The sequence below is a fragment of the Saccharopolyspora phatthalungensis genome, assembly GCF_014203395.1.
GTDB classification, from domain to species: domain Bacteria; phylum Actinomycetota; class Actinomycetes; order Mycobacteriales; family Pseudonocardiaceae; genus Saccharopolyspora; species Saccharopolyspora phatthalungensis.
This window is the reverse complement of the sequence record NZ_JACHIW010000001.1, coordinates 747,302-802,800: the sequence shown is the minus strand read 5'-3', so window position 1 is coordinate 802,800 and position 55,499 is coordinate 747,302. Positions and strand designations below refer to the sequence as shown.

Below are 55,499 nucleotides of genomic sequence, written 5' to 3'. Positions count from 1 at the left end.
CCGCGTGAGCGGGCCGAGATAGCGCCGGGCGCGGTGCACATACCCGACTGGCTGGGACTCGACCGGCAGCGCGCATTGGTCACCGCCTGCCGCGAGTGGGCGCGTTCTCCGGCGGGCATGCGGTCCGCGCGGCTGCCCAGCGGCGGCGTGATGTCGGTGCGCACCGTGTGCCTAGGCTGGCACTGGTATCCGTATCGGTACTCGCGAACAGTCGACGACGGCGACGGCTCGCCGGTCACGCCGTTCCCGGACTGGCTCGGTGACCTCGGTCGGCAGGCGGTGGCCGACGCCTACGGCCGCCGCGCCGGGGACTACCGTCCGGATGTCGCGCTGGTCAACTTCTACGACGCTACCGCGCGGATGGGCATGCACCAGGATCGGGACGAGCAGAGCCGGGAACCCGTGGTGTCGCTGAGCCTCGGCGACACGTGTGTGTTCCGGTTCGGCAACATCGAGAACCGCAACCGGCCGTGGACGGACGTGGAGCTGTGCTCTGGGGACCTGTTCGTCTTCGGCGGCCCGTCTCGCCTGGCCTATCACGGTGTGCCGAAGACGCTGCCCGGAACCGGACCGGACATCGGCATGACCACCGGCCGCCTGAACATCACGCTGCGAGTGTCCGGAATGGACTGACGCGATTTCAATGGAAATCGGCAGGTCGATTTCCATTGAAATCGCTGGGATTTGAGCCCAGGGAGCTCGTCGGTGCGGTCTCAGAGCGTGGTCAGGAACATGTAGCCCATGCTCAGGGACAGGACCAGTTCGGTGGTGGCGGTCAGCCTGGGCGTGGCCGGGCGCAGCAGGTCGGTTCCGGCGAATCCGGCGCTGAGCAGGCAGTAGATCAGCAGGATCCAGGCCACCAGCGGGAATGCGAAGCCCGCGGGCTGGGCTTCGACGACCGCCAGCGCGTTGCCGTGCGAGTGCCCGGACGAATGCGCGGTGGATAACGACAACTGGTGCGACATGGGTTCGTGCGACCTGGTGGCGGCGAACATGTACGCCATCGCCAGCCCGCCCACCAGGTGGTGCAGGTAGGCCCGGGCAGGTCGGCGGCGCAGGGCCAGCATGCCCATCCACGCGGCGTTCGCGATGAACAGCGCCGCCCACGCTCCCGGCGGGAGCACCGGCGGCAGGAACATCGCGATCATCCCGATGCCCATCAAGGCGTGCGCGACGTCCGTGCTGCCGTCGGTGGGCTGGTTTTCCCGACGTTGCCTGCGGAGGAGCATCAGGCGGACGATGCAGGCCAGGGTCACCGCAGTGACCGCGACGGTCAGTACCCGGTCGATCATGTCCACCTTCAGCAACTCCTGGTGTCCGATCGGTGGCCCTTGGTGCTCGATTCTTCGCGAAGAGATGGCCCCGGTCTAGGCCCGCGCGCACTCCCGTTGTCCGGCCGGGAATCGCAGGCTCGGACGCCACCAACTGCCCCGATCGGCGCAATGACCGCTGTCTGACGACGTTCTGCCACCCCAGATTCCGTCACCGACGCCAAGTGCTGGGGCTACCTCCGATGACGGCTAAAGCCGCAAACAGTCCGAAGGACGCTATGCGCCACGACCGGCTGCGCAGGCCCGCAACACCCCAATCCCATGCCCACCACGAAAATCCGCACGGACAGCCACCCAGTCCCAGGGATGCGTTAGGGCACCACCGACTACTCAGGCCCGCAAGAAAGGATGTCAACCGCGTGAGTCCGCACGGACAGCCCCCCAGTCCCAGGGATGCGCTAGGGCACCACGACTACTCAGGCCCGGACGAAAGGATGCCGACCGCGTGAGTCCGCACGGACAGCCACCCAGTCCCAATGATGCGCTAGGGCACCACCGACTACTCAGGCCCGCAAGAAAGGATGTCGACAGCGTGAGTCCGCACGGGTAACCACCCAGTCCTACGGATGCGTTTCGGGCCCCAGCGACTGCGCAGGCCCGGAAGGGCCAAACGCAAGCCAACAACGAAAAGGCGCCCACCGCACCGTGGGGGGTGTGGGGGGGTTCGACCCCCCACAACAAAACCGAGAAAGTAAAAAAGCCGAAACGCCCCGCGTGAGCAGGGCACTCCGACTTTCGAGTGCGCCAACAGGGACTCGAACCCCGAACCCGCTGATTCTGGGGCAACGTTCGGCAGTATTTGACGTGGTTGCCCAATACCTATTGCCTTCTGTATGAATAGCGATTGCAAACGCTCGTTGGCTGGCATTGATAACGGTCGTTTGACATCATTAAGTGAGGGAAAAGTGTGGGCATTTCGTCTGCCGGATCCTGGTCGGGACCACAAGCGGGCAACCCCGTTCGGCGGGCGACCGGGCGCAGCCTACTGGAGTGGTAAGGCGACCAGCTCGGCGACGCGCCCAGCACCGTTCTTCGATGGCTCGCCCAGGCGACCCCGTGCGGTCAGGACCCTTGCGGCTGAAGATCTACGTCTGGCGGACCCTGCGGGGTCGCCTGCCTTCCGCTCGCGCCCGGACGATGCCGCCGACCCTTCCGCCCGCGCCCGGACGCCGGCCGCCGGAGCGGACCGAAGGGAGCATCCGGCGGTCCGGCTTGGCCGGGCTCGCATACAGCGGGTCGGCGGCCTCGGCCGGGCTTGCATACAGCAGGCAGGCGGCCCCGAAGGGGCCGCCCTTGATGAAGTAGAGAAAGTTTAGACACGCGTGGGCTGAGGCCGGACCGGGAGAATGCTGGGCACTGGCCGCTTACGTTATCGATTGTTCGCGACGAAGGTGCCCCGCCCATGAACGACCACAACCGCGCCACGCTCGGCAAGGTCCGCCACGGCGCGACGCACAGTGCCACGAGCCACGCCGTAGATCTCGGCTAGCTCCAGCTCGGTGGGCAAGCGCGATCCAGCTGACAAGGCTCCTGCTGCGATGTCAGCTTCGATGTCGGCGACCACTTGCGCCCACAGCGTTGCCGGGCCGTCGTGGTCAATCCTGCCTCGTCTGTCTTCCCACATGGCACCCACGATGGGTATCCGTTGACCTGCACGTATGCACCTCTACGTACAGATAGGCACAGAGAGGTACATAAACGTCCTATCCTCGAATGCATGGGTAAGGCACTGTTCCCGATCAAGGCCGCCAAGACGCAACCCGCCGAACAGCTCGAAGTGCGCAAGCTACGTGGCTGGAAACCACACATGGCTCGTCGCCCCGGCGAAACCGTCGCTGATTGGCGCGCGCGGTTGGCGTGGTCGTGCTACGCGTGCGGGAAGCGGTTCGAGCATGGGCAGCGCCAAGAGCTCAACGATCACGAAGATACGCACGGCGCCCGCTGAACGCGGGAAGCGCGACGCGTAAGTCTCCTCGGGAGCTTGAGACGCAGGTCCTAGTCGTTTTCCGTGGCTAGCTGCGGTCGGACCGCGTTAGGTGGGGTGGTGCCTGCGAGGAAAGCCTTGACCTGCTCGGCCGCGACGGCGTAGCAGAGTGCGTTCGTTCCTGGGACTGTTCTGGCCATGTGTGGGCTAATGATGACGTCCGCACACTGCCATAGTGGGTGATCTTCTGGCAGAGGCTCTGGGTCAGTAACATCAAGCGCAGCTCGAAGGCGCTTGCTTTGCAGCTCCGCTACGAGTGCGGCGGTGTCGACGATCTTTCCTCGCCCAGCGTTCACAAGTAGGGCTCCATCCGGCATGGATGCAAGGAAGTCTTTATCAACTAGACCGCGCGTTTGCTCGGTCAGTGGAGCAGTGATAACCACAATGTCGTGGTCAGGAAGCAGGGATGGAATCTCTGCGGGTGCATGTATGCCTGGCCGTGCTGTGCTTGCTACGAGCGTTGACCGCGCACCAAAGACCTTGAGCTGGTCAGCAACAGCGCTTCCAATACTTCCAGCGCCGACAATAAGAACACGGCTGGAATTGAGAGTTTTAGCGGAAACGCGCCGGTGCGCCCATATCCCTTCGCGCTTGAATTCGCCCAGCGCTGGCCATTGCCGATACAGGCACAGGATTGCCGACAAGACCCATTCGGAAACGGGGCCTGCATGCGCACCACGCGCTGTCGAGAGCAACACGTCGGCGGGAACGTCGCCTGCCCATTCGTCTGCCCCGGCGGACAGTAGTTGAACCATGCGAAGACCCGCAATTTGTTTCAGCAGCGGAATCGGCCGGTGACTGCTTCGGTACGGAGGAATGAGTATCTCGGCGTGGCGTTTTTCTGTCGGGATTCCCTTATTGGGGTCGTATACTAATACCTCAAGGTTATCGATCTTACCGAGCAGGTCAACGCCGATTTTGTCGTCATCCTCACAACTTACAAGCACTCGCACGGCAGCGTTCCTCTGCATCACATTAACCCTACTTTCCTGATCCGTCATTTTCCTCGACGAGTTTGATTAGCTCCTGAGCCTGCTTCTGTAGCGGCTCACTTGAGGCAGAATTGTTTACTACAACATGCGGAACCGGTGGTCTGAATTCAAGATCTATCCCCGCTAGATACTCGGTCCAGTTGGCAAGCTTTGCCGCGTCTCGCGCTGCACCACGATGCCGAACATAAGTGTGCATTGTATCTGCGTCACAGTACACCCACACAAATGTAGCCGAGGCGCCAAAATCTTTGCAAGTGGCTTGTATCCTGCTCACCCATGCCATATCTACAAACTCTCGCACGAATGGAGCCGTAACAATGGAACTATTTCCGCATTGCAGGTTCTCGACAAGCGTATTTATCAGTGATTCGTACTCGCGTGGCCGAATGGAAGTCAAATAGAAGTCCGACTCACGATCGTGAGGCGAACGACCAACCAACTCAAGCGCCGACTCCACAACGGGTCGCGTCAGCGAGTCCTTATCCAACAATGCCCAGCCGGTCTCGCGGGCAATAATTCGCCCCAGCTCGGACTTGCCGCAACCCGCATAACCACCGATGAACATGACGCGCGGAGCAACCGGCCGTGGAGGCGTACTCGCCTGTTCTGGCGCCCGAACTGCCCGACCGACGCGCGGGATGGTTTCCACAAGCCCTTCCTCGCTGAGGATCGACATGGCGTCGTTGATCACCGGAGTGCTGACTCCCCACTCTCGCGCAAGATCGCGAGTGGACGGCAAGCGCTGGCCGTCGCGGAGTGCTCCGGACTCGATGCTGTTCCGGATGTTGCGCGCCACCTGCAGATGGAGCGGCTCCGAACGACTTACAGACGGTGTTGGACGCTTCACTAGCTCCCCTTCCTCCTAGTTGATTCACGACAGACTACCAGCTAGACGAACGGAAACCCGCAGGTAGTCCACCACTTACGAGCCTGATCAAACTCCCAGTTGACTCGTTGATCTCTCAACTGGTAGCTTCTGTGATGTCGCTAGTCGCGGACCTAGATCCCAGTGGAAGGTTGGACATGCTGAAGAACGTTCCGGTTGTGCTTGAGGGTTACAAGGCGCGGGTTGTGGAAGAGCCGGTGATGAAGAGCTACAAGAACAGGGACACGGGCAAGGCGGAGATCGCCACCGGGCAGGACGGTGCGCCGCTCTATGAGATGTCGGTCTTCATGAAGGCGGTCCCGACCGAGGAAGGCAAGCGGGCTCCCAAGGGCTTTGAGATGAAGGTGACGCTGGAGGCGGAGCCGCCTGCCGATGTCGTCGAGGGCGAGCTTGTTGCGTTGGTCAACCCGCGCATCTCCCAGTATCACCTGGACAACGGAGCCCAGGGCGTGACCCTGAAGGCGACCGGCGTCACGCTCGCGGGCTGAGTTACCCGCGAATTGAGTCTCTTTTCTTAGCCGTTTCTGGCTGCTTGTTCTTTGAGAATTCCATAGTGGGCCGAGCTATGCCTTTTCGGCGTGAATTGACACGTCGGGAAGGCCATATTGACCCCCGGAATACCGGCGGAAACACGGAGCGAATCCCGGGGGTCTTCATGGCTTTCTGCAAGGCAGGAACGAAAGGGGTTCTGCATTGTTCTACTGTGGAGCGTGCCACGTCGACCGGTGGCGTTACCGGCACTCGCAGGATGTGTATTGCGATCGCTTCTTGAGGCAGTTCAGGGGGCGGCAGTGAGTGAGGAAGCGGAGGAATTGGGCTGCATTGCGGAGCAGCTGAAGGTGATCAGTGACCGGCTTGATGAGCTGGACCGGCAGACGGCCCGGAAGTTCGGTGTCACGAACTGCTTGATGCCGTTCGCGATGGCCTCGCTTGGGCGGGCGGAAGACAACCTGCGTTCACTCGCTGGCGATTGGAAGTGATCAGAAGTGCGAGTTTTCGGATTTCACGGCTCCGGGTGCATTGGGTCTTCGGCGGCTGGAGCAAGTAAGTGAAGCACAACCGCAATAGCACGTCGGGCGAGATCGTTATTCAGTCGGCCGAGAACAACGGGACCGGATCGGATGTGTCGAGCCCGGCGGCGATCAACCTGAATTTCGGTGGAGCGAAAAAGCACGTGGAGGTTCGGGGCGACATCCATGGCGATCTGACTTTTGGGAGCTGAAAATGAACCAGCGGATGAGCGATGAGGTAACGCAGATGCTCATGGGTGCGCTGAGGACGGGAATGGAGCGCTACGCACGGCAACACGGGCTGCCGACCGGGCTGTACTGGCGCTCGTCGCTGCGCAGCGGTGTGTTCCTCACTGGTCACGTCGGCGCAGAGTTCACCGAGGATCAGGTCTCGGAAGCACTTCAGAAGTGGGCTGATCACCTCGGGTTGTGCAAGGACGAGGACCCGATGGTCGGGTCTGCTAGCTATTCCGGTGCGGCTGGCGGAATTTCCATCGAGGTCTGGGGTGTGACCGATCGCGATCGGTGGGACCAGGAATGGGGCGACGGTCGATCGCGCTGACCGTGAAAACAAACAGATTGGAATGATTGTCGATGAATACGAATTTGCCGGTCGGGATGCGGAAGAACACGCCCGCTATCGCCCGGTTGAAGAAGATCGGTGAGTTGCTGGATGCGTTGTTCCGGGAGCTGTCGCGGGTGGAGTTCCTGGAAGACGACATCATGGTCAAGAAGGACTTCGAGGAAGTCGGGGATTTGGCGGGCGCGGCGCAGTCGTCCGTGTTCGGGGTTCGGGACGCGATCGCCGCGAAGGGCGGTCCGAATGTGGCGAAGGGATACCAGAAATAATGGCACGTGGTGACGAGGTACACGCGACGGTCCGGCGCATCGATTCGACGATGCTGGCGCTGGTGAACCACTTGAAAAATTTCGGGGTCCCGAAGGGTATGGGGACCCCGCTGAACAAGATGCGGAACTCGGTTGGCGATTTGGTCGCCAAGCTGGAGATGACCCAGCGCCGGAACTGATACCGGCTGGACTCGGCACGGGGGCGTTGATCTCTACGGAGAATCAGCGCCCCCCTTTTTTTCTTCTGCTCGTAGAAAGGTAAGGCGGCAATGCGGGACACGCGAGTTGACACGGAAAGAACCCCGGTTCGGGCGGCGGCACGGTTCGTCGCGCGGCATCCGCGTTCGGTGGGCTCGGTGGTGGTCCTGGACGCTGCGGTGCTGTGGGTGGGGTATCAGACCGTGCTCATGGCGGCCGGGATTGCCGTGGTGGCCGGCGCTTCCTGGCGGCTGCTGGACCGGCCGACCTTCGACAGGTTCGCCGGTCGCCTGCTGCGGGCGTGGTGGAGACGGTGGTGGTCCTACCGGCGGCAATGGCTTCGGATCATGACCGCCTGCAACCTGACCACCATCGATCACAAGGGAAACACACTGGCTCCGCGCGTGACGCGGGTGAAAAGCACGTGGTCATGGGACACCGTGCACGTCCGAATGGCCAAGGGCCAAGAACCGGAGGACTTCGAGAAAGTGATCAATCGACTGGCGAACTCGTTTCAGGCACGTTCGACCAACGTGCGCCAGCTCAAACCGGGCAAGATCGCCCTGGACTTCCAGCGCCGGGAACCCTTCGACGACATGTTCGTTCCCCTGCCGGACCTGGCGGAGTCGGTCGAGGCGGTGGATCTGCGGCGGCTGCCGATCGGCCGGGACGAATACGGCCGGGACTTCACCCTCGACCTGCTGGGCCGGGACCTGCACATCCTCCTGGGCGGGGCGACCGGGGCGGGGAAGGGCTCGTTCATGTGGGCGCTTCTGCGCGCTCTGGCCCCGTTGATCCGGGCCGGTTACGTGCGGTTGTGGGTGATCGACCCCAAGGGCGGTATGGAATTCGGCATCGGCGAGGACATGTATTACGAGTTCGCCGAAAGCGACCAGGCCGGGCAGAAGCTGATTCAGGAGTACACCAGCGTTCTCGACGCCCGGAAGCTGGAGCTCGGCCGCCAAGGGGTCAGGACGTTCACGCCGTCGCTGGAAACACCGCTGGAGTTGCTGATCTGCGATGAGCTGGCCGCGATGACCGCCTACGCGGACAAGGCGATCCGGGCACCGTTCGAGCTGGATCTGAGCAAGGCGCTCACGCAGTACCGGGCGGTGGGTGGCCGCACCGTTGCCGCGTCGCAGGAACCGACCAAGGATGTCATCCCGATGCGCGGTCTGTTCCCGACGAAGATCGCGTTGCGGCTGGATTCCGCGTCGTATGTGGACATGTGCCTGGGTGAGGGCATGCGCGATGCGGGCGCGTTCGCCGACAAGATCCCCGAGTACCTCGCTGGTGTCGCCTACGTGAAGAAGGAGGGCCGTCGGGAACCCCTGCGGGTTCGTGCCGCCTACACCACCGACGACGACATCACCGAACTCGTCCGGTTCTGCACCGACCGGGGCGCGACGGTCACCCCGATCCGCCGCGAGGCCACCGACGGCGAACACGCCGGGCAGACCGCAGAGGACATCTACAGCTTCGACTTCGAAGCGCTCGAAGACGAGAACGACGAGGACGACGAGGACGACGAGGACGACGAGATCGAAGAACACGACTACTACGAAGACGACGAGGGCGAAGAGATCGCCTGATCATTCCCTGTTTCAGACGGCCCGCCCGGACTCCGGCCAGAGCATCCCGGGCGGGCCTTACCTCGCTAAGGAGGCACTATCCATGTTGGCAAAGGTGGCCCTGGGTGTCACGAGCGCGGCCAGCGTGGCGGCCGGGACCTGCGCGTACCGGTTGTTCCGGCAGACCCGGAGCGACCCGCTGACCGGGTTGGGTAACCGGGCGGCGCTGGTGGCCGCGTTCAACCGGGCGATGCGTCGCGGCCGGGGTCTGGTGGCCGTGGCGGTCGGCGATATGAACGGCTTCAAAGCCTTCAACGACGTGCACGGGCACCGCTTCGGTGATCAGGTCCTCATCGCGGTCGCCTCCGCGCTGCGCACCACCGCCACCGGCAGGGAGTTACCGGTGCGTCTGCACGGCGACGAGTTCGCGGTCCTCTTGCCGCAGGTGAGCACCCCGCAGCAGGCCGAGACACGCATCCGGCAGTTCCAAGCGGCGGTGTCGAGCATCGCCGAGATCGACGGCCAGCCGGTCGAGGTCGGCATGTCGCTGGGCGTGATGACCGCACCAGTGCACACCGCCCAGCTCTCCGCGCTGATGGTCTCGGCGGATGAACGCATGTACGGCGACAAACACGCCACCCGACACCACACCCGACTGGCCACAAGCCACACCTAAGAGTCCGGAAAGGACAGTCATGCGGAAGAAAGATCACTGCTACGGGGCCGATGGGCCCGGTCTTGTCGAACTGCGTCCGGTTCGGCGGGGAGTCGAGATCTCCATCACCGAGGCGGGCCCGGACGGGGACATAGAACTGTCGTCGGTGTTGAGCCTCGAGGAGTTCCGGGAACTGCTCTGCGATGGCCTGGACGTGATCAGGCAGGTCGACGCGCTCCGGGATGAAGCGATGAGGATGCGCGGACTCACGCGCGGAAACGGAGGTTGCTGATGCAGCACATTCACCTGGAGATCACGGGCAAGGGCGTGCTGACGCTCCTGCTGGTGCTGGCGGTGGTGCTCGGGGTGCTGGCGCTGGTGTGGCTGCTGATCACCCCGGCCCTGGCCATCGGGATCGGGATCGGCCTGGTCCTGGCCATCCGGGGCCTGTTCGCCCTGTTCAAGCCCAGCAGCGAATAGGAAGGAAGGCGGATATGGGCCTGCTGCGGCGTAAACACCGTGACAGCGACCCCGGTAAGACCCGGCGGGTACGCAGGCTCGGCGACAAAATCTGCGAGGCCCGGCAACTGCGGGGGCTGGTGCGGGACCCGGACCTGCGGGCCGTGGAGATCGAGCGGCAGGGACGGCGGACCCTGATCGGGCTGTGGTTCTTCCTGTCGCTGGGCCTGGTGTTCACGACCACCGGGGTCCAGAAGTTCCTCGCAGGCGACGCGACGCAAGCCGACCCGCTGTGGTGGGCCGCGTGGACCGTGGAACCGATGTTCGCGGGTCTGTTGATCGTGATCCTCAACTTCGAGGCCGTGATCCTCTCCTACGGCCGCGAACCGGATCACCAGTGGTGGTACCGGCTCAAGCGCGTGCTGCTGACCTCCACGCTGGCGATGAACGTCATCCCGCAAGCGGTCCCGCTGCTGCGGTGGCGGTGGGAGGAGTTCAACCTGGGCTCGGCGGCGGTGCACGCGATCATCCCGGTCATCGTCTACGGGATCGCCGAAGTCATCCCGGTCATCCAAGCCAAACGGCGGGAGATCACGTTGCTGATCTACGACACCGCCGACCAGGCCCCCGCCGACCAGGCCCCCGCCGACGAGGCCCCCGCCGACGAGGAATCACCAGCGGCGGGACAGCCACCGCAGGCGGAGGAACAGCCGGCCACGACGGCCGCTGTCGCTGAACCGAAACCGCAGGTGGTCAAGGCTTCTCGCACCGCCGCGATGCTGCCCGCACCACTGATCGCCAGGGTCACCGATGCCCGCTCGCGGGTGCTGGCCCAGGGCCGGGAGTTCACCGCTGCGGAAGTCAGGAAAGCGATCCCGGTCCCTGACGGCCTGGCCGAACAGATCGCGGCCGAGTTCGCCACGGACAACGGTCACGCCTTGACCTGAAAACCCTTACGAGACAACTGAATACCGAATCGTGTCACCCACGCTCGGCGGGCAGTACCGCAAAGGGGCAACGGGCTTCGGGCGGGTGCTGCTCGCCGGGCCTTGTCCCTCGAAAGGTCACCACATGGTGTTGCCCGCACTTCCCGATATCGACCGCATCAAACAGCGGATCCAGGCACCCGACTACCGCGACTGGCGCAAGAAGGTCGAAGACGTCTACGGCTGCCTGCACCCCGTCCGACTGTCCGGGCTGTGGGAGATCGCCGACAAGACCTCCGGTGACGTCCTCAAAAGCCACGGCGGCCACATCTTCGCCCCCTGCGGCAACCGGCGGGAATCGGTCTGCCCCGCGTGCAGCGACCGCTACGCCGCCGACGCCTTCCACCTGCTGCGGGCGGGCCTATCCGGCGGCTCCAAAGGCGTCCCCGTAGAGGTCGCAGACAAGCCGAGGCTGTTCGTCACCCTCACCGCCCCCTCCTTCGGGCCGGTCCACAACCGGCGGACCACCGCCACCGGCAAGCACGCCCCGTGCCGCTGCGGGCGCTACCACCACGAACACGACCCACAGATCGGCCAGCCCACCGACCCCGGCTCCTACGACTACACCCGACACGTCCTGTGGCAGGCCCACGTCGGCAAGCTGTGGAACCTGTTCACCAAACACCTACGACGTCGCCTCGCCCGCGCCGCCGGGCTCACCGTCCGCGACTTCGCGGATCACGCCCGGCTCTCCTACGCCAAAGTCGCCGAATTCCAGCGCCGGGGCATCATCCACCTGCACGCCGTGATCCGCCTCGACGGCCCCAACGGCGCGGTAGACACCACCCCGGCCTGGGGCACCCCCGAACTCCTCGCCGACGCCGTCCACGCCGCCCACACCGCCACCCACGTCGAAGTCAAAGGCTTCGAACTCGACGGGGCAGCCGTGACGCTGGCCTGGGGCGAACAACTCGACATCCGCCCCATCCGCCCCGCCGACGCCCACCAGGTCGAAGACGGCGACGGCACCATCAGCGACGACCGGATCGCCTCCTACGTCGCCAAATACGCCACCAAAGGCACCGGCAAGTCCGAAGCCGCCGACCGGCCGATCCGCTCCCGCACCCAGATCGAACTGCTCAGGACCACCGAGCACCACAAACAGATCATGCGCACCGCCTGGGACCTCGGCGCACCCATCGCCTGCCCGGACTGCCACCCCCACGGCGAACACCACCCCGCCGGATGTGCCTGCGCGTCCATCGACCACTGCGCCACCTGCGACAACGGCGGACTGATCCCCGGACCGCTCGATGAACTCAACCTCCGGCGCTGGTGCCACATGCTCGCCTTCCGCGGGCACTTCCTGTCCAAATCACGGGCCTACTCCACCACCTTCAAACAACTCCGCGAGGACCGACAGATCTGGCGGTTCGAACAGAACCTCGCCGAACTCGGCGTCACCGCCGACACCGTGACCGTGATCAACCACTGGGACATGACCAGCGTCGGCCACCGCACCGACGAAGAACGCGAACTCGCCGCAGCCATCGCCGAACGCACCCGCGCCGCACGCAAACACCGCTACAACACCGAAAGGAAAGACTGACCATGATCCGCAACCTCTGGGGCATCGAAGACGTCTCCAAGTACCTCGGCGTTCCCGTCGGAACCGTCTACCAGTGGCGTTCTCGGGGCTATGGTCCGGTCGGTCGCAAGATCGGCAAGTACATCCGGTTCAAGCCCGACGACGTCGAGTCCTGGTTCGAGTCCCAGGCAGAGGGGATGATCTGATGGGAAGGCCCCCGTTGCCGATCGGGACGTACGGAAAGATCCGCTGCTATGAAACGAAATCGGGTTGGCGGGCGCTGACCAAGTTTCGTGACTTCGATGGAGTCACGCGTCCTGTAGAGAGGTCAGGTAAGACGCGGGCTGCTGCTGAGCGGGCTCTCAAAAAGGCGCTGACCGAGCGGAGTTCGACACAGGGCGGTGCGATAAGCGCGGATACACGGTTCCGCAAGGTGGCGGAGGAGTGGTTCAGCGGTGTTGAGGCGGCCGTGGAACAGGGGAGTAGGTCTCCGACTACAGCGGAAACCTACCGCAGAGTCCTCGATGGACACGTGTTGCTTGCGCTCGGTGAACTCAGGCTGAGGGAGGTGACGGTGCCGCGCGTGGATGCTTTTATCGGCGCTGTGCGCAGGAATGTCGGAGCGCCGACGGCGAAGACGGCTCGTAGCGTGGTCTCGGGCGTGCTGAAACTCGCGGCACGGCACGGCGCAATTGACCGCAACCCAACACGAGACATCGCCAGGATCGAAGGAGGACCGAAGAAGAATCCGCGAGCCTTGACGCTAGACGAGCGTGTTCAGTGGCTGGCGCAGCTGGAGGCCGACGAAAAGGCGGTTGCCAAGGATCTGCCGGATCTGTCTCGGTTCATGCTTGCGACAGGTGTCCGCATCGGTGAAGCGCTAGCGGTTCAGTGGTCCGAAGTTGACTTGGATAAGGGTGTCGTCCATGTGAACTTCACCGTGGTCCGGGTCAAGGGCAAGGGCTTGATCAGGAAGTCCACCAAGACCGAATACGGTGAACGGACCCTCCCGCTGCCCTCGTGGGCCGTGGAGATGCTGAAGAAGCGGCACACTGGCGGTGTCGGCCTGGACCGGCCGGTGTTTCCGGACAGCCTTGGTGGTCTGCGGGACCCGTCGAATACCCGGCGTGATCTTCGCAACGCTCGTGGCACCGCTGGGTTTGCGTGGGTTACTTCGCATGTGTTCCGCAAGACGGCAGCGACGATCCTCGATGCTGCTGGCCTGACCGCTCGGGTTGTCGCCGATCAGCTGGGGCACTCGCGGCCGTCCATGACGCAGGACGTGTACCTCGGCCGCAAGGCCGTCGGCAGGGAAGCGGCTCAGGCGCTAGAAGGTGCCTTCGTTACCGAGTCAGCCTGAATTGTGCGGATAAAGTGCGGGGAAGCTCGGGCATGCAAAAAGCCCCAGGCTGTTAACCTGGGGCTTTTGTGCGCCAACAGGGACTCGAACCCCGAACCCGCTGATTAAGAGTCAGCTGCTCTGCCAGTTGAGCTATTGGCGCTGGCTGTCAACCAGGTTTTCCCGGGCGGCTTTCCGTTCCGGTCTCCCTGGCGACGTGGAAAACATTAGCACGGTGTCGGGAGGGTGCCGAACCGGGGGGTCGGTTTCGGGGGTGGCCGAGGTCGTCGGGGGTGGGGACGCAACCTTGGGGAGGGGTGCCGCGTCTTATTGGAAGAGTGAGCGCGGATCACTCGGGGTGCGCACCACCCTGGTCCCTTCACTCACTGTCGGGGTATTGCTGCACACTGTTCACAGGCGTAGTGGCGCATCGGATCGGACGGACTGTTGCCCATGAGGGAGTGGCTTAACCCGGCCGGGATTCCTGCAAGGGTTTCGCGGCCGTTGATGATGTTGATCTTCGGCTTGGTGGCGTTACTCGTCGCCGGTTGTAGTGGTTTCGGTTCGGGGGCTTCGGATGACGTGCCGCCCGCGCCGGTTCTGGAGTTGACGCCGCAGAACGGGGCCAAAGATGTTTTGCCGACGGCGCGGATCAGTGCGGCCGCGGTCAACGGCAAGATCGTCAATGCGGTGCTGACCAATGCGGAAGGCGAGCAGGTGGCCGGTGCCATCTCGCCGGATGGGGTCGGCTGGGCAGCAACGGAACCGCTTGGGTACGGCAAGACCTACACGCTGGCGGTGACCGCCCAGGGGGCGAGCGGGCCCGAGATCATCCAGCAGTCCACGTTCAGCACCGTCTCGCCCGGGGCGCAGACCTTCGTTTCGATGAACCCGCTGGACGGCCAGAAAGTCGGCGTCGGCCAGCCGCTGGCGTTCTACTTCAGTGCGGATGCTCCGGCGCCGGACAAGGCCAAGGCCGAGGAAGCGATCAAGATCCACACCGAGCCGGCCGTGGAGGGCGCCTTCTACTGGTTCGGCAGCCGCGAGGTGCACTGGCGGCCGAAGGAGTTCTGGAAGCCGGGCACCAAGGTGTCGATCGACATCAACGTGTACGGCAAGGAGCTCGGCAATGGGGTCTGGGGCCAGGAGGACCGCAAGGCCACCGTCACCATCGGCGATGCGGTCGTGCTGAAGGCCGACGGGGCCAGTCACCAGATGCGGATCGAGAAGAACGGCAAGTTGCTGCGGACCATGCCGGTGTCGCTGGGCAAGCCCTCGTTTCCGTCCAGCAACGGCGTGCACGTGGTCACCGAGCACCACGCCAAGAAGGTGATGGACTCCTCCACCTACGGCCTGCCCGTCGAGGCGGGCGGCTACCGCACCGAGGTCGAGTGGGCGGTCCGGATTTCCAACGGCGGCGAGTTCCTGCACGCCGCGCCGTGGTCGGTGGGCGATCAAGGCAGGCGCAACGTTAGCCACGGCTGCATCAACATGAGTACCGCCGACGCCAAGTGGATCTTCAACTTGGTGCGGAAGGGCGATGTCGTGCAGATCACCAATTCCGGCGGGCCGAACCTGCGCGCCTGGGATGGTTTCGGCGACTGGCAGATTCCGTGGGAGCAGTGGGTGAAGGGCAACAAGTGAGTTAGGCGGTCGGGAGCGGCTGTTCCGGAGGGAACCGGGGTCGCCGCTCCCGGGGCCAATGGGCAACGAGAAAGGCCCCGTTCCAGCGGAACGGGGCCTTTCTGATGGGGTGAGTGACGGGATTCGAACCCGCGACACCTGGGACCACAACCCAGTGCTCTACCGACTGAGCTACACCCACCGTGGCCGCTCGGACCGGCCCTTTCGGGCCTCTCCCGGAGCAACGCTCATATCGTAGCGTGCGCGGCCACCCGGTTTTCCACGGGCTCCGGTTAACCCGGAGTGTGCTGGTCAGTGGCCGGATTCGGGGTTTTGCTCGGACTGCTCGCGGGCTTTCTCGGTGCCGCCGACGCCGTCATCGCCGTTGAGCAGCTCTGCGGCCACCGCCTGGGCCTGCTCGCTGGTCGGCCCCGGCTGCGGGACGAACGCGGTCCGCCGGTAGTAGGCGAGCTCGCGGATGGATTCCCGGATGTCGGCCAGCGCGCGGTGCGCGAGGCCCTTTTCCGGCTGGGCGTAGTAGACCCGCGGGTACCAGCGTCGGCAGAGTTCCTTGATGGACGACACGTCGACCATCCGGTAGTGCAGGTGGGTATCCAGCCGTGGCATGTCGCGGGCGATGAAACTGCGGTCGGTGGCGATCGAGTTGCCGGCCAGCGGCGCGGACCGCCCGTCCGGGACGTACTTGCGGACGTAGTCCAGCACCCGTTGTTCGGCCTCTTCGAGGGTCACGGTCGAGCGGCGCACCTCCTCGGTGAGCCCGGAGCGGTCGTGCATCTCGCGGACCACGTCGGGCATCCCGGCGAGCGCCTCGTCGTCGGCGTGGATGACGATGTCCACGCCTTCGCCGAGAATGTTCAGGTCGGCATCGGTGACCAGGGCGGCGATCTCGATCAGTGCGTCCTTGCCGAGATCGAGACCGGTCATTTCGCAGTCGATCCACACTAGACGGTCATTCACCCGAGGCAGCCTAACTCCACACGCGGGGTGATCGTGCAGCGTGTCGGTCAGGACCTCAGACGGTCGAGCAGTTCGCGCGGCACGACTTTGCCGGTGGCGTTGCGCGGCAACTCGTCGAGGAACACGACATCGCGCGGCATCGCGAATTTCGACAGCCGGTCACGAAGGCGCTCGCGCAGCCGTTCCGTGTCCAGCCCGCCCTCCTCGTGGAGTACCACGAACGCCGCGAGCCGTTGTCCGAAGTCGGCGTCGTCGACGCCGATGACGGCCGCCTCGGACACCTCCGGCAGGCGCGCGATGGCGTCCTCGGTTTCCTTGGGATAGACGTTCTCGCCCCCGGAGATGATCATGTCGTCTTCCCGGCCGACGACGAACAGCCGCCCGGCGGCGTCGATGCGCCCGAGGTCGCCGGTGGACATCAGGCCGTCGCGGGACTCGCGGCTGCTGCCGTTGGTGTAGCCCTCGAAGACCATGTCGTTGCCCACGAAGATCCGCCCGGTCGCGCCGCGCCGGACCGGGGTGCCGTCGTCGCCGAGGATCCGCACGGTCGTCCCGCGCGGCGGTCGGCCCGCAGTGCCCGGTGCGGCGCGCAGGTCCTGCGGTGTCGCGATGCTTACCCAGGACACCTCGGTGGATCCGTAGAGATTGAACAGGACGGGTCCGAAGGCGTGCTGGAATCTGGTGGCCAGGTCGGCGGGGAGGGCCGATCCGCTGCTCACCACGATGCGCAGCGCGCTGTGGTCGTACTTGGTGCGGATCTGTTCGGGGAGGTCGAGGATGCGCTGGAGCATCACCGGCACCGCGAACATCGACGTGCACTGGTTGCGTTGGGCCGCGGAAAGCGCTTGTTCGGGGTCGAACTTGCGGCGCATCACCTGGGTCGCGCCGAGCACGGCGCCGAGTTGGAACGCCGCGAGGCCCCAGGTGTGGAATAGCGGCGCGCTCACCAGCAACCGTTCCCCGCTGCGCAGCGGCACGCGGGAAAGGATCGACGCCGCGGGTGCCAGGCCCGGCGGGTCGGGGCGGCGCGCGCCCTTCGGGGTTCCGGTGGTGCCGGAGGTCAGCACGATCATGCGCGATTGCCGGGTCGGCCGGGTCGGCCGCTGCGCCGAGGAGATGGCGATCAGGTTTTCCAGCGTGTCGTGGCGGGTGGTGCCGTCGGTCCACGCCAGCACGGCGTCGATGCCTTCGGGCAGGTCCGGCAGGTGGGTACGGAATTCGGCGTCCAGCACCAGCAGCCCCACCCGCTGTTCGGTGATCACGTCGTTGAGCTGCTGAGTGCTCAGGCCGGTGTTGAGCAGCACCACGTCCACGCCGAGCTTGGCCGCGGCGACGATCGTTTCGACCGGTCCGTGGTGGTTGCGGCACAGCACGCCGATCCGGGTGCCACGCGGGATGCGGTCGCGCAGGCCGTTGGCGAGCCGGGTGGTGCGCTGCGCGAGTTCGGCGTAGCTGAGTGCACCGCGCTCGTCGATCACCGCCGGGCGATCGGGGTGGCGCACGGCGCCTACCGCGAAGCCGAGCGGTGGGGTGATGCCCCAGCGTCGCCAGGCGAGGATGATCCGCAGCAGCTTGTCCGGTCGAAGCGGGCGGATCACGCCTTGTCTTGCCAGGACGAACACCGTGTGCAGACCCGGCGTCACGCGCCGGAGCAGGGCAGCCGACCGTTGCCTCAACGTGCTCACGCAGTCACCTCTCGGTCGCCAGGTTACCGCGAGTAGATGCTGGCGCGAGCGCTGTGGCCTGTGGAAGACCGAATGGTGCGCGAGCGTGCTACCGGGTGTGCGGCGAACGGACCTTTCGCCTCGTCCGGCGGCGCGAACAAGCCGTTCGATCCCAACGCCAGGCGCAGGTAGGGCCGTGGGCGCCTCGAGGCATGGTTGGCCCCGAGGCGCCCACGGCCGACCTCACTCGAGCGCGGCCGCCTGCACGATCGCATCTCGCAGAGCAGCACGCAGCCTGCCCACCTCCAGCGGGGACAGCACCGCGGTCTCACCCGGCGGCGCGACCACCACGACATTCCCCTGGTTGACGATTACCGACATGTCCCGGCGCCTGCCGGCGACATCGCGGCAGCTCACGTGCCACTGCTTGGTGGACTCCACGATCCCCAGCCTCCCTCGTGCAGTCCGCGCGTTCTGCCTCCCACGCGCGGTGTCGTTCAAGGGACGCGACCGAGCATGATCCGTGACGGCGAATCATCAGATCAGCCACTCAAGATGATCCAAGTCACACCGTAACGGGCCTTAAAGTCACGAAGGGTGACCGCAGTCTCCTTGGGTACAGTTTCCTCGGACACTGCGGTCACCCTGTGAGTTCGGCAAGGGGCGGCTCAGACCGGGCGGACGACGAGTCCCTTCGGTTCGGCCGTGAAGGTGACCGCGCCTTCTTCGAAGTCGGCGATCGGCAGTTCATCGCGAACCAGCCGATGCGGCGCGTCGAAGGCCTCCACCCGGACCTGGGCGGTGGTCAGGGTGCGCTCCGGGAAATCCACGCCGCCGACCTGCACCCGCAGTTCGCCCTCGTGCACCGTGAGGGTCAACCAGCCGCCGGGGACCGTCAGCTGCTCCCCGTCGTGCGTCAGCGTCAACCGACTTGCGGCGGGGTCCTCGGAGCGCACGGCGACATGCGAGATCGCGACGTCGCGTTGGCCCGAGTCGTCGGCGAGGGCGATCACGTCCCGCTTGACCTCCTCGGCCCGGCCGTCGCCGGGTTTCGGGGTGAGCACCGGGGCGTGCAGCTCCGCGGCCAGCCGGTATGGCTGCCACGAACCGGCACCGACCAGGTTGACCACGGCGGTGATCTCGACATCGGCCAGCAGCCGATCGCTGCCCGGAGCCGGTGTTACCTCGACCGCGGCGACACCCCGTCGGTTCAGCAGCTCCCGCAGTGCCTTGGCGCGCTGCCTGCTGTTGCGGTCGAATCCGCGGGTGATCGCCACCGTCCCCGAGCCGGCGGCCGCCACGGCGGCTTCGGTCAGGTCCGCCAGCGGGGCCCAGATCCGGGCGGGATTCTCTGGGCGCTGTCGGCGGGAACGGGCGAAGCTCGGAGCATCGGTCGTGGTTTCCATCAGTTCCCACCTTAGTCCGCGAGGAAGGTTCACCTTGCCTTCCGGTGGGTGCCTTCTCGATGTGAAATCGATCGCTGTGTCGATCCACTTGGCCGGACGAGCACGGATGGCGCCGCGCTCGGCATCGGAGTGGCTCGGCGGCCGAATGGTCTCGTCGCGAGATAACCCGTGGCCCACATCGATGACGGGCATGGTCCCGGGGCGTCTCCGGTTGTTAGGTTGGTGGAAGTGACGCGGGGTGCCCGACAACTGCCGGGCTGAGAACAGACCCGTTGAACCTGACCTAGCTCGTACTAGCGGAGGGACGTCATGGTTCCCAATGTGCTGACCATCGCCGGCACCGATCCCAGCGGTGGCGCCGGTGTGCAAGCCGATCTGAAAGCCTTTTCCGCGCACGGCGCCTATGGCATGTCCGTGATCACCGCGCTGGTCGCGCAGACCACCACGGGGGTCTCGGAGGTGCACGAGGTCCCGCCGGAGTTCATCACCGCCCAGCTCGTCACGTTGCTCGACGACGTGCGGGTGGACGCAGTCAAGATCGGCATGCTTGCCAACGCCGAGGTGATTCGCGCGGTGATCGGGGTGCTCGACCGCTATGCGCCGCCGCACGTCGTGCTCGACCCGGTGATGGTCGCCAAGAGCGGTGACCGGCTGCTCGCAGCCGAGGCGGTCAACGTGCTGCGCGACGAGTTGCTGCCGCGGGTCGATCTGATCACCCCGAACCTGCCGGAGGCCGCCGACCTGCTGGGCGAGCCGGAGATCACCGACCCCGACGACATGCCCGCGCAGGCCGAGCGGCTGGCCCGGCTGGGCGCCAAGCAGGTGCTGCTCAAGGGCGGCCACCTCGACGGTCTGTCCAGTGTGGACCTGCTCTATGGCGACGGGGTGGCGGAATTCCTGTCCAGCGAGCGAGTGGCGACCACCAACGACCACGGCACCGGTTGCACGCTCTCGGCGGCGATCGCCGCGCTGCGGCCGCAGCGCCCGGATTGGCTCGAAGCGGTGCGTGAAGCCAAGGAGTACCTGACCGAGGCGCTGCGCGCGTCCGAGCGACTGGACGTCGGCCACGGCCACGGCCCAGTGCACCACTTCCACCACTGGTGGTAACGAGGTTTCCACGGGGCTAGGGCGCGTGAGCGCCTTACGGTGCCGCAGCACCCGAAGTGCTCACAGGCCCGGGTCGCGCATCACCGGCCAAGACACTGACATGCCACGAGAGGTTCCGATGAGCAAGCTGCCTGCCCCGCCCGCCGATGGTTTCTGCGCCCGGGCCTGGGCGAACACCGCCGATCTACAGCAGGCGATCGTCGAGCACCCATTCAACGCCGCACTCACCGACGGCACCCTGGACCGGGATCGCTTCGCCTTCTACATCGTGCAGGACGCGCGCTACCTCGTCGGTTTCGCGCAGACACTGGCCGCCGCCGCGGCGCGGGCCGACAATGCCGAGGACGCCGCTTTCCTGGCCGGTGCCGCGCAGGGCGCGCTGATCGAGGAGCGCCGGTTGCACGCCGGATACGTCGCGGAGTTCGGTTTGTCCGACACCGAGATCGCCGGGATCGACACGTCCCCGTCCTGCCTCGCCTACACCTCGTACCTGCGGGCGAACGCGCTGACCGAACCGTATCCGGTGCTGCTGGCGGCGATCCTGCCGTGCTTCTGGGTGTACCAGCACGTCGGCACCACGATTCTGGAGGCCACCGGCGGCGCCGGGGATCACCCGTATCAGGCGTGGATCCAGACCTACGCCGACGACGAGTTCGCCGAGGCGGTGCTTGCCGCGCGCGACCTGACCGACCGGGTTGCCAAGAGCATGGATGCCGAGATGCAGCAGCGGATGCTTCAGGCGTTCACCCGCGCCACCGAGTACGAGTGGCTGTTCTGGAACAGCGCCTGGATCAAGGAAGAGTGGCCGACTGCCGGTTTCCTGAAGTAAACGCGAAATCCGTTGCGGGACCAGCAAGATCCCCGTTCGGGTGCTGTGATTCGGCGCAAGTGACGCGTCGCTAATAGCGGCACGAGCTGGAGCGATGTGCTCAGTGGACGCCCGTCCGGGCGAGGGGCAAATGTGGGTTCTTCCCACCGTGGACGGAGTTTCGAGGGCATTGGGCACTTCTGTTCTGATCGTCCTGTTGGGCATGCTGGTGCCCGTGCTCGCGGCCGCGCCCTTCTACATCGCCGACCGTCGGCGGGAGCGGGCGGCCGTCGAGGACGACGAGTAGGTCAGCTCCCGTAGATCGAGGCCGCGAGTTCTTCCTTGGATTTCTTGAGTTCTCGCAGCGCGTCCGCGGCGAACCCACCGCTGGTCGGCATGGCCGGGATCCGCAGGCCCTCGCTGAGCGCCCAGCCCGAGCCACGGTCGATCAGCGAGCGGTGCTTGTTGGTGTAGTAGCCGGAGTTGATCGATACCGCGACCCCGCGAGCCCCGGCCGCGGCAGCCATCAGGTGCAGGTGGAACCGGCTGGACAGCCAGCGCTGCTCGGCCGCCGCGGGCAGCCCGGAGTTCATGATCTCGGCGAACGGGTAGAACCGGGCGCCCGGCAGGTCGTGTTCCACCAGCGCGAAGACCTCCCGGTCCACGCGCGGGATGCCCTCGACGATGCCGACCTGTTCCGGCCGCACGCCCCACTCGCCGAGCGTGTCAAGCAGGAACCCGGCCAGCGCGGGCACCGACACGTCGAGCAGGTCCGACTGCAGGCACACCATGAACTCGCGCAGGTCGTCGTCCCGGTACAGGCCGGGTTCGACGCCGAAGAACATGTCGTCGCCGGTGAGGGTCGCCGAGCCGGCCAGCGACGCCGACGGTTCGTCGCGCACGTCGACGACCGTGAACTGGGCGGCGAGGTTGCGCAGCAGCGGTTCCGCCTCGGCCGCGACCGGCCACAGGCCCTGCCCGGTCATCACCGCCCGGCCGCCGGATCGGCGCGTCGCCGCGACGGCCGCCGCGAGCAGGCCGATGTGCCGCGGCCAGATGCCGTTGATGAACCCGCCGCCGATGATGTGCACCAGGTCGGCGCGGGCGGCCAGCTCGATGCCCGCCACCCAGCGCGGCGCCAGCCCCGGGTTGTTGAATGCGTGCTGCACGAACGACGCCACCTCCCACGGCCCGTCCGACGGGGCGGCCCAGCACAGCCGCCAGCAGGTGTCGGTGAACCGGACCCGCGGATGCAGGTGGCCGAGCATGACCTCGCTCGGGCCGGGGTTGGGGCAGTCCACCCAGATCTCGCTGTCCGGTGCGACGCGCGCTAGGTGCTTCAGCCAGGCGGCGGCGATGATTTCGTCCCCGTAGTTCGGGTGGCCGGTGGTGGCGACTAAGTAGATGGTGGGAGGGTTACTCAACGGTGGGGCTCCAGCCTTCTGGGTGCCGAGTCCTTTCGAACGTAGCAACGCCGAAGCCGCGGTCGCCGGGACGAGTGATCTCCGGCACCGCGCCGCCACCGCCGGTAATGCTGGGCTGACTTTTTGGGAGGCTGTTGATGATCCGTTCGCAGGCGACGGTGGGCACCGACAAACCGGCTCGCTACGCCAAGCAGTTGTCCTCGCACCTGGGCCGTCGGTGCTCGGTGACCGAAGAAGCCGACGGTATCCGGATCGCGCTGCCCGCCGACGGCGGCGGGGGCAGCTGTCTGCTGGTCAACGAGCCGGACGCGCTGGCGCTGCACGCCGAAGCAGACAGCGCCGAGCTGCTCGACCGAGTGCAGGACGTGATCGGCCGCCATCTCGAACGTTTCGGCCAGCGTGACGGCCTGAAGGTCGACTGGATGAACGACTGAGTATTAGTAGCCGGGCGATCCACTGACTGCGAGGATCGGCTGGTTATGCCTGCTCAACGGCACTTCGACGGCAGGCGGGCGGCGTCAGTCGCGAGGCGATCCCCGGCTCATTCCTTGCTGATTTCGTCGCGGAGCCGGGCCAGGCGCTGCCGGGATCGGTTGAACTTGGCTTCGAAGTTCTTCGCGAACAGGTCCGTGGGCAGCACCGGAATCTGCACCGGCTCGGCTGACCGCTGCTGCGGCGCGACCGGCACCGGCCGAGGTGCCTCTGGCGCGGTCTCAGGCTTGGCCAGCGCCGGTTGAGCGTCGGTGCTCGGCTCGCGGGCGACGACCTTCGGCGTCGCCGGAGAGCGCAGCGCGTGCTTGCCGATCGGTGCGGCTGCGGCGTCGGAGATGCCGCTCTCGGCAAGACGTCGGTTCGCCCGGGAAAGCAACGGCCAGAAGATCAGCGTGGCCATTGCGAAACCGGTTACGAACATCAGCACGAGCAAATCCACTAGGGGCTCCGATCAGTTCCGCCGCGCGGGGCCGGGTTTGGGGGCAGTGCCGTTGGTGTGCTGTCGCTCGATGGGAATGGTGTACGTCTGCACGTCGTCGCGCTGTTCGGGCAGCCGAACGGACTGTTGTTCGACCGGCTCGACGGGCTCGGAATCGCCGTCGGCCGTGAGTTCCGTTGCAAAGTCGTGGTTGCGCAGGCTGGCCACGGAGGCGTCCAGCGTCTGCCGGGCGTTGTCCATTGCGGACAGCACCGCGTTTTGCAGCTCCTCCAGCTGCTGCCGCTTGGTGCGGACCTCTTCCAGTGTCGTCAACCGCATCCGCTCGGATTCGGCGTCCAGCTGGCTGCACTGCCGCCGGGTGTCGGTGATCAGCTCGTCGGCTTCTTCCTGTGCTATCGACATGGTCCGCTTGTACTCGTTGCGGATGTTCTGCCGCAGTCGCTGTTCCCGGGTGCGCAGGTCGCTGACCTTCTGGTCGTGCTCGCGGTGCAGCCGGGCGCGCCGCGACTCGACGTCTGTGACGAGCTCATTGCACTCGTTGCGCAGCTCGCTGGCGGCCTGCTCGGCCGCGCTGAGCAGTTCGCGCGCCTCGGTTTCGGCGGTGCCCCGGATGGTGTCGGCATGGCGTTTAGCCTGGTCACGAAGGGTCTGCACTTCGTCTTCGGCGATCGAGAGCATGTTTTGCACCCGCTGGGAAGCCGCGGGCAGACCGGTATCGGAGGACTCGATCCGCTTGAGCCGTCGCTCGGCCTCGTCCAGGCTTCGACGGGTGTCGTCGCAGAGCTTCCGGAGGTCGGAATTGAGCTGCGCCGCCTCGTTGCGATCGATGGTGACCAGCCTCAGCTGATCCTCCAGCAGTTCGAGGTGCTCGATGACCTGGGTGCGGTTGAAGCCACGGACCTGGATGTCGAATCCCGGCCGGAGCGGCACGACAGAGTCTGCGTCTTCCATGGCTGAACTCCTCTCCGGACGGCGGGGCCGATTCAATTAGGTCGGAGAGTAGGTCGGATGTTGGCCGCCCGCCCAGCGAAAAACAACGATCATCACCGGATCAGGTAATGATCATCCAGAAATCAACACTCCGTTCTGCGCTCCGTGATGGTGGCACACGTTCGTCCACTGTGCTCGGTCGATCCGGTGCGACCGGTCGCCTCGGCCGGTGCGGCAGTGGGCGGAAGCACAGCCACGAGATTGAGCAGTTAGGTTAGGCTCAGCTCGCGGGGGGCGCGCGATCTGGGGAGTGTGGTGGGGCGAGTGGAGCCGATCTGGCCGGGCGACCGCACCGGCGCGCGTCGGCGCACCTGCGCCGGTGGCTGTCCGCGCACGTCGAGAGCCGTCTGGTGCCCGCGCTTCTGGGCTGGGCAGTCGGCGCACTGGTTGACCGGCCCGACGCTGACCGACATCGCCGCGCTCAACGGTTCTGGGCTGCGGTATCGGCCTCCTGTGCGATCCACGTGCAGGCCGTGCCGTTCTAGGTGCAAAATGCACTGTGCTCGGGCATTCCGGACGTTCCGGGTGTGCCGATCCCGGAACTGGGGGCAGGCTGGTCGTTGCGGCCGGTTCGGGTCGATGGCGCCGACGGCGGACCGGACGTCGCGCTGGTGCTGGCGCGGCGCTACTCGCACATCCGCGCGGGTCGCCGCCGAGCCGAACGTCCATAATGGAGCTTCGCTTGGGCGCGTTCGGCAAGGCCGGGTTCGGGTGGGCGGCCGAGGCGGGGTTACCGAACAAGAACGCGGCGCTGATGGTGTTCGGGCGGCCCGCGTCGGGTGAGTAGCCCCACGTCGGACGGTACGGTGATCGGCTGTACTCCCGATCGGATAACAACTAAGGTAAGCCTTACTTATCTTGTTAATCGTGGGGAGAACGATGCCGGGGTGTGCTGACGAGCGGTTGCCGCTGTCGGCTGCGCAGTCGGAGATCTGGTTCGCGCAGCAGCTGGATCGGGCTAACCCGATCTTCAACACCGCCGAGTACGTCGAGATCGACGGGGCGGTGGAGCCCGCGCGGTTCGCTGCGGCGCTGCGCCAAGTGGTCGGCGAAGCCGAGGCGCTGCGGCTGCGGGTGGTCGACGACGCGGGCGAACCGCGGCAGGTCATCGACGAGGCCGGCGAGTTCGAACTCCCCGTGATCGACTGCTCGGCGGCCACCGAACCCGACGCGCAGGCGCTCGCTTGGATGCGCGCCGACCTGCGGGAACCGGTGGACCTCACGCGATCCCGGGCCGATGGCGGCCGGTTGTGGACCGCGGCGTTGTTCAAGCTCGGCGACGAGCGCTGGTGGTGGTACCAGCGGATCCACCACGTGTCGATCGACGGGTACGGCTTCTCCATCATCATCCGGCGGGTCGCCGAGCTCTACAGCACCCCGGATGACGGGTGCTCGCCGTTCGGTTCGTTGCGTTCACTGCTGGCCGAGGAGCGGGACTACCGCGATTCGCCGAAGTTCGACCGGGACGCGGAGTTCTGGGGAGAGCAGTTCGCGGACCGGCCGGATGTCGTGTCGCTGACCGGCGGTTCGAGCGCCAGCGGGCACTCCTTCCACCGGCAAACCGATGCCTCTGGTGCCGCCGACGCCCTGGCCGCCGCCGCCAATGAAAGCCGCACGATCTGGTCCGACGCGCTCATCGCGGCCTTCGGCGCCTATCTGCACCGGATGACCGGGGCGAGGGACATCGTGCTCGGGCTGCCGGTGATGGGGCGGCTGGGGTCGGCTTCGCTGCGCGTGCCCGGCATGGTCGTCAATGTGCTTCCGCTGCGGCTGCGCATCGCCGCGAACACCACGCGGGCGGAGCTGATTTCGCAGGTCGCCAAGGCCGTGCGGCAGCTGCGCAGGCACCGGCACTACCGCGGCGAGGACCTGCGCCGGGACCTCAAGCTGCTGGGCTCGGACCGGCCGCTGTTCGGGCCGATGATCAACATCAAGTCCTTCGACTGCGACCTGGTCTTCGGCGACAGCCCGGCCAGCGTGCACAACCTCGCGGCGGGTCCGGTCGACGACCTGACCATCGCGGTGTACGCCGGCGCCGGCGACCTGCGGTTCGAGTTCGACGCCAATCCCGGGCGCTACAGCGAACGGGAGCTGGCCGCGCACCGCGATCGGTTCCTGCGGTTCCTCGCCGCGTTCGCGGACTGCGCCGGGGATACCCAGGTCGGCCTGATCGATTTGCTGTCGCCCGAAGAACGCGACCGGATCCTGCACGAGTGGAACGCGCCGATCGCCGACGTCCAGGGGCCGTCGGCGGCGACGTTGCCGCGATTGTTCGAGGAACAGGCCGCCCGCACGCCGGATGCCCTCGCGGTCACCTTCGGCGCGCGGAACCTCAGCTACGCCGAGCTCAACGCGCGGGCCAACCAGCTTGCGCACCACCTGATCGACCACGGTGTCGGGCCGGAGCAGCTGGTGGCGCTGGCGCTGCCGCGATCCGCCGAGCTCGTGGTGGCGCTGATCGCGGTGCTCAAGGCCGGTGCCGCGTATCTGCCACTGGATCCGGGGCATCCCGCCGAACGGATCCGCTACGTGCTCGGGGACGCGCAGCCAACGGTGCTGATCAGCGACCACGAACACGCGGCCCGGTTGCCGGACGGGATCACCCGGATCCTGCTGGACGATTCGGTGGCGATCGCCGAGATCACCCGGCACTCGCACTGGGACCCCAAACCCGGCGAGCGGGGCCCGCTGGCGCCCGAGCACACCGCTTACGTGATCTATACCCCCGGTTCGACCGGCCGGCCCAAGGGCGTGTCGATCCCGCACCACAACGTGGTCCGGCTGTTCAGCGCCACCGACCCGTGGTTCTCCTTCGACGGCAACGACGTCTGGACGCTGTTCCACTCGTACGCGTTCGACTTCTCGGTGTGGGAGCTGTGGGGCGCGCTGCTGCACGGTGGCCGCTTGGTGGTGGTCTCGCACGAGGTCAGCCGATCGCCGCAGGAGTTCCTGCGGCTGCTCGCCCGGGAACGGGTGACGGTGCTGAACCAGACGCCGTCGGCGTTCTACCGGCTCAGCCAGGCCGACGGGGAGGATCCCGGCAACGAGCTGGCGCTGCGCTACGTGATCTTCGGCGGCGAGGCGCTAGAACTGTCCAGATTGGACGAATGGTATGCCCGGCGCTCCGAGTCGCCGAAGCTGATCAACATGTACGGGATCGCCGAGGCCACCGTTCATGTGTCCTATGTGGAGCTCGATCGCGCGATGGTCGCCCGCCGCGATGGCAGCCTGATCGGCCGCGGCCTTCCCGACCTGCGGGTCTACCTGCTCGACGAGTTGCTGCAGCCGGTGCCGCCGGGCGTGGTCGGGGAGCTGTACGTGGCAGGGGAGGGCCTGGCCCGCGGCTACCTCGGGCGACGGGGGCTGACCGCGCAGCGGTTCGTCGCGGACCCGCACGGCGAGCCCGGGACCCGGATGTACCGCTCGGGCGACCTCGGCCGGTGGCGGGTGGACGGTGGCATCGAGTTCGTGGGGCGCGCCGACCAGCAGGTCAACGTGCCGCGCAAACCGACCGAGGAAATCCTCTGTGGACTGTTCGCCGAGGCGCTCGGATTGCCACGGGTCGGGATCGACGACGACTTCTTCGACCTCGGCGGGCATTCGCTGCTGGCCGCCAAGCTGATCGGCCGCATCCGCGACGCGCTCGGCCGCCGGGTCGACGTCGGCAGCCTGTTCGCCGCGCCGACCGTGGCCGGTCTCGCGCGGCGGCTGCACGGCTGCGATTCACCGGAAGGGTGCTATTCACAGGAAGGCGGCTATTCCCGGGAAGGGGGCGGCTCGCGCGATGCGCTGGAGATTCTGCTGCCGTTGCGCACCGGGGGCAGCCAGGAACCGCTGTTCTGCGTGCACCCGGACGCCGGGTTGGCCTGGCCGTTCTCCGGACTGCTCAAGCACATCGACGCCGAGCGGCCGATCTACGGCATCCAGTCGCCCGGGCTCGCCGAGCCGAAGCCGGTCGCGGCTAGCCTGCACGAGATGGCCGCGGAGTACCTGGAACACATCCGGCGGGTGCAGCCGCGCGGGCCGTACTACTTCCTCGGTTGGTCCTTCGGCGGCGTGGTTGCGCACGAGATGAGCACGCAGTTGCAGGCGCAGGGCGAGGAAGTGCGTTTCCTGTGCATGCTTGACTCGTACCCGAAGGACGTGTGGGACGAACTGCCGACCGAAGAAGAAGCGCTGAAAAGGCTGCTCTACATGGCCGGCTACTCGGAACTGGGCGATGGGCCGCTGACCCGCGCGGACGTGCTGGCGATCCTGTCGGCCGAAGGCAGCGCGCTGGCCAACCTCGAAGCGCACAGCATCACCGCGATCATCGACAACTTCGCCAACTGCGCGGTGCTGGAGCACCAGGCCGACCACGACAAGTACCAGGGCGACGTGCTGTTCTTCACCGCCACGGTCAACCCGGCCAGGTCCACGTTGACCGCGCAGACGTGGCAGCCCTACGTCGATGGCACGGTGCACAACCACGACATCGCCTGTGAGCACAAGGATATGACGCAACGCGGCCCGCTCGCCGAGATCGCCGCGATCGTCGACCAAGCCTTGACCGAGGCCACCCCGTGACCGCCGCCGACCCGAGCCGCTCGGGCTTGGCTGCCCGCTGGCAGCGCTGGTCAACTGTCTCGGGTACGTCGGGGTGGCCCGGCACTCCGCCGTGTTCGCGGGCTCCCACCAGGGATGACGTGCGCGGATCGGTCCCGGTGCCCGCCGGGCGAAACGAAGTGAACCTTGGAGGAGCACGAGCATGAGGAACCCGTTCGAGGATCCGGCCGCGGAGTACTACGCGCTGATCAACGAGCAGGACCAGTACTCGCTGTGGCCGGCCGCGATCGCCGTGCCGGCCGGGTGGACTATCGCGCACGGTCCGGCGGACCGGGAGGCCTGCGTGGACCACATCGAGGTGAACTGGACTGACATGCGGCCCGCGCGCTGATGGCGGCGCTGCAGCGCGGCGTCACCCCACCCGCGACTACGCCCTCACCCGAGGCTGACCCGCTCCCGGTAACGGCTCGACGAGCTGCGCGGCCGTACCGGGGTCGACGAGTTGATGCTCACCACGAACCTGCCTGACCGGGACAGCAAGCTGCGTTCCTTCGAGCTGCTCGCCTAGGCCTACCGGATGATCTGAACCTCCGCTAGGTGTGCGGCGCCACTCTTGCCCGAGGTCAGGCGCAGTGGCTTCGGGCAGGTGGCGTACGGTCTGTTGACAGCGGTCTTTCTAGGCACGAGGCGGGATTGAGGGATTGGCGTGAAGCCTGGTGTGCTGACCTTCTACCGGATCATGGCGTATGTCACCGCGGTGCTGTTGATCCTGCTGTGCGCCGCGGTGGTGCTCAAGTACGGCCACTACATCGGGTTGTGGTCGGAAGGCTCCGCTACCCAGCAGCTCGGCGTGACGTGGACCTTCCGGATCGGCGTGGCGCACGGTTGGCTGTACATGGTCTACCTGCTCGTCGCCGTGGTCGCCACGACCCAGCTGCGCGCGCCGATCGGCCGGATGCTGCTGGTGTTGCTGGCCGGTACGGTCCCGTTCGGCGCATTCGTCGCCGAGCGGAAGGTGACGCACTGGCACGAGCTGCGGCTGGCGGGCAAGCCGATAGTCAAGCCGCGCGGCGCCGCCAAGTCGGCGGAATCGCGGGCCTCATGACAGCAACCCACGAGTCCACCGCCCCCCAGCCCGCTCCGGTTATCGGTCGGCGCCGCGGGGTGCTGGCCGCCTACCTGGCCTTGACCAAGCCCCGCGTCATCGAGCTGCTGCTGGTCACCACGGTTCCGGCGATGTTCCTCGCGCAGCGCGGCATCCCGTCGCCCTGGCTGGTGATCGTGACGCTGGTCGGCGGAGCCATGTCCGCGGGCAGCGCCAACGCGCTCAACTGTGTGGCGGATTCCGACATCGACGCCGTGATGGACCGGACGAAGAAGCGCCCGCTCGTCCGCTACGAGGTGCCGCGGCGCAACGCGCTGATCTTCGGCATCGCCCTGGGCATCGTGTCCTTCGCCGTGCTGTGGCTGGGCGCGAACCTGCTGGCCGCGGTGCTGGCCACGGCCGCGATCCTGTTCTACGTCTTCGTCTACACGCTGGTGCTCAAGCGCCGGACCCCGCAGAACATCGTGTGGGGTGGCGCGGCCGGCTGCATGCCCGTGGTGGTCGGTTGGGCGGCTGTGACCGGCAAGGTGGAGTGGCCCGCGTTGGTGATGTTCGGCGTGGTGTTCCTGTGGACGCCGCCGCACTTCTGGTCGCTGGCGATGAAGTACAAGGACGACTACGCCCGCGCCGGGGTGCCGATGCTGCCGGTGGTCGCCACCGCGCGGCAGGTGTCGGCGCGGATCCTGGCTTACAGCTGGGCCACGGTGGGCTGCACGTTGCTGCTGGTGCCGGTGACGAGCTGGGTGTACGTGGCGGTCGCGGTGCTGGGCGGGGCGGCCTTCCTGATCGTCGCGCAGCGCCTGCACACGTCGGTGCGCAACGGTCGGGCCGTCAACCCGATGAAGCTGTTCCACCTGTCGAACTCGTACCTGGCGCTGCTGTTCGTGGCGATCGCGGTCGATGCCGCCATCGGCCTGCCCGCACTGGGCTGAGCTTGGACTCGTTGCGGACGTGAGTTGGATCTTCACCGCGCTCACGGCATATGACCTGCGCAAACGGTCAGTTTTAGTGCATGATCGGGAAGATCTGGGACGTGCCGCGACCGGTGGCGGCGTCGATGAAGGCGATCGGGTCGGCGGTGTCGGCGAGCAGCCGCACCGTCTCGCGCAGCGGCTCACCGGCCAACGGTCCGGGTACCGGCCGGTCAAGCCCGGTGGCCATGTCGAAGTAGTGCACCACCGCTTCCATCAGGAAGATCCGCAACGCCTCGCCCGCCGGCACCACGGCCAATCCTCCGTAGTCGACCCGGCGGCTCAGGTCGGCGGTCCGCAGCGCGGCTATGACCTTCGGGGCGACCTCGGTGAACTGCGCGACGAGCGAACTGGTCGGGGCCGCCGAGGCCTGCGCGGTGGCCTGGTCGCGGAGCAGGTCCGCCGTCTCGTCCGCGATCCCGCCGGGCTGCTGCATGAAGGCGAGGAGTTCGGCGGCGTCGGCGTGAGTCACCGGACCTGACGGCTCCGGCGCGTCCATGCCCGCGGCGGTGGCGGCGGGGAAACCGCTGTGGTGGGCGTAGACATCCTTGACGGTCCAGCCGGTCAGGCGGGTGGGCCGCTGCCACTGTGCCTCGTCGAGGTCGCTGCCCAGCTCCGCCCACGCCTGCCACGCTCGATCCAGCGCGTCGGTGATCATTCTTCTCCGATCAGTTCGAAGGTGACACAGGCCCGGCCGCCGAAGCGGTTGGCGTGCTCGCTGGTGGCGCTCTCCAGAAAACTGCGGGCGTGTTGTTCCGAGGGCTCGTCGCTCAACGCTTCCAGGTAGGTCCGGTGTGCCGACAGCGAGGCCACGCCTCGGTCCAGGGTGGCAGTGACGTCCACGGCGTGTGTCGGGTTCGGTGCTGCGGCTATGCCGATCCAGCGCACCCCCGACCACGGTTCGTAGCCTTGCACCAGCAACTCCGGGAAGATCCAGCGGTTCGCGGCGTCGGCGACGGCATCCAGCACCGCCCGGCCGACCGCGCGGTGGTCGGCGCTGTTCCAACTGCCCGGACCCCAGTAGTCGTGGTGGTTGAGGGTGATCACCAGCCCCGGCCGGTGCGCCCGGATGGCGCGGGCCAGGTCCTGGCGTAGCGGCAGGCCGTGCTCGACCACCCCGTCGCGATAGCCAAGGAACTCCACCGAGTGGACGCCGACCGCGGCGGCGCTGGCGATCTGCTCGGACTCGCGCAGCGGCGCGGCATCCGCCGGAGCCACCCCGTCGATGCCCGCCTCGCCCCGGGTCACCAGCAGGTAGGAGACTTCGCGGCCGCTCGCGGTCCACGCGGCCACCGCGGCGGAGCAGCCGTACTCCAGGTCGTCGGGGTGGGCGACGATGGCCAGCGCGCGGCGCCAGTCCTGCGGCATGGGCTTGAGTTCGTCGGCCATCGTGGCGTCCTCCAAGAGTTCTGGTGGCTCGTCCATTCTGCTGTCGGGCGGATCCAGCGGCCGTGTCGCGCCGCAGGTATTTGCGATGACCTGCTCGCCCAGTGGTGAGCGCGCCGGCGGCGGCCGTCCTCGCATCGACGCCCGATATATCCGAAATGTTCGTTATTTTCGCTGGTCAAGGGCGTAAAGGCGGCCGATGCGGTAGCCCCGAGGCAGGTGCCGCTCTTGATTCACCGGTTCGGCCCAACGCGCCGGGGGAACCGCTTACGCCGCTTTGCCGTCCGAACTCGTTGAATCCCGCTCGAACCGGGGCGGGACGATACTAGGCTTGGTGATCATCAACTGGTCACTCCGCGACAGCGGGGAGCAGCGAGGCGGGCGAGGTCATGCGCGACGAGCCAGGGCACGACGACCGGCGAGCCGAAGCCGGGGAGCCGGTCGAGGCGATCGTCGCCGTGCCGGAAGCGGCCGCGCCGGAGGAGCAATCCCCGGCCGACGAACCCCCGGCCGACGAACCTCCGCCCGGCGTGGCCGATGCGCCGGAACCGGTTGAGCGGCCAGCGGAATCCGCCGAATCGTTACCCGAAGCCCAGCCGGACTCGGTCGCGGAGTTGGCCGAAGCCGTCGCCGCGCTCACCGAGCAGGTTCGCGAACACCATGACCGGGCCGCCGCCCGCGAACGCGTGATCGACAAGCTGCACGCCGAGGTCGAACGGCTGCGCGCCGGTGAGCAGAATCTGGTGCTGCGGCCGATCACCACGGATCTGCAGAACCTCCGCAAGGATCTGCTGCACCAGGCCCGCACGTTGCCCGCCGAACTCGGCCGCCAGCAGGTCGTGGACCTGTTGGAATCCTTCGCGCTGAGCGCGGAGCAGGCGCTGGAGCGCTGCGGCAGCGCACCGATCAGCCCGGCGGTCGGTGCCGAGTTCTCCGCGCGCGAGCATCGCGCCATCAAGGTTCTCCCGGCCGACGACCCCGCCCAGCACGAGCGGATCGCCGCCGTCGTCGCCGATGGATACCTGGACACCACGACCGATCGCGTGACAGTCCCCGCGCGGGTGCACGTGTACCGCTGGAGCGCCGAAACCGCGCCGGCCACCGAGAACGACCCGCGAGCAGAGGGGATGAGCGCAGATGTCTGACCGCGACCTGAAGGTGTTCGGCATCGACCTGGGCACCACCTACTCGGCCATCTCGTATGTGGACGAGACCGGCCGCCCGACGGTGTGCCGCAACACCGACAGCAACGAGACCACACCGTCGGTCGTGTTCTTCGAGAACGAGTCCAATGTGGTCGTCGGCTCGGTGGCCAAGAACTCCGCGATCATCGATCCGGACCGGGTGGTGTCGCTGATCAAGCGGCAGATGGGCAGCGACGCGGAGTTCGAATTCCACGGCACCACCTACACCCCGGAGTCCATCTCGGCGCTGATCCTCAAGCAGCTGACCCAGGACGCCGCCGCGCACACCGGCGGCGAGGCGACCCGCGCGGTGATCACGGTGCCCGCTTACTTCGGCATGCTGGAGCGCAGCGCGACCAAGAACGCGGGGCAGATCGCCGGGCTGGACGTGATCGGCATCGTGCCCGAGCCGGTGGCGGCGGCGCTGCACTACGAGGCGACCACCGACGCCGAGAACAAGACGATCCTGGTCTACGACCTCGGCGGCGGTACCTTCGACACCACGGTGATCCGGGTGTCGAAGGACGAGGTCGTGGTGGTCTGCACCGACGGCGACGATCACCTCGGTGGCGCGGACTGGGACCTGCGGCTGCGCAACCACCTGCTCGCGAAGTTCCAGGAACAGGCCCCGGAAGGCACCGAGGTCGAGGACGACGAGGAATTCCTCCAGTCGCTGGCCACCACCGCCGAGGACACCAAGAAGCAGCTGTCCAAAGCGGAATCCCGCGCGGTGGCGCTGCGCGGCGCCGGGGTCAGCGCGCGCGTCGAGGTGACCCGCGCGCAATTCGAAACCGAAACCCAGGACCTGCTGGACAAGACGATCGACATCGTCAAGCGCACCCTGGCGACGTTGCGGGAAAAGCAGGCCGGCGCGCAGATCGACGACGTGCTGCTGGTCGGCGGGTCCACGAAGATGCCCGCGGTCGCCGAGCGGCTGCGCGCCGACTTCGGCTGGGATCCCAAGCTGCACGACCCCGACCTGGCGGTGGCCAAGGGCGCCGCGCTGTACGCGCTGGGCCGTGTGGTGCACCGGGAGATGACCGAGGCGGCCGAGCAGGGCTCTACCGGCGTCGCCGAGGCAGTGCAGAACGTGGCGCAACAGACCGGAATCTCGGTCAAGGCGCTGGAGGACCTGGCGGCCAAGCAGACCCGCAACGTGCTGCCCAAGGCATTCGGCGTCAAGCTCGTCGACACCAGCGACCCGGACTGGCAGCAGAAGCCGGAGCGGCACTTCGTCAAGCACCTGGTGCACGCCAACGATTCGCTGCCCACCGAGGAGCGGACACTGGAGGCGGCCACCGTCGAGGCGGGCCAGACCGGGGTGATGATCGAGCTGTTCGAGCAGTCCGGCGTCGTCGCGGGCCCGGAGCTGTCCGAGAACAAGCCGATCAACGAGGGCAAGGGGCTCATCGACGGGCTGCCGCCGCTGCCCGTCGGATCGCCGGTGAACATCCGGATGACCGTCGACGACGAGGGCCTGCTAGAGCTGACCGCCACCGAACCGTCCACCGGCAAATCGCTGGACATCAAGGTTCGGGTGAGCGTCCGCAGCGACGAGGAGGTCGCGGCGGCCACCAAGGTGGTCGCCGGGATCACGGTCTCGGGCTGAGTGCTTGGGGCGGCGATTTCAGTGGAAATCGACGAGCCGATTTCCATCGCAACCGACGAGGACAGGCGCTGATGGGACCCTTCGATCCGAAGGCCTACGAACGTGAGGTGGTGCGGCCGCTGCGGGGGCGCAGCGGCCGATTACCCGACGACCTGCTGACCAGGTACGCGGTCGAACCGGGCTTCTCCGAAGCGGAGCTGGGCCAGCGCCTGACCCAGATCCGCTCGCACTGGAACAAGAGCGCCCAGTCCACCGCCAAATCCAGCTTCACCACAAGCGTTTACAAAGCCTTCCTGCGCGAGGACGAAGAACTGCGGCGCGCGCACGGTGATGCGATGTCCACAATGTCCTGGTGGCGCAGTCGGGACAGCGAGCGGGCCGGGGCCAGCGAGGGGCAGATCGCCGAACTGGCCGGGATGCTGACGGCGAACTTCGGCGAGCTCGGCCTGATCACGCCCGGACAACTGGAGGCGATGCGCGAGACGTTCGGCCAGCTGGCGCCCGCCGAGGTCGATCAGGCGCTGGCCAAGGCCGGGGTGAAGTCCGCGCCGCCGCTGGAACTGCCGAAGACCAGCGGCCTGCCCGACACCCTGTTCCGTCGGTTGAAGGCGCTGCTCAACGATGCCGAAGTCACCGGGATTCCCGAACTCCTGCACGGAAAGCTCGACGGCTTCCGGCTCCTGTCGGCGTTCGAAAGCACCCCGCCGTTCCCGGCCGGGCTGAGCGCGAAAGCCGTCCAGCAGGCAATCGACCGGGAGAACCGGCGATCCGGTAACCAACCCGCTCGCGAGGCGCTCGGGCTGCTCAACACGGCGGTCGGCAGGGAGGGCGTCGACCTCCGGCTGCTATCCCTCTACCACCTGCTCGCCGACGTGCGGCGGCTCCGCGAGAGCGGCGCACCGGCCGGCGCGTTGCTGCGAGTGCTCCGCCGATCCGGGCTCGACGCCGACGAAGCCCGTCAGGCCGTGGTCAGTGTCCTCAGCGAAACCGGCTCGGCGACACCGGCGGTCACCGGCCTGCCGAAGGTCGTCGAACTGCTGGCAGACGGCAAGCTGATAGCGGCCCAACAGGTCCTGGCCGGAATCGCCGACAGCGACGAGGCGGCAGCCGCGAAAGCGGCCATCGACCGGCACGCCAAGCACGTGCGCGAGCTGCGCGAAGCCGCGCACCGCGCGGTGCGCAGCGGCGCCGAGGGCGAAGCCCGTCGGAAGCTCGGAGAAGCGGCGCGGCTCGCCGCCGACGATGACGCCATAGCGGCGGAGCTGCGGCGGATCCCGCTGAGCCCGGTCGACGCCGTGACGGCGCAGCCGGAAGGCGTCGGGGTTCGGGTGTCGTGGCGGGCGAAGCCCGACCACGACGACGGCACCCGGTACCGGGTGGTGCGCCGAGCCGGGCGGACGCCCGGCGATGCCGATGACGGCGACGTAGTCGTCGAAGGCGGCGACACGGCGGTGGTGGACACCGCAGTGGCGGCCGGGGGCACCGTGGGGTATGCGGTGTTCGCCGCCGGGACCGCTGGCGTGTGGTCGCGCGCGGTCGGGGTGATGATCGAGGTGTTGCCGCCCGTGCACAAGGTGCGGCTGGCCGTTCGCAACGGTGCGGTCGAGGGGAGTTGGACGGTCCATCGCGACGCCGTCGGCGTGGACGTGCGGCGGCGTCGCGACGGGGAATCCGGCGATGTTCCCGTGCCGACCAGCGGCGGAACCGGCTTCCGAGACTCCACAGTGGACATCGATGGTGACTACACCTACCTGCTGACCGCTCGTTACCGCCGCCCGGATGGCACCGAGGTCGCCGCGGACACCGTGCCGGTCCGGCACACCGCGCGCGTTGCGGCGACCTTGCCGCCGGTCACCTCGCTGGACGGGCGGCGCTTCGGGGGCGGGTTGGTGCTGTCCTGGGTGTGGCCGGAGGACATCCGGATGGCCGAGGTGTCCTGGACGCGCCCGCCGACGGACGCGGAAGCCGGGCGGATGCGGCTGACCCGGCAGCAGTACCAGGCCGATGGCGGCTGCCGGATCGACGTCGGACCGGGCACCGTGCGCGTGCAGGTGTGCGCGATCGCGACCGCGGACAATGGCGAAAGCCGGTCCTTGCCTGCCGCGCTGGAGGTGCCGGGGGCGCCTGCGCAGGTCAGCTACCGGGTCGAACGGCAGACCCGGTTGTTCGGCGGCGGCACCGCGCGCATCATGCTGACCGCCGACCAGCCGGTGCCGAACTGCCTGGTGCTGGTGGTCATCGCGCCCGGCCGGGTCATGCCGCGCAAGCCCGACGACGGCCAGATCGTGCACCGCGAGGTCCACGAACTCAGCGGACCGCTGGAGCTGACCGTCGCGCTACCGCGCCGAAAACCGTTCTGGCTGCGGTGTTTCGTGACGGCCGACGGGGTCCAGTTGATCGACCCGCCGATCTCGCAACTGAAGGTGTCCTGATGTTCATTGGTCGATTTCAAGGGAAATTTTCGTGCCGTTTTCCAGGGAAATCGCCACGGAACGAGTCCGGGGAGGGGTCCTGATGGCCAAGGTCGCCTGTCCTTACTGCTACCACCGGTTTCCCCCGAGCAACCTGCGGTTCCAGTGCACCGGCCGGCCCGCTCCCGGGCGGGACAAGTGCCGCAAGGTCGTCGATCCGGAGCGGCAGCGGCTTACCGGCTACGCCACCGCCGCCTGGCCGACCTTCGCGCCGCCGTCGTCCCGGCTGGGACGCACTCCGCGCCGGGCGCCGTGCCCGGATTGCGGCACGGTCAGCGGCATCCGCGCCTGCCCGGTGTGCCATACCCCGCTGCCCGCCAACTTCGCGGAGGGCAACAGCCCACTGATCGGCGTGGTGGGCGGCAAGAACGCCGGCAAAACCGTCTACACCACGGTGCTGGTGCATGAGCTGCGGCACAACATCCGGCGTCGGTTCGACGCCGACATCTCCTTCGCCGGGGAACCGGCGGGGGTCGGCACCGCGCAGTGGCTGGAGCGCTACGAGCAGGCCCTTTTCGACGACCGGGCGCTGTTCGAGTCCACCGCCAGTTCCGCCGACGGGATCCGCATCCCGCTGGTCATGCAGTGGCGGCAGCCGCGCCTGCGGTTCGGCCGCGAGGTGCACAACACCACGACGCTGTCGTTCTACGACGCCGCCGGCGAGGACATGACGACCCAGGAGTTCGTCAACAGCCAGGCGTACTTAACCGCGGCGGACGGGATGATCGTGCTGCTGGACCCATTCCAGCTGCCCGGCGTGCCGGATCGGATCGCCGTGCCGGACGCCGGCCGCCGCGACACCGAACCGCCGATCAACGTCCTCACCCGCGTCACCGAAATGCTGCGTTCCAGCGTCGGGCTCAGCGACCGCAAGCGGGTCGATACGCCGATCGCGGTGGTGTTCTCCAAGATCGACGCCTTTTTCGGGATGCTCGGCGCCAACCATCCGCTGCTGCGCCCCTCGCCCACTGGCCCGCAGTACGACGAGGCGGGCGGACAGGACACCGACGAGCACCTGCGGGCGTTGCTGGCCGAGCTTGGCGCCGACGACATCGACGGTCACCTGCGGGCGCACTACCAGACGTTCCGCTATTTCGCGGTTTCCTCGCTCGGGGCGGAGCCGGACTACGGCCGCAAGCAGATCGATCCGGCTGGAGTGCGGCCGTTCCGCGTGGACGAACCGCTGCTGTGGCTGCTCAGCCACTTCAGGATCATCGAACGGAGCCGAGGATGAGCGCGCGTGAGTTTCACTCGCTGTACTACACCGACTGCCGTCCGGGGCAGGGCCTGCGCGGCGGCGCGGGTTTCCAGTTCCAGGCCGTTTCGCCGGGAACGACGGACGAGATGATGACGGCGGTGCAGCGCTCGGCGCTCTACGAGGCCCCGGTGGGCTGGATGCGGGCGAAGCGTGAGGTCGCGGATTACCCGCCGTCGCTGGTCCACGTGCACGACGGGGTTTACGCGACGGCGCGCGGGATCTACCTGGGCGCGGAGGCCGGTGGCGTGCGCGAGGGCAACCAGTTCACCCACGCGCTGGCCACCGCTGATCCGCAGCTGTACGGGCCGATCCGGCCGGCGCAGCTGTGGGGTGCGCCGTGGTGGGTCGAACAGCCCGCGTCGAGCACCGAGTGCGAGCCGGTGCCGGCCGAACCCGAGGCGGGCCCGTTCGGCGTCGAGGCGCTGCGGGAATGGGTGCTAGGCCAGCAGGACGGCGAAGCGTGGCTGCTCGCCGTGCATTCCGCATTGGACCGGGTGCACGAACAGGACGCGCCGCGGGTGCTGTTCGTCAGCGAAGAAGCGGAAACCGCGGTGCGCTGGATCGCGGCCGCAACGCTGTTGCTGCCGCAGGAACGGGCGCTGCGGGTGGAGTTCCGGGTGTTCGCCACCAATCCGCAATACAGCCGCCACGAGGTGCTCGCGGTGCACCCGGACTGGGCCGGATCGTTGGCCGATCCGGACCGCAACGCCGACTTCGCGGTGTTCAACCTGGTCAGCGGCAAGTACCGGAAGGCCGAGCCGACCGAGGCGGCCCGGCATTGGGTGCCGCGCTTCCTCGCCGCCGACCCCTACGACGTGGTCGAGGCCGTCGAGCTGGCGCACCAGTTCGCGCGCAACCGTGGCCGGCCGATCGGGGCGGACCGGCTGGCCGCCGGGGTGCTGATGCTCGACGAGCCGGTGACCGGGCAGGATTCCGCGATGTCGCTGGCCGAATGGCTGGCCTGCCCGCCGCCGGTGTCCACAACGGACGTTCTTGAGCCGGTGCTGGAGGCGGTGTTGGCGGCGGCACCGGCCTTACCGGTGCTGACCAGGCTCGCCGAAACCACCACACAACAGGCGGGCCGGGTCCGGATCGCGTTGCTGCGCGGGGAGATCGACGAAATCGTCCGCGGCACCCCGGCCGAGCACCGCGCCCCGCTTTCCCCCCGGCCGTGGAGCCCGGACGAGGAAGAGGCGGCCAGCGTTCTGGTCGAGGCGGCGGCCGGTGCCATCGCCCCGGAGCGAATGGACCTGCTGCTGCGGACCGCGACCAGGTTCGACATCCGGCCCCGGCTGGGCCGTTTCGGCGAAGCGTCCGGGCGGTTCGTCGAATGGTGGGCCCAGCACCCGCACGCCGGGATCGATCCGGCGCGCTGGACCTGCGGGCCGGACATGCTCGACCTGCTGCGCGATGCGCTGACCCGCCGCTTGACCGGGCCGAACGCGGACGAGGTCGCCAGGGACATCAACGATCGCTGGTGGCGGCTGCTCGCCCCGGCGATCAGCGACCCCTTCGACCCACTGGATGCGGCGGTCGCCGCCGCGGCGGTGGCCACCGGTGATACGGCCCGGCGGGAGACCATCGCGGTCTTCCGCGAGCGGCTGCGCTCGCCCGACCACCCCGGCACCGGCGAAGCGGTGTGGGAGGCGCTGTTCCGGACCTCCCCGCCCACCTTGGCCGAGCTGAAGGACTTCGTCACGACACTGCCGTCCACCGCGATGTCCGATGCGGTGGCGCAGCGGGCCTTCGCGGTCCTGGAGAAGTCCACAGTGTCCGGCAGATACCTGGACGTCCTGCGCATGTTGGGCCACCACATCGGCGACCGGGAGAAGTTGCGCAAGCTCTGGGAAGACGACGGCCGGCTGCGGGCCTGGGTGAGCTCCTTCGCCCGCAAGGGGGCGCAAACCGGTGCCGAATCGCTGGAAAACGTCTCCGAAGAGGTGTTCATCGCTCGCGCCACCGAGATCACCGCAGTGCTGCTCGGCGCCACCCCGCAGGCGGCATTGGCAGTGATCGTGCAGGCCGGGAACCAGCTGCAGCAGACGCTGGTGCACGAGTTGCCCAGGGTGTGGAACGACGAGCAGGTCGCGTCCGACCGGCGAGATCAGGCCCTCGCGCTGGCGTTTCTTACCTGCTGGCAGGACGCCTCTTCCGAACAGGTCCGGACGGCGTTCGACAAGGCACTGGAACGCTGGGCCGCCAAACACAAGCAGGCCGACTACCGTCGGATCAGCAAGCTGCTGCGCGGCATCGAGGCCGACTACGCCGCCGCCTGGCATGAATGGCTGAAGGACTACTCCCAGCAGAAGCCCAAATCGAGCCGCACCCGTGAAATCGCGCGGCGCTTGTTCAGCAGACGGGAGAAGTGATGCCTTACGTAATCGGAGGCGCCCTGCTGCTGTGCATCGGTCTTTGGCTGGCCGCGGTGATAGTCGCCATCGTCGCCTGGCTGTACCCGGTCTTCATGCTGGTCGGCAGTACCTGGGCGTTCGTCTCGACATGCCTGGTGCTGGCGGGGCGCGGATCCCGGAAACCGGTCCTGGTGACGCCCAACGACGTGGTCAACGGCACGGCTGGCCTGCGCAAGCCGCACGGACCGTTTCCGCCCGACTGGGCTTGGCCGAGCTACCTCGCCGCGCAGTGGCGCCGCGACCTCGTGGCGTCCTGGCACAACGCCTACGGCTTCATCGTGCGCGGCTGGCAATGGGGTTTCGGTTACGGCATCGGCAGCAAGCTCCGGTGGGTGAGCAGCTGCCTGACCATCCTGATCTGGTCCGGCGTCACCCTGGGCGCGATCGTGGGGGCCGTGCAGGTGCTGGTCATCGGCGCGATCGCGCTGGGCCTCGGCTGGCTCGGTTGGGGTGCGCTGGTCGGGAGCCTGCGGGGGTACGACCACGTCGTGCGGCGGCTGCGCAAGGCAAGTGGGAGCTGCGCGGTGTGCTACCACGTAATGGCCGTGCCCGCCTACCGCTGCGGCGGGTGCCAGGTGGTGCATCACGACATCCGGCCCGGTGTGCTGGGCGCGATGTCGCGCACTTGCGGGTGCGGCACGAAGCTGCCGACGACCGTGCTGCGCGCGTCCCGGCGGCTGGAGGCGCTGTGCCAGCGGTGCGACCGACCGCTGCGGGGCGGTTCGGGTGCGGTCACCGACATCCGGGTACCGGTCTTCGGCCCGGTGTCGGCGGGCAAGACCCGGCTCGTGCACGCCGGCCTGGTCACGTTGCGGGACCGGGCCGCCGCAGAAGGCGTGGTACTGGACTTCGTCGACGAGGCCAGCAGGCAGGCCTTCCTGCACGGCGAGCAGCTGATCACCAGCGGCGGTGACACCGCGAAGACCCCGGCCGGCCAGCTGCCCCCGGCGATCACGGTCCGGTTCACCCGCGGCGGCACGGCGAAGGCCCGCGGCCAGGCGCTGGTGCACCTCTTCGACGCGGCCGGCGAGTTCTTCCTTGACCGGGACGACAACAGCGAGCTGGAGTTCTTGGACCACGCCGGGGGACTGGTGTTCGTGGTCGACCCGTTCGCCATCGGCTGGGTGCGCGATCAGCTCGGCGGCGCACTGGAATCCCGTCTCGCCGAAGCACATCCGGCCAGCGGCGACCCCGAGCAGGTCTACCACGTGACGGCCCGGCGGCTACGCGACTACGGGGTCGAGACCGAACGCCGGGCGCTGGCGATCACCGTGGTCAAGGCCGATCTGCTGACCGATCTGCCGTGGGCCGCCGACCTGTGCGCCGGGGCGGTGCGCGACTGGCTGAACACCGCGGGCCTGGACAACCTCGTGCTGGCCGCGGAGCGGGATTTCGCCGAGGTTCGGTACTTCGTTGTCTCCTCGGTCACCGGGATCCGGCCCGGCCACCGGCTCACCCCGGCCGCACCCTTCCGGTGGCTGCTGGGGCTCGGCGGGTTCGCCCTCGGTCGTGCCGAAAAAGCGAGCCGCGAGGAGAAGCCGACAATGGAGGCGTCATGAGCAAGAATCCCTTTCCCCCGCTCATGAAAGCCGACCGGGTGCGGGTGTCCCGCAAGACACCGGAGGCGTCATGAGCAAAAATCCCTTTCCCCCGCTCATGAAAGCCGACCGGGTGCGGGTGTCCCGCAAGACACCGGAGGCGGCATGAGCATTCGTCCCCCCGCGAACTACCGGATCGCCCGGGTGGTGCTGCTCGTGGTCTTCGCGATCGCCATGCTGCTCAGCGTCCTGGGTTCGGTGACCGGCTCCACCGACCTCTTGACCGGGGTGTGGAACAGTGGCTGACGAGCTGGTGCTCGGCATCGACCTCGGCACGACCTACTCCGCGGTGGCGCTCGCGTCCACTTCGGACGGCGTCGAGGTGATCCGCAACCGCCTCGGCGAGCTGACCACGCCGTCGGTGGTGCACTTCCCTTCCGCCGACACGGCCGTGGTCGGGGCGGCGGCGCGGAACAGCCTGGACCCGGAGAACACCGTCGCGCTGATCAAGCGCCGGATGGGCACCGAGTTCGAGCTGATGTTCCACGGCGTGCGGCACACGCCGGAGTCGGTGTCGGCGCTGATCCTGCGCAGCCTGGTCGACGACGCGATCGCCCGCTTCGGGCCACATAGGACGGTTCGGGCGGTGATCACGGTTCCCGCGTACTTCGGGATCCGCGAACGCGAAGCGACACTGCAAGCAGCCCGGCTGGCGGGAATCGATGTGCTGGAGGTGCTGAGCGAACCGGTCGCGGCTGCGCTGCACTACTCCGCCCAGGCGGAGCCGGGCGCCGCGCTCGTCTATGACCTTGGTGGCGGTACGTTCGACACGACCGTGCTGCGGGTGGCCGCTGACGGGGTGCACGTCGTGGCCACCGACGGCGACAGCCGACTGGGCGGTGCCGACTGGAACGAGCGCATCGCCGAGCACCTGGCGGCGGCCTTCGCCCGCGAGTTCCCGGCCGCCGACCCGGACGACGAGGCGTTCCGGCAGCAGCTCCAGGACGTCACCGAGCAGGTCAAACGCCAGCTGAGCACGGTCACCGGCCGCAAGGTGACGCTGCGCTGCGACGACGACGTGGCGAGCTTCGATGTCGACCGGGCGACGCTGGAGCGCCTCGGGGCGGATCTGGTGGAGCGCACCGTGCGGATCGTGGACCGGGTTCTCGCCGCCGCCGCCGCGAAGGGCGTGCCGCGAGTCGACGAGGTGTTGCTGGTCGGCGGCGCGACCAGGACGCCGGCGATTCGTGCCGCGCTGCAAGAACATCTCGGCCTGGCCCCGAAAATCGTCGATCCGGACCTCGCGGTCGTCTTCGGTGCCGCCGTTCGCGCAAACCGGCTCGCCTCGTCCCTACCCGGCGGTGGGACGACGGCCGCGGTGGTGCCGCGCAGCTTCGGCGTGCTGATCGAGGACAGCCACGACGAAAGCCTGCGGAGTTTCGTCCAGCACCTCGTGCACCGCAACGATCCGCTGCCCGCCGTCGCAACCGCCCGGTTCGCCACCATCGTGGATCGGCAGCGATCGGTCCGGATCCAGGTGTTCGAGCAATCTGGGGACCTGCCCTCGGCGCAGGTCGAGCACAACCGGCGGGTCCTGGACGGCGAGTTCGCCGGGCTGCCGCCGCTGCCCGGGGGCTCGGTGATCGAGCTGACGCTGCGGGTCAGCGCGGACGGTCTGCTCGCGGTGACCGCGCGGGAACCGCTCAGCGGCGCGGCACTCGACCTGGAGGCCTATGTGGACGGTGTCGTCGATGGCGCGACGACCGAGCGGCTCGCCCAAACCATCGCCGGGCTCGCCGTGCGTTGCTGAGTGGGGGATCGATGAGTTCGTGGATTCGTCGGAGCTTCGCCGGGATCGGGCTGACACAGTCCCCGCCGGGCCGGTACCTGCCGAAGCTGCAACAGCGGTACCTCGGGCACGTCTTGCTGTGCATCGATGTGAGCGCCTCGATGGCGGGAAGCCCGCTGTCCCAGGCGATTGCCGGCGGCGAGCAGTTCCTCGTCGAGGCCGAAGGCGCGCACTACGAGAGCGGGCTGGTTCTGTGGGCTGATTCCGTGCAGCGGTACCTGCCGCCGGAGACCCCACTCGACGAAGTGGTTTCCGCACTCCGGAAGGCGATTCCGCGCGGCGGCACCGTGCTGTCGAATGCCTTGCGACTGGGCATCGACGTGCTGCCGAGCTACCCGGGCGACCGCGTGCTGTGCATCTTCAGCGACGGTGGGTTGGCGGATCCCGAGCAAGCTCGTGAACTGGCGCGGAAGGCCTGCGCGATGGGGATCCGCATCATCGTTCGCGGCCTCGGGCCCACAGCTGCCGCGGCGCTCGCCGACCTCGCCTGTCCCGGCATGCGGGATGACGACCAGCAGATCGACGATGTGGCCCAGGTCGCGTCCGGCATCGCCTCGATGGCCACCGGCCTGTCGATCCGTCGCGGCTGACCGATTGTCGTTGCCCGAAGGGGCTTGTCGTTGCCGCCGAAGGGACACCGCGTCGAAAGCCGGCACGAGAAATGTCTGAATGTCGCGCGCGGTCGGCCTGCCCGATCCTCCCCGGTCTGCGGAAATGGCGGGCAAATTAGACGTGATCTGCTGCACCAATGGTGTATGTCTGGTCACGTTGCGATAACAATGGGGCGAGTGGGGTGGATACTCACGTAGAGGTTGCCGCGCACAACCATCAGGGCACAACCAGATGACGGTCGTCCGCGGCACACGGTGCCCCGCAAGTCTGGAGGTTGTCATGATCGCGGCGCTAAAAGCGCACGCAGCATGGTTGGTGAACGCACTGGGTGTGAACCGGAACCCGTTGCGAAGGCCGATCGATAGAATGGCGGCGGGAATCTCGGTGCTGCTGCTGGTGGCGGCGCTGATCGCGATCCCCGCATCGGTCCTGTTCGGCACGGCACTGCACACCGGCTTGACGCAGCAGGCAGCGGAATCGGCGGCGACCACCCGCCAGGTGACCGCGATGCTGACCACCGCGCCGGAGCTGAGCGCGCCGGCCTCCGAGGCATACAGCCAGGACGCCCTCGGCTCGACCGCTGTCGCCGAATGGCGCACCGGGCCGGCGCAGCAACCGCACACCGAAACGATCCAGGTCCCGGCCGACAGCTCGGTGGGCGACACCGTGACGGTGTGGGTCGACCAGGCCGGAAACCGCGTGCCGCCGCCGGCGAGCGCGGGCTCGGTTACCGCATCGGCGATCTTCGCCGCCGTGCTCGTGCTGCTGGTGATCGAGCTGACCTGCATCGCCCTGATCGTCGGCACTCAGCACTTCGCCCGCCGGGTCTGCATGCGCGCCTGGGAACGCGAATGGGCGTTCCTGCAGCACGGCGGCACCTGGTCCCAGCGATGAATTTCCCGATTTTGCCTAAAACTGGACCCTCCGGGCCCGGTCCGCGGGGATGTCAGTTCACCCGCGGGGCGACCACCGCGCGGTAGGGCGCGAGCATCTTGCTCAGCCAGGCTTCGCCGATCGCGGTGTCCAGGTCGATCTGCAGCTCCGGTTCGTCGCCGTCCAGGCCGTCCGCGCCGCAGCGATCTCCGAACAGCACCAGCGCCGGATGCCCGGTGTCCCTTTTGGACGGCCAGATCAGCCCGTCCGCCCAGTCCGCCCGTTCCCGGATCCAGGCCGCCCAGTTCCGGGTCTGCACATAGGCGTCCTTGCCTTCCGCGTCGACCAGCCAGGAATCCTGCGCGACCGCGGCCAGGTCCGGGCCGGTCAGCAGGCTGACCAGGGTCAGTTCCCGGGCCGTGCGCACCGCGCTGAGCCGCCGCTCGGCGATCTGCGCCCGGCGGATCAGCCGCTGCCCGTTGCCGCCGAACCCGAGGTTGCGCAGCAGCACCTCCGCCAACGCGGTCGTCACGTGCAGCCCGGCGTAGTAGCTGGGGAACGGGTCGGCCGTAGTCCCGTCGAACCGGCCGCCGGGCGACCCGACGTCGACCTGAGCGGGTTTGAACTCGGCAGCGTGCCGCTTGCGGTCGTGCAACCGGAACAGCGTCGTGTCGGCGGGCAGCACGTAACGGTTCGGGACGGCTTCGAACTGCAGGGGTGGTGTGGCCTCCGGCATGCTCACACCTCCGCCGTGTCTTCGCGGACGGCGTCGATCAGTGCCCGCTCGTCGACCTGATCGATCAGCTCCGCCGGCACACCGCCGAGCCAATCGTTCGGCCCGAGCCACCAGTCCGCCGCGCCCCACGGGTCCGCCGCGGCGTGCAGATACCGGTTCACGGTCCGCACCAGCTCGCGCGGGGCGCCGGAGGCGTCGAACTGGAACGCGGGCCACCGGGCGGGGCCGGTGGCCGACGGCAGCCGGATCAGGTCGGGGTCGGCCGGATCGCCGCCGGCGGCCTCGATCTGCCGCGCATCCAGCGAATCCGCCGCGCGCAGCCGGTCCAGGTCGGCGTTCGGTGCGGACCCGGTCAGCCGGTCCCGCAGGTTCGTGCTCAGTCGCCGCCAATCCACCGTCGGCCGCCGGAACCGCGACTCGGGCTCTGCCAGCGCCCGCCGCACCGGGTGCGTCAGTGGCAGCACATCCGCCAGCAGCGTGGCGATGTCCTCGGCGATCAGCGCGGCGGATTCCGTGTCCGCCGCGTCCTGCAACTCGGCGACCAGCGCGACCAACCTGGTGAATGCCTCGGGATCGAGCCCATCGGCCACGTCGTCCCACTCGGCCGCGAGCGCGTCCAGCATCCGCTGCTGACTCAACGTGGACCTCCTATCCGCTGACCTGGTGTCCGGCGATGTCGGTGCGGGCCCGGGCCACCGCCTTGTGGTCCATGCCGCCGATGCTGAGTTCGAAGCGCACGTCGTTGCCGCTCTCCAACTCCTTGGCGTGCACGGTCAGCGCACCGGTTTCGGACATGGTGAAGGTGATCTCGATGCGGCAGCCGGCCGGTCGCGCCGGTATTCCGGTGAGCATGGCGTGCCCGACCTTGGTGTTGTCGGCCGGGTCGTCGGACGGGGTCGGACCGGCTTGCTCCCACACCTCGATCTCGGCCATCCGCTGGTTGTCGATGGCCGTCTGGAACGGATAGGGGCCGGTGTCGGCCGGGAGCTCGGTGTTGGCCTGCAGCAGGTGCGCCACCATCTGCCGCGCTCGCATGGGATCGGTGAGCGCCAACGGGTCCCGCGGGTCCAGCGCCTTGACCCCGAAGGCCCGCGGCACCACCGTGGCAACCCGTTTTTTGGCCATCGCATCGACGTCGGCCGCGCTGATCCCCAACTGTTGTCCCGCGGAGCCGTCCCGGACCTTATTGGCCTGCCGGATCAGCGCGAACAGGGCCGCGCCCTTGGCGACCGCCAGGTCCGGCTCGGAAAGCCGGGCGTCGAGCCCGAACCGCTGCCGGAGCCCGGCCGCCACCGCCGGCATTCGGGTCATCCCGCCGGCCAGCAGCACCTCGTCGAACCGCTCGACTCCCTTGCGCCTAGCGGTCTCGATGATCCGCTCGGTGATCGCCATCGTGCGATCGAGCAGGTCGGCGGTGAGTTCTTCCAGTTGCTGCCGGGTGAACGGCACGGTGGCCGCGGCACCGCGGATCCGCAGCGCGACATTGCGGGACATGGTGGCGCTCAACGCCTTCTTGACGTCTTCGGCGCGGTCGGCGAACTCCTGCATGGCGTGCTCGTCGGCGCTGGGGTCCAGCTCTGGATGCTCCTCGCGGAATGCCGCCAGCAGGTGATCGACGATCCGTTCGTCCCAGTCCGCGCCGCCGAGTTCACCGTCCCCGTCGGTGCACACCACCTGGATGTCGTCACCGGTGACCCGGATCACGCTCGTGTCGAAGGTGCCGCCGCCCAGGTCGTAGACCAGCACGTGCCGGGTTTGCGGCGAATTGTCCAGCGCGTGGTGGTGCAGCGCGGCGGCCACCGGCTCGTCCAGCACGTCGAGCACGTTCAGCCCGGCGATCTCCCCGGCCTTGCGGGTCGCGTCGCGCTCGGCGATGCCGAAGTAGGCGGGCACCGTGATCACCACGTCACGCACGGTGTGCCCGGTGTTCTCCTCGGCGGCGCGGGCGAGTTCGCGCAGGATCAGCGCGGATATCTTCTCCGGGGTGTAGCGGTTCCCGTGGTAGGTGAACTCGGTGTTCTTGCGTCCCATGTCGCGTTTGACCAGCTGCGCCACCAGATGCGGCGCGAGCAGCGCCGAGTTCTTCGCCGCCGTGCCCACCAACGCCACCCCGGGTCGCTCGAAGTACACCACCGAGGGCGTGGTGTCCTCCCCGACCGCGCTCTTGGCGATCACCGGGCGGGCCGCCTCGTCGATGTGCGCGATGCAGGAGTGCGTGGTGCCGAGGTCAATGCCGAACGTCGCCGGCGCCATTGGTTTCCTTCCGGTTGAGGTTCATCGGCCCTGATAGGTGAATGCTGCCCAGTGCGGGGGCGCGGCCGGGTCGACTTCGGCGAAAAAGGCGGCCAGTTCCGCCGGGATTCCGGGCGGCGGGCGGCGACGCCGGTCGAGCATCCAGAGCTGCGCGGCCCGCAGCGCGCTCGCCGGGTCGGCGTAGCCGGTGTTGAGGTAGTGGTGGAACACGATCATGAACATGGCGGTGGGCAGGTCCAGGACCTCCCAGCGGGTGCCGACCACGCCGGCGGCACCGGCGGCGAGGAACGCGGTGGACAGCGTCAGCACCTCATCGTGCTGCCGGTCGGTGAGGTCGCTGGCACACGCCGCGAGCACGACCAGCGCGCCGGCGGCATCGCGTGGTCGGTCCCGCGCCTGGCGCAGAATGTCCTGCACCGGCAGGATTTCCCCGGATCCGAGCAGCAGCGCCGATTCGATCGGCAACTCTGCCGGGCTGGCGTGGCAGGCCAGGTGCAGCAGCGAGGCGGTGGGCAGCCGCGCGAGCACTCCGCCGGGTTTCGGCAGCGGCTCGCGGCGCCGGGTGCGACGCTTCGGGTCAGGAGGTTTGCCCAGGTAGGAGCCGTGTTTGTAGTGTAACTCGTGGAGGTGGCCGAGTTCGTGCCGACTCCAGTGCAGCTCCGGCATCCGCACCAGCACCGGTTCGCTCGCCCAGGAACGGGTTTCGCGCCGACCCGCCTCGACGAACTGCCGGGCCGACGCCGCGTAGCAGATGATCGCGTCCTGGCAGACGTACCGAACCTTGCCGCCGGGCACCCGCCGCCGCGCGGCATGCCACGGCACCGTGCCCAGTTTTCCCACCGGCACCAACACGATTCGCAGCGGACGTTCGCCGGATCCGGCGGCGACCAAGTCCAGCACCGGGTTCATTACCGCCGCCCACGCCCAGTCGCACACGCTCTCCAACGCGGGCCGCCACTGCTCGTCAGCGGCGTCGCCGACGCGTGCTCGTTCGCGCTGCATCCGGTCGAACCTGTCGACCGGGCCGTCCTCGGTGAGCCGGGGCGATTCCACCTGCTCGACCCGCCCGTCGGCGGTGACCAGCACCGCGACGCCGGGCAGGAGGTAGACCAGGGCCTGGGTGCGTGCGGCGCGCAGCCCGGCGGCGATTGCCGCGACCGGTGGTGGAGCTAGCAGTTTCGCTTCGGCGTCGGTGCCCTCGAAAGCCCGCAGCACCCGGTATCGCAGGTCGCTGGGCAACGCGGCGTCGGCCACGCGGACGTCGTTGGCGCCGCCCACATCCCACGGTTTTTGTTGCCCCAGCTCGGATTCCCACCGATCGGCCAGCTCCGCGTGGCCGTTCTCCCGCAGCAGGGTCGGCATGGTGGCATCGACCGTGGCGGCGTGCAAAACCATGCCGCGCCCCAATTCCAGCGCTTGCACCGCGGCCTCGGGCTGCCCGGCGGCGAGGCACCAGCGGCTCACCTCGGCTGCTTCTCCGGTGGCCGTGTTCGCGGTCTCCAACGCTCGGCGTGCGCTGGACTGGAGAAGCACGGTGCGCGCGCGCTCGCGCAGCGCCTCAAGCCCGGTCGTGACCGCGCGTTGCTGATCACGGCGGACACTGTCACCCCGGGTGAAGTAGCAGTCGGCCAGCGCGTTGAGCAGGTTCGCGGTCTCGAATGCGCCGGGCTCCGGCTCGAATTCGCGAAGCACCTGCTCGAATCGGTCGATCGCGTTGCTGAGATCGCGTGGGGCGCGGGTGAATTCGTAGCGAGTCCGCAATGCGGTCGCCAACGCATCCAGCGCCCCTCGGCGTTCCCGCGGATACAGGTGGGGCTGGCCGCAGATCTCCGCCATCATGCCGATTCCCCGGTTGAGCAGCGTGAGATCCCGGGTCGCCACGGCCTGGCCGACGCAGGCCAGTGCGGCACCGAGGGTCTCATTCGGCTGGTCCACGTGGTAGTCGGGCAGCCGACCCACCGCATCGAGGATGGCGTCCGTGGCGCTGCGAGCCTGGTCGGTGTTGACGCGATCAAGGCTGAACTCGTTGCCGTCTAGCATGCTTCGAAGCAGCCGGACCGATCCCAGGGCGCTCGCGATTCGCGGCTGTAGGACGTGGTCGGTCGACATTTCCGCGCCCAGCTCCTTGAGCTCCGCGGCGGTCCGGTCCAAAGCCTCGGCGTCGAACCGATGCGGCGTGATCCGGCTCACCGCCGCGGTGAAGCGCGCGATCAGATCGTCCCCGCCGGTGCCCGCCGCGTAATACCGCGCGGCATCGAGATCCTCTTGGCCGCCGAAGGCCATGAACCGCTGGGTGAGCAGGGTACTCAGCCAGGGAATCAGCAAGGGCCGCAGTTTGTGGTCGGCGGGCAGTAACTCGTCGGCTCGCCGCATGTTCGCCACCGAGGCGTCCAGCAGCTTTCCGGCGCGGTCGGTGAGGGCCTGGAAGCCTTCGGCGACCCCCAGCAGGAAGTGGTTGATGCCGGTGTTTACCGGGTCGGCGGCGCCGCGACGGACCGCCTGCTCGCTCATCTCCCGGACCCTCGCCAGGGATTGCGGCGACTGCTCGCGGTTGGTGGCAACCGAGGTCAGCAGCGCCGTCGCCAACGAGGTGAGCACCGAGGCACGATCCGGATCGTCGTCGGGGAAGTGCGCCAACGCCTGCTCCAGCCGCCGGACGACGGCGGTGTGTTCGGCCGGGTCAAGATCCGAGGAGGCCCGGCCGGGCATGACCGAGGTGGTGCGCAGGCCAGAGAGCAGCAGCGTGCGCATGGGGTGGTCGGTCGGCAAGGCAGCGGCGGCAGCGGCGATCTGGCTGGTCGCGGCGTCGGTGTCCGCGGCGCTGCCGCTGAGTTCGGCGAGCTTTGCCGCCAGACTGGCCCGCAGCGCGGCGATTTCCCGTTTTCCTGGTTCGTTTTCGGGCCAGCCGCGCGCCGCATCGTCGAGTTCGCCGATCGCTGTTTCCCAGTCCTCACGGGACGAGTCGCCCAGGTTGCCCGCGGCCTGGACGAGGACTTTCAGGGTGGTGACCGAGCCGTCACCGGCGGCGCTCGGAGAGAGCGCGTCCAGATGGCGGCGCGTCTCGGCGAGTGCGTCGGCGGGCAGCGTCAGCGACAGCTTGTCGACGGTACCGGCGTCGATGCGGCCGTGTCGCAGCTCGGCGGGCATGTCCTTGGTCAAGAGGAGGAAGGCGAGGCCGATGTGGCAGGCGTCGGAGGTTTTCGCATCTCCTGGCAAATCCCGGAGTATTTCGGTGAAATCCTCCGTCGCGATCCGATGATCGGTTTCGTCCCCGCCCACGGAAAGGTAGCGGGTGAGGTGGATCAGTCCGCGGCTGAAGCGGACTTGCTTGCGCAGCAACGAATCAGGCAACAGCCCGAACGCCGTGTTCAGATCGGCCAGCGCGACGTCGATTTCCTCGAACGCCTCCAGGCTACCGACCAGCTGCGCGGTGATCAGGCCGATGCGCCCCACGATCTCGGCCGCCTCATCGGACAGCAGCGGCCGCAACTGCCGCAGATAGCCGACGGCGGTGCGGAATTCCTCCCGGGCCCCGCGCTCGGCTCGCAACGCGTGTGCCAGACCTAGCTGGTACAGCGGCGCGGCGCGAGCGGGCGAGTCATCGGCGAGGTTGTCGAGCAGGCTTCCGGCAACCTGGATCACCTCGGCGACGTCCGCGCCCGTGGTCTGGGCGCGGTGCAGCAGCAGGTCGGCCAGCTCAACCAGGACCTGGTACGCGGTCTCGTCGTCGAGTTCCTCGGTAAGCCGGGCATACCGCTGCGCGATAGCCTCGTCCAGCTCCGCCGGATCGGACGTCATCGCACCTCCCCGAGGTGATCAAGGAACCGGACCCAGCTTAATCCCGCCATGCGACTGGCATTCCCGCCAATCCGGTTGGCCCGAGGCGGGGCCGGGAGGTGCCACGATTCTTCTCCCGGCCCCGCAGCGTCGCCGCGCGCCGCAGGGGGTGTGGTGCGTCGCGTCGGGCGACGGTCAGTCCGTCGCGGCAGGAACTTCCACGACGGACAGATCGGTGGGCAGCAGGATGCAGCAGAATTGCCCGAACCTGACGGGCACCAACGGCATTCGGCCGATGGTTGACGAGTCGTGCGGCATCACGCATCCACGGCACACCTCGCCATTGACGCGGGCCTGCACCAAGGTCCCGGGCGGGATTTCTTCCGGTGCAGGGGGAATGGGAGGGTGACGGCCGTTGGCCGTGGTCGGGAGGCGTTCGACCGCCACCTCTCCCGCCCGAGGCTGCGGCACGGCCGGGGAAGGAGAGGCCGCAAATCCTCGGGAGACCGGTGCAGTGGTGCTCCTCATCGCGAAATCCGTTCTGCTCGGGAAGTCCCAGGAGCGGGCCTGGCGGACGTGTGAGGCCGGGGCCAACCACGTCCACCAGGCACCGCAACACCCAACGGCCCCACACCGTCCAGGCGACCAGCCACGGCGACCAACACCGGGCCCCAAGTCCCTAAAACGCAAGTGCACAATGTTCATATCTTTCACCTTGATGTCATAGGTGCTGAAAACAAGGAGAAAGATAGGCCATCTGAGTCCTCGCGTTCTCGATGCAATTCCGTTTTGAGTACGACCAAGGTAGCAACGCAATTGCGTTTTGGGCAGTAACATGATCGGGTGAGATCGCGCCGCCGATCGCCCGGAGCGTGGAAGGCTTAAGAACATGCCGACACCAACAGTGCGTCGACTCCAGCTTGGACACGAGCTTCGACACCTACGTGAAGACGCAGGCTGCGACCTGGGCGAGGCCGGGCGTGCGATCGGCAAAGCGGAAAGCACGATCAGCCGTTTGGAGTCGGGGCAAACCGGCCTGAAACGCCAAGTCCTGGAACAGCTCGTCGAGTTCTACGCGAGCAAGGTCCGCGTCCGCGTTGACCGCAGCTTCTACCTCGGCCTGGCGAAGGGCAGCGAACAACGCGGCCGCTGGACTGGCTATCGAGCGATTTACCACAAGTACGCCCGCATGATGGTCGACCTCGAAGCTGACGCCTCGGTGATCAACCACTACCAATGCGAGTTCCTACCCGGCTTGGTGCAGACGCCCGGATACATCCAAGCGATGCGCGCCGAGGCTGTGCGGCAGGTCGTGCCGGACATGGATGACGTGTTTCGGGCACGAGCAGAACGTCAGGAGATCTTCACCAAGGAGGAAGCGCCTGACATTGGCTTCGTGCTGTCTGAATCCGCCCTTCGCACCATGGTTGGAACCTCAGACGTCATGCGGGAGCAGCTTGAGCACGTGGCGAAGATTTCCGAGCTTCCCAACGTGCAACTCCAGGTGTTGCCCTTCGACGCGCGGATTCATGCTGCGGCGCGGAGCCAGTCGTTCATGACGTTCCGCATCGAGGCCCCGGGAAACTCCGGCCCACTGGAGTTCGTGTACTTGGAGGAACACCACGACGGAAAGTACCTCGACAACCGCGAGGACGTAGAGCTTTACAACCGGCTGTGGTCCCGCATGGTCGGCGCAGCGCTCGATCCCGTGGCATCCAGGGATAAGGTGCTGGAAGTAGCCGAGAGCTACTGAGTCCAGCACAACCCCTGTAGAGCAAGGATCGTCGCCATGGAGTTCAAAGGCTGGCGCAAGTCCACACGAAGTGAGCAGAACGCGAACTGCGTCGAGGTCGGCTTCGCCCCGGGGCGCACTGGTATCCGGGACACGAAGCTCGGCGCGCACAGCCCGATCTTGAACATCGACAACGCGGCGTTCGCCGCCTTCGTACGTCGAGTGCAGGACGGCAGGTTCGACATCTGACAGATCGGACCGACAAGCGGTGCGGGTCACCAGCCACGGGTGGCCCGCACCGCTTTTCGCATCTGCCCCCACGAGCGGCGACTGGCGAACTCCTGGGCGGTGCACTGACCGCAGCGTCAATTGACACTGCGGTCAGCCCAGTCGCCGACTTCGCTACAGGATCCAGGTGACGACGCCGAGCACCGCCGCCACGCCGAGCAATACGAGACCGACGACCAGGG

General features: G+C 67.6%; 55 protein-coding genes, 2 tRNA genes and 1 riboswitch (2 of these 58 running past the window's edge). Of the genes, 37 read left to right on the top strand and 20 right to left on the bottom strand.

Annotated features, from left to right (window positions below; genetic code table 11):
• Window positions 1-633, top strand: the 3' portion of a protein-coding gene (locus BJ970_RS03520) for an alpha-ketoglutarate-dependent dioxygenase AlkB family protein (RefSeq protein ID WP_184723659.1). 15 nt of this gene lie to the left of the window's left edge; the window shows 633 of its 648 coding nt (coding positions 16-648); its start codon lies beyond the left edge, outside the window; the stop codon is at window positions 631-633.
• Between the two features lie 80 nt (window positions 634-713).
• Here the strand turns inward: BJ970_RS03520 and BJ970_RS03515 are convergent, their stop codons facing one another.
• Window positions 714-1,292 (bottom strand): DUF5134 domain-containing protein, encoded by a 579-nt coding sequence (locus tag BJ970_RS03515; RefSeq protein ID WP_246471129.1) that lies wholly within the window; start codon window positions 1,290-1,292, stop codon window positions 714-716.
• Window positions 1,293-2,700: 1,408 nt separating this feature from the next.
• Window positions 2,701-2,955, bottom strand: a complete 255-nt coding sequence (locus BJ970_RS03510) for a GntR family transcriptional regulator (protein WP_184723653.1) — start codon at window positions 2,953-2,955, stop codon at window positions 2,701-2,703.
• 93 nt (window positions 2,956-3,048) lie between these two features.
• Here BJ970_RS03510 and BJ970_RS03505 point away from each other — a divergent pair, with 93 nt between their 5' ends.
• Window positions 3,049-3,276: a hypothetical protein gene (locus BJ970_RS03505; RefSeq protein WP_184723650.1), complete on the top strand. Its 228-nt coding sequence runs from the start codon at window positions 3,049-3,051 to the stop codon at window positions 3,274-3,276.
• Window positions 3,277-3,326: 50 nt separating this feature from the next.
• On the opposite strand, the gene BJ970_RS03500 is transcribed toward BJ970_RS03505, so the two are convergent.
• Window positions 3,327-4,316 carry a 2-hydroxyacid dehydrogenase gene (locus BJ970_RS03500; protein ID WP_246470686.1) on the bottom strand — a complete coding sequence of 330 codons (990 nt, stop codon included), beginning with the start codon at window positions 4,314-4,316 and terminating at the stop codon, window positions 3,327-3,329.
• Window positions 4,297-5,103: a GntR family transcriptional regulator gene (locus tag BJ970_RS03495; RefSeq protein WP_184723647.1), complete on the bottom strand. Its 807-nt coding sequence runs from the start codon at window positions 5,101-5,103 to the stop codon at window positions 4,297-4,299. The genes BJ970_RS03500 and BJ970_RS03495 overlap by 20 nt, the downstream gene beginning before the upstream one ends.
• Before the next feature lie 227 nt (window positions 5,104-5,330).
• Between BJ970_RS03495 and BJ970_RS03490 the strand changes: the two genes are divergently transcribed.
• From BJ970_RS03490 to BJ970_RS03425, 14 genes are all read left to right on the top strand, one after another.
• A complete protein-coding gene (locus BJ970_RS03490) occupies window positions 5,331-5,681 on the top strand; it encodes a hypothetical protein (RefSeq protein WP_221467021.1) in 351 nt (116 codons plus the stop codon).
• A gap of 303 nt (window positions 5,682-5,984) precedes the next feature.
• On the top strand, window positions 5,985-6,173 hold the full coding sequence (locus BJ970_RS03485) for a hypothetical protein (RefSeq protein WP_184723644.1): 189 nt from the start codon (window positions 5,985-5,987) through the stop codon (window positions 6,171-6,173).
• 68 nt (window positions 6,174-6,241) lie between these two features.
• Window positions 6,242-6,415, top strand: a complete 174-nt coding sequence (locus BJ970_RS03480) for a hypothetical protein (RefSeq protein WP_184723641.1) — start codon at window positions 6,242-6,244, stop codon at window positions 6,413-6,415.
• Between the two features lie 2 nt (window positions 6,416-6,417).
• Entirely contained in the window at window positions 6,418-6,765 is a 348-nt protein-coding gene (locus BJ970_RS03475; protein ID WP_184723638.1) for a hypothetical protein, read from the top strand.
• A gap of 32 nt (window positions 6,766-6,797) precedes the next feature.
• Window positions 6,798-7,052 (top strand): hypothetical protein, encoded by a 255-nt coding sequence (locus tag BJ970_RS03470; RefSeq protein ID WP_184723635.1) that lies wholly within the window; start codon window positions 6,798-6,800, stop codon window positions 7,050-7,052.
• Complete coding sequence (locus tag BJ970_RS03465; RefSeq protein ID WP_184723632.1) at window positions 7,052-7,231, top strand: hypothetical protein; 180 nt, start codon at window positions 7,052-7,054, stop codon at window positions 7,229-7,231. The genes BJ970_RS03470 and BJ970_RS03465 overlap by 1 nt, the downstream gene beginning before the upstream one ends.
• 90 nt (window positions 7,232-7,321) lie before the next feature.
• Window positions 7,322-8,842 (top strand): FtsK/SpoIIIE domain-containing protein, encoded by a 1,521-nt coding sequence (locus BJ970_RS03460; RefSeq protein WP_184723629.1) that lies wholly within the window; start codon window positions 7,322-7,324, stop codon window positions 8,840-8,842.
• 82 nt (window positions 8,843-8,924) lie between these two features.
• Window positions 8,925-9,497 (top strand): GGDEF domain-containing protein, encoded by a 573-nt coding sequence (locus BJ970_RS03455; protein WP_184723626.1) that lies wholly within the window; start codon window positions 8,925-8,927, stop codon window positions 9,495-9,497.
• A gap of 19 nt (window positions 9,498-9,516) precedes the next feature.
• On the top strand, window positions 9,517-9,768 hold the full coding sequence (locus tag BJ970_RS03450; RefSeq protein WP_184723623.1) for a hypothetical protein: 252 nt from the start codon (window positions 9,517-9,519) through the stop codon (window positions 9,766-9,768).
• Window positions 9,768-9,956, top strand: a complete 189-nt coding sequence (locus tag BJ970_RS03445; RefSeq protein ID WP_184723619.1) for a hypothetical protein — start codon at window positions 9,768-9,770, stop codon at window positions 9,954-9,956. The genes BJ970_RS03450 and BJ970_RS03445 overlap by 1 nt, the downstream gene beginning before the upstream one ends.
• Window positions 9,957-9,970: 14 nt before the next feature.
• Window positions 9,971-10,882, top strand: coding sequence for a hypothetical protein (locus BJ970_RS03440; protein ID WP_184723616.1), 912 nt, complete (start codon window positions 9,971-9,973; stop codon window positions 10,880-10,882).
• Between the two features lie 124 nt (window positions 10,883-11,006).
• The gene (locus BJ970_RS03435) at window positions 11,007-12,470 is read left to right on the top strand and encodes a replication initiator (protein WP_184723613.1); all 1,464 of its coding nucleotides are present in this window, start codon (window positions 11,007-11,009) and stop codon (window positions 12,468-12,470) included.
• Window positions 12,471-12,472: 2 nt separating this feature from the next.
• Window positions 12,473-12,655: a helix-turn-helix domain-containing protein gene (locus tag BJ970_RS03430; RefSeq protein ID WP_184723610.1), complete on the top strand. Its 183-nt coding sequence runs from the start codon at window positions 12,473-12,475 to the stop codon at window positions 12,653-12,655.
• A gap of 14 nt (window positions 12,656-12,669) precedes the next feature.
• Entirely contained in the window at window positions 12,670-13,809 is a 1,140-nt protein-coding gene (locus tag BJ970_RS03425; protein WP_312864089.1) for a tyrosine-type recombinase/integrase, read from the top strand.
• Window positions 13,810-13,878: 69 nt separating this feature from the next.
• On the opposite strand, the gene BJ970_RS03420 is transcribed toward BJ970_RS03425, so the two are convergent.
• Window positions 13,879-13,951, bottom strand: a tRNA-Lys gene (locus tag BJ970_RS03420).
• Window positions 13,952-14,241: 290 nt separating this feature from the next.
• Between BJ970_RS03420 and BJ970_RS03415 the strand changes: the two genes are divergently transcribed.
• Window positions 14,242-15,432, top strand: coding sequence for a L,D-transpeptidase (locus tag BJ970_RS03415; protein WP_184723603.1), 1,191 nt, complete (start codon window positions 14,242-14,244; stop codon window positions 15,430-15,432).
• Between the two features lie 105 nt (window positions 15,433-15,537).
• Here the strand turns inward: BJ970_RS03415 and BJ970_RS03410 are convergent.
• The 5 genes from BJ970_RS03410 to BJ970_RS03390 all read right to left on the bottom strand — a co-directional run bounded on the left by BJ970_RS03410 (window position 15,538) and on the right by BJ970_RS03390 (window position 19,459).
• Window positions 15,538-15,613, bottom strand: a tRNA-His gene (locus tag BJ970_RS03410).
• A gap of 110 nt (window positions 15,614-15,723) precedes the next feature.
• Window positions 15,724-16,389 (bottom strand): oligoribonuclease, encoded by a 666-nt coding sequence (gene orn / locus BJ970_RS03405; protein WP_184723600.1) that lies wholly within the window; start codon window positions 16,387-16,389, stop codon window positions 15,724-15,726.
• A gap of 47 nt (window positions 16,390-16,436) precedes the next feature.
• Complete coding sequence (locus BJ970_RS03400; protein ID WP_184723597.1) at window positions 16,437-18,074, bottom strand: AMP-binding protein; 1,638 nt, start codon at window positions 18,072-18,074, stop codon at window positions 16,437-16,439.
• Window positions 18,075-18,296: 222 nt separating this feature from the next.
• Window positions 18,297-18,503, bottom strand: a complete 207-nt coding sequence (locus tag BJ970_RS03395) for a hypothetical protein (RefSeq protein ID WP_221467467.1) — start codon at window positions 18,501-18,503, stop codon at window positions 18,297-18,299.
• A gap of 218 nt (window positions 18,504-18,721) precedes the next feature.
• On the bottom strand, window positions 18,722-19,459 hold the full coding sequence (locus BJ970_RS03390; protein WP_184723590.1) for a hypothetical protein: 738 nt from the start codon (window positions 19,457-19,459) through the stop codon (window positions 18,722-18,724).
• Between the two features lie 224 nt (window positions 19,460-19,683).
• Window positions 19,684-19,781, top strand: a riboswitch (TPP riboswitch).
• Between BJ970_RS03390 and thiD the strand changes: the two genes are divergently transcribed.
• Together thiD and tenA are read left to right on the top strand one after the other, a co-directional pair.
• Window positions 19,769-20,566, top strand: coding sequence for a bifunctional hydroxymethylpyrimidine kinase/phosphomethylpyrimidine kinase (thiD, locus tag BJ970_RS03385; protein WP_184723587.1), 798 nt, complete (start codon window positions 19,769-19,771; stop codon window positions 20,564-20,566). Its footprint overlaps the riboswitch before it by 13 nt.
• A 118-nt stretch (window positions 20,567-20,684) precedes the next feature.
• Window positions 20,685-21,395: a thiaminase II gene (gene tenA, locus BJ970_RS03380; RefSeq protein WP_184723584.1), complete on the top strand. Its 711-nt coding sequence runs from the start codon at window positions 20,685-20,687 to the stop codon at window positions 21,393-21,395.
• 287 nt (window positions 21,396-21,682) lie between these two features.
• On the opposite strand, the gene BJ970_RS03375 is transcribed toward tenA, so the two are convergent.
• Window positions 21,683-22,798 (bottom strand): polysaccharide pyruvyl transferase family protein, encoded by a 1,116-nt coding sequence (locus tag BJ970_RS03375; RefSeq protein ID WP_184723581.1) that lies wholly within the window; start codon window positions 22,796-22,798, stop codon window positions 21,683-21,685.
• Between the two features lie 137 nt (window positions 22,799-22,935).
• On the opposite strand from BJ970_RS03375, the gene BJ970_RS03370 reads away from it, so the two are divergent.
• Window positions 22,936-23,232, top strand: a complete 297-nt coding sequence (locus BJ970_RS03370) for a DUF2218 domain-containing protein (protein ID WP_184723578.1) — start codon at window positions 22,936-22,938, stop codon at window positions 23,230-23,232.
• A gap of 107 nt (window positions 23,233-23,339) precedes the next feature.
• On the opposite strand, the gene BJ970_RS03365 is transcribed toward BJ970_RS03370, so the two are convergent.
• Complete coding sequence (locus BJ970_RS03365) at window positions 23,340-23,729, bottom strand: dihydrolipoyllysine-residue succinyltransferase component of 2-oxoglutarate dehydrogenase complex (RefSeq protein WP_184723575.1); 390 nt, start codon at window positions 23,727-23,729, stop codon at window positions 23,340-23,342.
• A 12-nt stretch (window positions 23,730-23,741) separates the two neighbouring features.
• Window positions 23,742-24,680, bottom strand: coding sequence for a hypothetical protein (locus BJ970_RS03360; RefSeq protein ID WP_184723572.1), 939 nt, complete (start codon window positions 24,678-24,680; stop codon window positions 23,742-23,744).
• A 566-nt stretch (window positions 24,681-25,246) separates the two neighbouring features.
• Here BJ970_RS03360 and BJ970_RS03355 point away from each other — a divergent pair.
• The 5 genes from BJ970_RS03355 to BJ970_RS03335 all read left to right on the top strand — a co-directional run bounded on the left by BJ970_RS03355 (window position 25,247) and on the right by BJ970_RS03335 (window position 31,301).
• Window positions 25,247-25,390, top strand: coding sequence for a hypothetical protein (locus BJ970_RS03355; protein WP_184723569.1), 144 nt, complete (start codon window positions 25,247-25,249; stop codon window positions 25,388-25,390).
• A 208-nt stretch (window positions 25,391-25,598) separates the two neighbouring features.
• Window positions 25,599-29,285 carry a non-ribosomal peptide synthetase gene (locus tag BJ970_RS03350; protein WP_184728839.1) on the top strand — a complete coding sequence of 1,229 codons (3,687 nt, stop codon included), beginning with the start codon at window positions 25,599-25,601 and terminating at the stop codon, window positions 29,283-29,285.
• A gap of 181 nt (window positions 29,286-29,466) precedes the next feature.
• Window positions 29,467-29,655, top strand: a complete 189-nt coding sequence (locus BJ970_RS03345; protein ID WP_184723566.1) for an MbtH family protein — start codon at window positions 29,467-29,469, stop codon at window positions 29,653-29,655.
• 315 nt (window positions 29,656-29,970) lie between these two features.
• Window positions 29,971-30,369, top strand: a complete 399-nt coding sequence (locus tag BJ970_RS03340) for a DUF3817 domain-containing protein (protein WP_184723563.1) — start codon at window positions 29,971-29,973, stop codon at window positions 30,367-30,369.
• A complete protein-coding gene (locus BJ970_RS03335; RefSeq protein ID WP_184723560.1) occupies window positions 30,366-31,301 on the top strand; it encodes a heme o synthase in 936 nt (311 codons plus the stop codon). The genes BJ970_RS03340 and BJ970_RS03335 overlap by 4 nt, the downstream gene beginning before the upstream one ends.
• 73 nt (window positions 31,302-31,374) lie before the next feature.
• Here BJ970_RS03335 and BJ970_RS03330 read toward each other — a convergent pair whose 3' ends face one another.
• Both BJ970_RS03330 and BJ970_RS03325 read right to left on the bottom strand, forming a co-directional pair.
• On the bottom strand, window positions 31,375-31,998 hold the full coding sequence (locus BJ970_RS03330) for a maleylpyruvate isomerase N-terminal domain-containing protein (RefSeq protein WP_184723557.1): 624 nt from the start codon (window positions 31,996-31,998) through the stop codon (window positions 31,375-31,377).
• Entirely contained in the window at window positions 31,995-32,729 is a 735-nt protein-coding gene (locus BJ970_RS03325) for a PIG-L deacetylase family protein (protein ID WP_184728838.1), read from the bottom strand. Before BJ970_RS03325 ends, BJ970_RS03330 begins: the two co-directional genes overlap by 4 nt.
• Window positions 32,730-33,115: 386 nt before the next feature.
• Between BJ970_RS03325 and grpE the strand changes: the two genes are divergently transcribed.
• The 10 genes from grpE to BJ970_RS03275 all read left to right on the top strand — a co-directional run bounded on the left by grpE (window position 33,116) and on the right by BJ970_RS03275 (window position 46,552).
• Window positions 33,116-33,871, top strand: coding sequence for a nucleotide exchange factor GrpE (gene grpE / locus BJ970_RS03320; protein WP_184723554.1), 756 nt, complete (start codon window positions 33,116-33,118; stop codon window positions 33,869-33,871).
• Window positions 33,864-35,519 (top strand): Hsp70 family protein, encoded by a 1,656-nt coding sequence (locus tag BJ970_RS03315; RefSeq protein ID WP_184723551.1) that lies wholly within the window; start codon window positions 33,864-33,866, stop codon window positions 35,517-35,519. The genes grpE and BJ970_RS03315 overlap by 8 nt, the downstream gene beginning before the upstream one ends.
• Before the next feature lie 71 nt (window positions 35,520-35,590).
• Window positions 35,591-37,951, top strand: a complete 2,361-nt coding sequence (locus BJ970_RS03310) for a SaeA-related protein (protein ID WP_184723548.1) — start codon at window positions 35,591-35,593, stop codon at window positions 37,949-37,951.
• Between the two features lie 82 nt (window positions 37,952-38,033).
• Window positions 38,034-39,224 carry a TRAFAC clade GTPase domain-containing protein gene (locus tag BJ970_RS03305; protein ID WP_184723546.1) on the top strand — a complete coding sequence of 397 codons (1,191 nt, stop codon included), beginning with the start codon at window positions 38,034-38,036 and terminating at the stop codon, window positions 39,222-39,224.
• The gene (locus tag BJ970_RS03300; RefSeq protein ID WP_184723543.1) at window positions 39,221-41,617 is read left to right on the top strand and encodes a GTPase-associated protein 1-related protein; all 2,397 of its coding nucleotides are present in this window, start codon (window positions 39,221-39,223) and stop codon (window positions 41,615-41,617) included. Before BJ970_RS03305 ends, BJ970_RS03300 begins: the two co-directional genes overlap by 4 nt.
• Window positions 41,617-43,218 carry a TRAFAC clade GTPase domain-containing protein gene (locus BJ970_RS03295; protein WP_184723540.1) on the top strand — a complete coding sequence of 534 codons (1,602 nt, stop codon included), beginning with the start codon at window positions 41,617-41,619 and terminating at the stop codon, window positions 43,216-43,218. The genes BJ970_RS03300 and BJ970_RS03295 overlap by 1 nt, the downstream gene beginning before the upstream one ends.
• Window positions 43,219-43,362: 144 nt before the next feature.
• Complete coding sequence (locus BJ970_RS03290) at window positions 43,363-43,503, top strand: hypothetical protein (protein ID WP_184723537.1); 141 nt, start codon at window positions 43,363-43,365, stop codon at window positions 43,501-43,503.
• Window positions 43,496-45,007, top strand: a complete 1,512-nt coding sequence (locus BJ970_RS03285; protein WP_184723534.1) for an Hsp70 family protein — start codon at window positions 43,496-43,498, stop codon at window positions 45,005-45,007. Before BJ970_RS03290 ends, BJ970_RS03285 begins: the two co-directional genes overlap by 8 nt.
• A gap of 11 nt (window positions 45,008-45,018) precedes the next feature.
• Window positions 45,019-45,636: a VWA domain-containing protein gene (locus BJ970_RS03280; RefSeq protein ID WP_184723532.1), complete on the top strand. Its 618-nt coding sequence runs from the start codon at window positions 45,019-45,021 to the stop codon at window positions 45,634-45,636.
• 253 nt (window positions 45,637-45,889) lie between these two features.
• Complete coding sequence (locus BJ970_RS03275) at window positions 45,890-46,552, top strand: Rv1733c family protein (RefSeq protein ID WP_446689083.1); 663 nt, start codon at window positions 45,890-45,892, stop codon at window positions 46,550-46,552.
• 52 nt (window positions 46,553-46,604) lie between these two features.
• Here the strand turns inward: BJ970_RS03275 and BJ970_RS03270 are convergent, their stop codons facing one another.
• From BJ970_RS03270 to BJ970_RS03255, 4 genes are read right to left on the bottom strand one after another with little or no spacing between them, the layout of a single operon-like run.
• Window positions 46,605-47,267, bottom strand: a complete 663-nt coding sequence (locus BJ970_RS03270) for an RES family NAD+ phosphorylase (protein ID WP_184723528.1) — start codon at window positions 47,265-47,267, stop codon at window positions 46,605-46,607.
• A 2-nt stretch (window positions 47,268-47,269) separates the two neighbouring features.
• On the bottom strand, window positions 47,270-47,905 hold the full coding sequence (locus BJ970_RS03265; protein WP_184723526.1) for a hypothetical protein: 636 nt from the start codon (window positions 47,903-47,905) through the stop codon (window positions 47,270-47,272).
• Window positions 47,906-47,915: 10 nt separating this feature from the next.
• Entirely contained in the window at window positions 47,916-49,520 is a 1,605-nt protein-coding gene (locus BJ970_RS03260; RefSeq protein WP_184723524.1) for an Hsp70 family protein, read from the bottom strand.
• Window positions 49,521-49,541: 21 nt separating this feature from the next.
• A complete protein-coding gene (locus BJ970_RS03255; protein WP_184723522.1) occupies window positions 49,542-53,318 on the bottom strand; it encodes a CHAT domain-containing protein in 3,777 nt (1,258 codons plus the stop codon).
• A gap of 868 nt (window positions 53,319-54,186) precedes the next feature.
• Here BJ970_RS03255 and BJ970_RS03250 point away from each other — a divergent pair.
• Both BJ970_RS03250 and BJ970_RS03245 read left to right on the top strand, forming a co-directional pair.
• A complete protein-coding gene (locus tag BJ970_RS03250; RefSeq protein WP_184723521.1) occupies window positions 54,187-55,050 on the top strand; it encodes a helix-turn-helix domain-containing protein in 864 nt (287 codons plus the stop codon).
• A gap of 36 nt (window positions 55,051-55,086) precedes the next feature.
• Entirely contained in the window at window positions 55,087-55,278 is a 192-nt protein-coding gene (locus tag BJ970_RS03245; RefSeq protein WP_184723518.1) for a DUF397 domain-containing protein, read from the top strand.
• A 153-nt stretch (window positions 55,279-55,431) separates the two neighbouring features.
• On the opposite strand, the gene BJ970_RS03240 is transcribed toward BJ970_RS03245, so the two are convergent.
• Window positions 55,432-55,499 carry the final stretch of a hypothetical protein gene (locus BJ970_RS03240; RefSeq protein ID WP_184723515.1) on the bottom strand. 295 nt of this gene lie beyond the right edge of the window, so 68 of the gene's 363 nt are visible here — the last part of the coding sequence; its start codon lies beyond the right edge, outside the window; the stop codon is at window positions 55,432-55,434.

Excerpts from the sequence above, each read along its gene's own strand:
- BJ970_RS03515 (WP_246471129.1), bottom strand. The coding sequence starts at position 1,292 with ATGATCGACCGGGTACTGACCGTCGCGGTCACTGCGGTGACCCTGGCC.
- BJ970_RS03510 (WP_184723653.1), bottom strand. The coding sequence starts at position 2,955 with ATGTGGGAAGACAGACGAGGCAGGATTGACCACGACGGCCCGGCAACG.
- BJ970_RS03505 (WP_184723650.1), top strand. The coding sequence starts at position 3,049 with ATGGGTAAGGCACTGTTCCCGATCAAGGCCGCCAAGACGCAACCCGCC.
- BJ970_RS03500 (WP_246470686.1), bottom strand. The coding sequence starts at position 4,316 with ATGACGGATCAGGAAAGTAGGGTTAATGTGATGCAGAGGAACGCTGCC.
- BJ970_RS03490 (WP_221467021.1), top strand. The coding sequence starts at position 5,331 with ATGCTGAAGAACGTTCCGGTTGTGCTTGAGGGTTACAAGGCGCGGGTT.
- BJ970_RS03475 (WP_184723638.1), top strand. The coding sequence starts at position 6,418 with ATGAACCAGCGGATGAGCGATGAGGTAACGCAGATGCTCATGGGTGCG.
- BJ970_RS03470 (WP_184723635.1), top strand. The coding sequence starts at position 6,798 with ATGAATACGAATTTGCCGGTCGGGATGCGGAAGAACACGCCCGCTATC.
- BJ970_RS03465 (WP_184723632.1), top strand. The coding sequence starts at position 7,052 with ATGGCACGTGGTGACGAGGTACACGCGACGGTCCGGCGCATCGATTCG.
- BJ970_RS03460 (WP_184723629.1), top strand. The coding sequence starts at position 7,322 with ATGCGGGACACGCGAGTTGACACGGAAAGAACCCCGGTTCGGGCGGCG.
- BJ970_RS03455 (WP_184723626.1), top strand. The coding sequence starts at position 8,925 with ATGTTGGCAAAGGTGGCCCTGGGTGTCACGAGCGCGGCCAGCGTGGCG.
- BJ970_RS03450 (WP_184723623.1), top strand. The coding sequence starts at position 9,517 with ATGCGGAAGAAAGATCACTGCTACGGGGCCGATGGGCCCGGTCTTGTC.
- BJ970_RS03445 (WP_184723619.1), top strand. The coding sequence starts at position 9,768 with ATGCAGCACATTCACCTGGAGATCACGGGCAAGGGCGTGCTGACGCTC.
- BJ970_RS03440 (WP_184723616.1), top strand. The coding sequence starts at position 9,971 with ATGGGCCTGCTGCGGCGTAAACACCGTGACAGCGACCCCGGTAAGACC.
- BJ970_RS03435 (WP_184723613.1), top strand. The coding sequence starts at position 11,007 with ATGGTGTTGCCCGCACTTCCCGATATCGACCGCATCAAACAGCGGATC.
- BJ970_RS03430 (WP_184723610.1), top strand. The coding sequence starts at position 12,473 with ATGATCCGCAACCTCTGGGGCATCGAAGACGTCTCCAAGTACCTCGGC.
- BJ970_RS03415 (WP_184723603.1), top strand. The coding sequence starts at position 14,242 with ATGAGGGAGTGGCTTAACCCGGCCGGGATTCCTGCAAGGGTTTCGCGG.
- BJ970_RS03390 (WP_184723590.1), bottom strand. The coding sequence starts at position 19,459 with ATGGAAACCACGACCGATGCTCCGAGCTTCGCCCGTTCCCGCCGACAG.
- thiD (WP_184723587.1), top strand. The coding sequence starts at position 19,769 with ATGGTTCCCAATGTGCTGACCATCGCCGGCACCGATCCCAGCGGTGGC.
- tenA (WP_184723584.1), top strand. The coding sequence starts at position 20,685 with ATGAGCAAGCTGCCTGCCCCGCCCGCCGATGGTTTCTGCGCCCGGGCC.
- BJ970_RS03370 (WP_184723578.1), top strand. The coding sequence starts at position 22,936 with ATGATCCGTTCGCAGGCGACGGTGGGCACCGACAAACCGGCTCGCTAC.
- BJ970_RS03360 (WP_184723572.1), bottom strand. The coding sequence starts at position 24,680 with ATGGAAGACGCAGACTCTGTCGTGCCGCTCCGGCCGGGATTCGACATC.
- BJ970_RS03350 (WP_184728839.1), top strand. The coding sequence starts at position 25,599 with ATGCCGGGGTGTGCTGACGAGCGGTTGCCGCTGTCGGCTGCGCAGTCG.
- BJ970_RS03345 (WP_184723566.1), top strand. The coding sequence starts at position 29,467 with ATGAGGAACCCGTTCGAGGATCCGGCCGCGGAGTACTACGCGCTGATC.
- BJ970_RS03335 (WP_184723560.1), top strand. The coding sequence starts at position 30,366 with ATGACAGCAACCCACGAGTCCACCGCCCCCCAGCCCGCTCCGGTTATC.
- BJ970_RS03330 (WP_184723557.1), bottom strand. The coding sequence starts at position 31,998 with ATGATCACCGACGCGCTGGATCGAGCGTGGCAGGCGTGGGCGGAGCTG.
- BJ970_RS03325 (WP_184728838.1), bottom strand. The coding sequence starts at position 32,729 with ATGGCCGACGAACTCAAGCCCATGCCGCAGGACTGGCGCCGCGCGCTG.
- grpE (WP_184723554.1), top strand. The coding sequence starts at position 33,116 with ATGCGCGACGAGCCAGGGCACGACGACCGGCGAGCCGAAGCCGGGGAG.
- BJ970_RS03315 (WP_184723551.1), top strand. The coding sequence starts at position 33,864 with ATGTCTGACCGCGACCTGAAGGTGTTCGGCATCGACCTGGGCACCACC.
- BJ970_RS03310 (WP_184723548.1), top strand. The coding sequence starts at position 35,591 with ATGGGACCCTTCGATCCGAAGGCCTACGAACGTGAGGTGGTGCGGCCG.
- BJ970_RS03305 (WP_184723546.1), top strand. The coding sequence starts at position 38,034 with ATGGCCAAGGTCGCCTGTCCTTACTGCTACCACCGGTTTCCCCCGAGC.
- BJ970_RS03300 (WP_184723543.1), top strand. The coding sequence starts at position 39,221 with ATGAGCGCGCGTGAGTTTCACTCGCTGTACTACACCGACTGCCGTCCG.
- BJ970_RS03295 (WP_184723540.1), top strand. The coding sequence starts at position 41,617 with ATGCCTTACGTAATCGGAGGCGCCCTGCTGCTGTGCATCGGTCTTTGG.
- BJ970_RS03290 (WP_184723537.1), top strand. The coding sequence starts at position 43,363 with ATGAGCATTCGTCCCCCCGCGAACTACCGGATCGCCCGGGTGGTGCTG.
- BJ970_RS03280 (WP_184723532.1), top strand. The coding sequence starts at position 45,019 with ATGAGTTCGTGGATTCGTCGGAGCTTCGCCGGGATCGGGCTGACACAG.
- BJ970_RS03275 (WP_446689083.1), top strand. The coding sequence starts at position 45,890 with ATGACGGTCGTCCGCGGCACACGGTGCCCCGCAAGTCTGGAGGTTGTC.
- BJ970_RS03270 (WP_184723528.1), bottom strand. The coding sequence starts at position 47,267 with ATGCCGGAGGCCACACCACCCCTGCAGTTCGAAGCCGTCCCGAACCGT.
- BJ970_RS03260 (WP_184723524.1), bottom strand. The coding sequence starts at position 49,520 with ATGGCGCCGGCGACGTTCGGCATTGACCTCGGCACCACGCACTCCTGC.
- BJ970_RS03255 (WP_184723522.1), bottom strand. The coding sequence starts at position 53,318 with ATGACGTCCGATCCGGCGGAGCTGGACGAGGCTATCGCGCAGCGGTAT.
- BJ970_RS03250 (WP_184723521.1), top strand. The coding sequence starts at position 54,187 with ATGCCGACACCAACAGTGCGTCGACTCCAGCTTGGACACGAGCTTCGA.
- BJ970_RS03245 (WP_184723518.1), top strand. The coding sequence starts at position 55,087 with ATGGAGTTCAAAGGCTGGCGCAAGTCCACACGAAGTGAGCAGAACGCG.